This is a genomic window from Acinetobacter courvalinii (assembly GCF_014635545.1).
Taxonomy (GTDB): domain Bacteria; phylum Pseudomonadota; class Gammaproteobacteria; order Pseudomonadales; family Moraxellaceae; genus Acinetobacter; species Acinetobacter courvalinii.
On the sequence record NZ_BMDA01000002.1, the window covers coordinates 173,015 to 230,685 of the forward strand.

The 57,671-nt window shown below is 42.8% G+C and carries 53 protein-coding genes and 4 tRNA genes (2 of these 57 running past the window's edge); 34 read left to right on the plus strand and 23 right to left on the minus strand.

All coding sequences use genetic code 11. From position 1 onward, the window contains the following. The 3 genes from IEV39_RS10395 to IEV39_RS10405 all read left to right on the plus strand — a co-directional run. Window positions 1–927 carry the 3' portion of a zinc-binding dehydrogenase gene (locus IEV39_RS10395; RefSeq protein ID WP_005282493.1) on the plus strand. Its footprint begins 51 nt before the window's first position, so 927 of the gene's 978 nt are visible here — the last part of the coding sequence; its start codon lies beyond the left edge, outside the window; its stop codon occupies window positions 925–927. Window positions 928–997: 70 nt separating this feature from the next. Then, window positions 998–1,351, plus strand: coding sequence for a DUF1304 domain-containing protein (locus IEV39_RS10400; protein ID WP_005282496.1), 354 nt, complete (start codon window positions 998–1,000; stop codon window positions 1,349–1,351). A gap of 319 nt (window positions 1,352–1,670) precedes the next feature. After that, the gene (locus IEV39_RS10405; protein ID WP_005282498.1) at window positions 1,671–2,402 is read left to right on the plus strand and encodes a hypothetical protein; all 732 of its coding nucleotides are present in this window, start codon (window positions 1,671–1,673) and stop codon (window positions 2,400–2,402) included. A 37-nt stretch (window positions 2,403–2,439) separates the two neighbouring features. On the opposite strand, the gene tenA is transcribed toward IEV39_RS10405, so the two are convergent. Beyond that, window positions 2,440–3,120 carry a thiaminase II gene (tenA, locus tag IEV39_RS10410; protein WP_005282501.1) on the minus strand — a complete coding sequence of 227 codons (681 nt, stop codon included), beginning with the start codon at window positions 3,118–3,120 and terminating at the stop codon, window positions 2,440–2,442. Window positions 3,121–3,292: 172 nt separating this feature from the next. On the opposite strand from tenA, the gene IEV39_RS10415 reads away from it, so the two are divergent. The 4 genes from IEV39_RS10415 to IEV39_RS10430 all read left to right on the plus strand — a co-directional run bounded on the left by IEV39_RS10415 (window position 3,293) and on the right by IEV39_RS10430 (window position 8,379). Further along, window positions 3,293–4,375 carry a DUF475 domain-containing protein gene (locus IEV39_RS10415; RefSeq protein ID WP_005227830.1) on the plus strand — a complete coding sequence of 361 codons (1,083 nt, stop codon included), beginning with the start codon at window positions 3,293–3,295 and terminating at the stop codon, window positions 4,373–4,375. Window positions 4,376–4,532: 157 nt separating this feature from the next. Beyond that, on the plus strand, window positions 4,533–5,894 hold the full coding sequence (locus IEV39_RS10420) for an MFS transporter (RefSeq protein ID WP_005282505.1): 1,362 nt from the start codon (window positions 4,533–4,535) through the stop codon (window positions 5,892–5,894). A 51-nt stretch (window positions 5,895–5,945) separates the two neighbouring features. Continuing rightward, window positions 5,946–6,518 carry a single-stranded DNA-binding protein gene (gene ssb / locus IEV39_RS10425; RefSeq protein ID WP_005227828.1) on the plus strand — a complete coding sequence of 191 codons (573 nt, stop codon included), beginning with the start codon at window positions 5,946–5,948 and terminating at the stop codon, window positions 6,516–6,518. 427 nt (window positions 6,519–6,945) lie between these two features. Then, window positions 6,946–8,379, plus strand: a complete 1,434-nt coding sequence (locus tag IEV39_RS10430; protein WP_005282508.1) for an amino acid permease — start codon at window positions 6,946–6,948, stop codon at window positions 8,377–8,379. Between the two features lie 69 nt (window positions 8,380–8,448). Here the strand turns inward: IEV39_RS10430 and pdxR are convergent, their stop codons facing one another. Further along, window positions 8,449–9,948, minus strand: a complete 1,500-nt coding sequence (gene pdxR, locus IEV39_RS10435) for a MocR-like pyridoxine biosynthesis transcription factor PdxR (protein WP_005282511.1) — start codon at window positions 9,946–9,948, stop codon at window positions 8,449–8,451. A 153-nt stretch (window positions 9,949–10,101) separates the two neighbouring features. Here pdxR and gabT point away from each other — a divergent pair, with 153 nt between their 5' ends. Both gabT and IEV39_RS10445 read left to right on the plus strand, forming a co-directional pair. Next, entirely contained in the window at window positions 10,102–11,394 is a 1,293-nt protein-coding gene (gene gabT, locus IEV39_RS10440) for a 4-aminobutyrate--2-oxoglutarate transaminase (RefSeq protein WP_005282514.1), read from the plus strand. Beyond that, on the plus strand, window positions 11,391–12,839 hold the full coding sequence (locus IEV39_RS10445) for an NAD-dependent succinate-semialdehyde dehydrogenase (protein WP_005282516.1): 1,449 nt from the start codon (window positions 11,391–11,393) through the stop codon (window positions 12,837–12,839). The genes gabT and IEV39_RS10445 overlap by 4 nt, the downstream gene beginning before the upstream one ends. Before the next feature lie 107 nt (window positions 12,840–12,946). Here IEV39_RS10445 and IEV39_RS10450 read toward each other — a convergent pair whose 3' ends face one another. Beyond that, on the minus strand, window positions 12,947–13,624 hold the full coding sequence (locus tag IEV39_RS10450; protein ID WP_005282519.1) for a hydrolase: 678 nt from the start codon (window positions 13,622–13,624) through the stop codon (window positions 12,947–12,949). 136 nt (window positions 13,625–13,760) lie between these two features. On the opposite strand from IEV39_RS10450, the gene IEV39_RS10455 reads away from it, so the two are divergent. Beyond that, window positions 13,761–14,681, plus strand: a complete 921-nt coding sequence (locus tag IEV39_RS10455; RefSeq protein WP_005282522.1) for a LysR substrate-binding domain-containing protein — start codon at window positions 13,761–13,763, stop codon at window positions 14,679–14,681. A gap of 8 nt (window positions 14,682–14,689) precedes the next feature. Here IEV39_RS10455 and IEV39_RS10460 read toward each other — a convergent pair whose 3' ends face one another. Beyond that, window positions 14,690–15,616, minus strand: coding sequence for a LysR substrate-binding domain-containing protein (locus IEV39_RS10460; RefSeq protein WP_005227815.1), 927 nt, complete (start codon window positions 15,614–15,616; stop codon window positions 14,690–14,692). A gap of 69 nt (window positions 15,617–15,685) precedes the next feature. Continuing rightward, on the minus strand, window positions 15,686–16,312 hold the full coding sequence (ycaC, locus tag IEV39_RS10465) for an isochorismate family cysteine hydrolase YcaC (protein ID WP_005282525.1): 627 nt from the start codon (window positions 16,310–16,312) through the stop codon (window positions 15,686–15,688). Between the two features lie 286 nt (window positions 16,313–16,598). Between ycaC and IEV39_RS10470 the strand changes: the two genes are divergently transcribed. The 4 genes from IEV39_RS10470 (at window position 16,599) to IEV39_RS10485 (ending at window position 20,454) form a co-directional block, all read left to right on the plus strand. After that, complete coding sequence (locus IEV39_RS10470; RefSeq protein WP_005282529.1) at window positions 16,599–17,465, plus strand: pirin family protein; 867 nt, start codon at window positions 16,599–16,601, stop codon at window positions 17,463–17,465. 431 nt (window positions 17,466–17,896) lie between these two features. Continuing rightward, a complete protein-coding gene (locus IEV39_RS10475; protein WP_005282532.1) occupies window positions 17,897–19,195 on the plus strand; it encodes an FAD-dependent oxidoreductase in 1,299 nt (432 codons plus the stop codon). 1 nt (window position 19,196) lies between these two features. Beyond that, window positions 19,197–20,024, plus strand: coding sequence for an SAM-dependent methyltransferase (locus tag IEV39_RS10480; protein WP_005282535.1), 828 nt, complete (start codon window positions 19,197–19,199; stop codon window positions 20,022–20,024). A 7-nt stretch (window positions 20,025–20,031) separates the two neighbouring features. Then, a complete protein-coding gene (locus IEV39_RS10485) occupies window positions 20,032–20,454 on the plus strand; it encodes a GFA family protein (protein ID WP_005227807.1) in 423 nt (140 codons plus the stop codon). Window positions 20,455–20,463: 9 nt separating this feature from the next. Here the strand turns inward: IEV39_RS10485 and IEV39_RS10490 are convergent. Both IEV39_RS10490 and IEV39_RS10495 read right to left on the minus strand, forming a co-directional pair. Continuing rightward, window positions 20,464–20,539 (minus strand) — tRNA-Thr (locus IEV39_RS10490). Between the two features lie 100 nt (window positions 20,540–20,639). Beyond that, window positions 20,640–20,966, minus strand: coding sequence for a gamma-glutamylcyclotransferase family protein (locus tag IEV39_RS10495; protein WP_032883131.1), 327 nt, complete (start codon window positions 20,964–20,966; stop codon window positions 20,640–20,642). A 334-nt stretch (window positions 20,967–21,300) separates the two neighbouring features. Here IEV39_RS10495 and IEV39_RS10500 point away from each other — a divergent pair, with 334 nt between their 5' ends. The 5 genes from IEV39_RS10500 to IEV39_RS10520 are packed head-to-tail and all read left to right on the plus strand — an operon-like array spanning window position 21,301 to window position 29,473. Next, entirely contained in the window at window positions 21,301–22,206 is a 906-nt protein-coding gene (locus IEV39_RS10500) for a DUF4007 family protein (RefSeq protein ID WP_005282541.1), read from the plus strand. Then, window positions 22,199–25,681, plus strand: coding sequence for a P-loop NTPase fold protein (locus IEV39_RS10505; protein ID WP_005282544.1), 3,483 nt, complete (start codon window positions 22,199–22,201; stop codon window positions 25,679–25,681). Before IEV39_RS10500 ends, IEV39_RS10505 begins: the two co-directional genes overlap by 8 nt. Beyond that, entirely contained in the window at window positions 25,671–26,543 is an 873-nt protein-coding gene (locus IEV39_RS10510) for a phosphoadenosine phosphosulfate reductase family protein (RefSeq protein ID WP_005282546.1), read from the plus strand. The genes IEV39_RS10505 and IEV39_RS10510 overlap by 11 nt, the downstream gene beginning before the upstream one ends. A 48-nt stretch (window positions 26,544–26,591) precedes the next feature. Then, window positions 26,592–27,233, plus strand: coding sequence for a GIY-YIG nuclease family protein (locus tag IEV39_RS10515; RefSeq protein WP_005282550.1), 642 nt, complete (start codon window positions 26,592–26,594; stop codon window positions 27,231–27,233). Window positions 27,234–27,238: 5 nt separating this feature from the next. Then, complete coding sequence (locus IEV39_RS10520) at window positions 27,239–29,473, plus strand: DNA sulfur modification protein DndB (protein ID WP_005282553.1); 2,235 nt, start codon at window positions 27,239–27,241, stop codon at window positions 29,471–29,473. A 22-nt stretch (window positions 29,474–29,495) separates the two neighbouring features. On the opposite strand, the gene IEV39_RS10525 is transcribed toward IEV39_RS10520, so the two are convergent. The 3 genes from IEV39_RS10525 to IEV39_RS10535 form a co-directional block, all read right to left on the minus strand. After that, window positions 29,496–30,614, minus strand: coding sequence for a cysteine desulfurase family protein (locus IEV39_RS10525; RefSeq protein ID WP_005282556.1), 1,119 nt, complete (start codon window positions 30,612–30,614; stop codon window positions 29,496–29,498). A 59-nt stretch (window positions 30,615–30,673) separates the two neighbouring features. Next, window positions 30,674–33,058, minus strand: coding sequence for a DUF262 domain-containing protein (locus IEV39_RS10530; RefSeq protein WP_005282558.1), 2,385 nt, complete (start codon window positions 33,056–33,058; stop codon window positions 30,674–30,676). Window positions 33,059–33,542: 484 nt separating this feature from the next. Beyond that, on the minus strand, window positions 33,543–33,869 hold the full coding sequence (locus IEV39_RS10535; RefSeq protein ID WP_005282561.1) for a helix-turn-helix domain-containing protein: 327 nt from the start codon (window positions 33,867–33,869) through the stop codon (window positions 33,543–33,545). A gap of 130 nt (window positions 33,870–33,999) precedes the next feature. On the opposite strand from IEV39_RS10535, the gene IEV39_RS10540 reads away from it, so the two are divergent. Continuing rightward, window positions 34,000–34,722 carry a hypothetical protein gene (locus IEV39_RS10540; protein WP_005282564.1) on the plus strand — a complete coding sequence of 241 codons (723 nt, stop codon included), beginning with the start codon at window positions 34,000–34,002 and terminating at the stop codon, window positions 34,720–34,722. Between the two features lie 109 nt (window positions 34,723–34,831). Here the strand turns inward: IEV39_RS10540 and IEV39_RS10545 are convergent. Next, window positions 34,832–34,921: transfer RNA gene (locus tag IEV39_RS10545), tRNA-Ser, on the minus strand. 123 nt (window positions 34,922–35,044) lie between these two features. Between IEV39_RS10545 and IEV39_RS10550 the strand changes: the two genes are divergently transcribed. The 3 genes from IEV39_RS10550 (at window position 35,045) to IEV39_RS10560 (ending at window position 38,468) form a co-directional block, all read left to right on the plus strand. After that, on the plus strand, window positions 35,045–36,925 hold the full coding sequence (locus IEV39_RS10550; RefSeq protein WP_005227781.1) for a potassium transporter Kup: 1,881 nt from the start codon (window positions 35,045–35,047) through the stop codon (window positions 36,923–36,925). 159 nt (window positions 36,926–37,084) lie between these two features. Further along, window positions 37,085–38,158 carry a DNA/RNA non-specific endonuclease gene (locus IEV39_RS10555; RefSeq protein WP_032868507.1) on the plus strand — a complete coding sequence of 358 codons (1,074 nt, stop codon included), beginning with the start codon at window positions 37,085–37,087 and terminating at the stop codon, window positions 38,156–38,158. A gap of 67 nt (window positions 38,159–38,225) precedes the next feature. Continuing rightward, window positions 38,226–38,468 carry a hypothetical protein gene (locus IEV39_RS10560; RefSeq protein ID WP_005282568.1) on the plus strand — a complete coding sequence of 81 codons (243 nt, stop codon included), beginning with the start codon at window positions 38,226–38,228 and terminating at the stop codon, window positions 38,466–38,468. Window positions 38,469–38,517: 49 nt separating this feature from the next. Here the strand turns inward: IEV39_RS10560 and aqpZ are convergent, their stop codons facing one another. Together aqpZ and IEV39_RS10570 are read right to left on the minus strand one after the other, a co-directional pair. Beyond that, window positions 38,518–39,207 (minus strand): aquaporin Z, encoded by a 690-nt coding sequence (aqpZ, locus tag IEV39_RS10565; RefSeq protein ID WP_005227775.1) that lies wholly within the window; start codon window positions 39,205–39,207, stop codon window positions 38,518–38,520. Window positions 39,208–39,383: 176 nt separating this feature from the next. Further along, window positions 39,384–40,391: an AraC family transcriptional regulator gene (locus IEV39_RS10570; RefSeq protein WP_005282571.1), complete on the minus strand. Its 1,008-nt coding sequence runs from the start codon at window positions 40,389–40,391 to the stop codon at window positions 39,384–39,386. 116 nt (window positions 40,392–40,507) lie between these two features. Here IEV39_RS10570 and IEV39_RS10575 point away from each other — a divergent pair, with 116 nt between their 5' ends. Next, on the plus strand, window positions 40,508–41,152 hold the full coding sequence (locus IEV39_RS10575; protein WP_005282575.1) for a sterol desaturase family protein: 645 nt from the start codon (window positions 40,508–40,510) through the stop codon (window positions 41,150–41,152). A gap of 301 nt (window positions 41,153–41,453) precedes the next feature. On the opposite strand, the gene hisF is transcribed toward IEV39_RS10575, so the two are convergent. Next, entirely contained in the window at window positions 41,454–42,212 is a 759-nt protein-coding gene (gene hisF, locus IEV39_RS10580; protein ID WP_004657307.1) for an imidazole glycerol phosphate synthase subunit HisF, read from the minus strand. 101 nt (window positions 42,213–42,313) lie between these two features. Here hisF and IEV39_RS10585 point away from each other — a divergent pair, with 101 nt between their 5' ends. Genes IEV39_RS10585 through IEV39_RS10595 form a run of 3 tightly spaced genes read left to right on the plus strand, consistent with a single transcriptional unit; the run spans window position 42,314 to window position 44,322 of the window. Further along, window positions 42,314–43,264 (plus strand): homoserine kinase, encoded by a 951-nt coding sequence (locus tag IEV39_RS10585; RefSeq protein WP_005227768.1) that lies wholly within the window; start codon window positions 42,314–42,316, stop codon window positions 43,262–43,264. Window positions 43,265–43,273: 9 nt separating this feature from the next. After that, window positions 43,274–43,891, plus strand: a complete 618-nt coding sequence (locus IEV39_RS10590) for a DUF1294 domain-containing protein (RefSeq protein WP_005282578.1) — start codon at window positions 43,274–43,276, stop codon at window positions 43,889–43,891. 35 nt (window positions 43,892–43,926) lie between these two features. Next, window positions 43,927–44,322, plus strand: coding sequence for a DUF4870 family protein (locus tag IEV39_RS10595; protein WP_005227764.1), 396 nt, complete (start codon window positions 43,927–43,929; stop codon window positions 44,320–44,322). A gap of 32 nt (window positions 44,323–44,354) precedes the next feature. On the opposite strand, the gene IEV39_RS10600 is transcribed toward IEV39_RS10595, so the two are convergent. Next, a complete protein-coding gene (locus IEV39_RS10600) occupies window positions 44,355–45,755 on the minus strand; it encodes an LLM class flavin-dependent oxidoreductase (RefSeq protein ID WP_005282580.1) in 1,401 nt (466 codons plus the stop codon). Between the two features lie 355 nt (window positions 45,756–46,110). On the opposite strand from IEV39_RS10600, the gene IEV39_RS10605 reads away from it, so the two are divergent. Both IEV39_RS10605 and IEV39_RS10610 read left to right on the plus strand, forming a co-directional pair. After that, the gene (locus tag IEV39_RS10605) at window positions 46,111–47,361 is read left to right on the plus strand and encodes an SfnB family sulfur acquisition oxidoreductase (RefSeq protein ID WP_005282582.1); all 1,251 of its coding nucleotides are present in this window, start codon (window positions 46,111–46,113) and stop codon (window positions 47,359–47,361) included. Window positions 47,362–47,373: 12 nt separating this feature from the next. Continuing rightward, window positions 47,374–48,633, plus strand: coding sequence for an acyl-CoA dehydrogenase family protein (locus IEV39_RS10610; RefSeq protein ID WP_005282584.1), 1,260 nt, complete (start codon window positions 47,374–47,376; stop codon window positions 48,631–48,633). Window positions 48,634–48,692: 59 nt separating this feature from the next. On the opposite strand, the gene IEV39_RS10615 is transcribed toward IEV39_RS10610, so the two are convergent. Then, window positions 48,693–49,535 (minus strand): DMT family transporter, encoded by an 843-nt coding sequence (locus IEV39_RS10615; RefSeq protein WP_371873718.1) that lies wholly within the window; start codon window positions 49,533–49,535, stop codon window positions 48,693–48,695. A gap of 159 nt (window positions 49,536–49,694) precedes the next feature. On the opposite strand from IEV39_RS10615, the gene IEV39_RS10620 reads away from it, so the two are divergent. Further along, on the plus strand, window positions 49,695–50,246 hold the full coding sequence (locus IEV39_RS10620) for an XRE family transcriptional regulator (RefSeq protein ID WP_005282587.1): 552 nt from the start codon (window positions 49,695–49,697) through the stop codon (window positions 50,244–50,246). A gap of 46 nt (window positions 50,247–50,292) precedes the next feature. Here the strand turns inward: IEV39_RS10620 and hisA are convergent, their stop codons facing one another. The 6 genes from hisA to hisB form a co-directional block, all read right to left on the minus strand. After that, window positions 50,293–51,027, minus strand: coding sequence for a 1-(5-phosphoribosyl)-5-[(5-phosphoribosylamino)methylideneamino]imidazole-4-carboxamide isomerase (gene hisA / locus IEV39_RS10625; RefSeq protein WP_005282589.1), 735 nt, complete (start codon window positions 51,025–51,027; stop codon window positions 50,293–50,295). Between the two features lie 150 nt (window positions 51,028–51,177). Further along, window positions 51,178–51,849, minus strand: a complete 672-nt coding sequence (locus tag IEV39_RS10630; protein WP_005282591.1) for a 3'-5' exonuclease — start codon at window positions 51,847–51,849, stop codon at window positions 51,178–51,180. An 88-nt stretch (window positions 51,850–51,937) separates the two neighbouring features. Continuing rightward, a complete protein-coding gene (locus IEV39_RS10635; protein WP_005282594.1) occupies window positions 51,938–52,471 on the minus strand; it encodes a DUF805 domain-containing protein in 534 nt (177 codons plus the stop codon). Between the two features lie 140 nt (window positions 52,472–52,611). Next, entirely contained in the window at window positions 52,612–53,106 is a 495-nt protein-coding gene (locus IEV39_RS10640; RefSeq protein ID WP_005282596.1) for a DUF805 domain-containing protein, read from the minus strand. A 76-nt stretch (window positions 53,107–53,182) separates the two neighbouring features. Next, window positions 53,183–53,800 (minus strand): imidazole glycerol phosphate synthase subunit HisH, encoded by a 618-nt coding sequence (gene hisH, locus IEV39_RS10645; RefSeq protein ID WP_005227740.1) that lies wholly within the window; start codon window positions 53,798–53,800, stop codon window positions 53,183–53,185. Then, window positions 53,800–54,393 carry an imidazoleglycerol-phosphate dehydratase HisB gene (gene hisB, locus IEV39_RS10650; RefSeq protein ID WP_004776131.1) on the minus strand — a complete coding sequence of 198 codons (594 nt, stop codon included), beginning with the start codon at window positions 54,391–54,393 and terminating at the stop codon, window positions 53,800–53,802. Before hisB ends, hisH begins: the two co-directional genes overlap by 1 nt. 104 nt (window positions 54,394–54,497) lie before the next feature. On the opposite strand from hisB, the gene IEV39_RS10655 reads away from it, so the two are divergent. The 4 genes from IEV39_RS10655 (at window position 54,498) to IEV39_RS10670 (ending at window position 56,104) form a co-directional block, all read left to right on the plus strand. Then, complete coding sequence (locus IEV39_RS10655; RefSeq protein WP_004776129.1) at window positions 54,498–54,875, plus strand: GNAT family N-acetyltransferase; 378 nt, start codon at window positions 54,498–54,500, stop codon at window positions 54,873–54,875. A 107-nt stretch (window positions 54,876–54,982) separates the two neighbouring features. Further along, a tRNA-Phe gene (locus IEV39_RS10660) sits at window positions 54,983–55,058 on the plus strand. 141 nt (window positions 55,059–55,199) lie between these two features. Further along, window positions 55,200–55,275, plus strand: a tRNA-Phe gene (locus IEV39_RS10665). Window positions 55,276–55,372: 97 nt separating this feature from the next. Then, the gene (locus IEV39_RS10670) at window positions 55,373–56,104 is read left to right on the plus strand and encodes a class I SAM-dependent methyltransferase (RefSeq protein ID WP_005282604.1); all 732 of its coding nucleotides are present in this window, start codon (window positions 55,373–55,375) and stop codon (window positions 56,102–56,104) included. A 58-nt stretch (window positions 56,105–56,162) separates the two neighbouring features. On the opposite strand, the gene scpC is transcribed toward IEV39_RS10670, so the two are convergent. Beyond that, window positions 56,163–57,671, minus strand: the 3' portion of a protein-coding gene (scpC, locus tag IEV39_RS10675) for a succinyl-CoA:acetate CoA-transferase ScpC (protein WP_005282608.1). 6 nt of this gene lie beyond the right edge of the window; the window shows 1,509 of its 1,515 coding nt (coding positions 7–1,515); its start codon lies beyond the right edge, outside the window; it ends in the stop codon at window positions 56,163–56,165.

Sequence of the window (57,671 nt, forward strand, 5' to 3'; positions counted from 1 at the left end):
CTGGCAGAAATGCCACAGCCTGAGCCAAAAGCGGGTGAAGTTCGTATTAAAACCATCCTGTCTCCCATGCATAATCATGATGTCTGGACTGTACGTGGCAGCTATGGCTATAAGCCAACCCTTCCTGCCATAGGCGGTAGTGAAGCGGTCGGTATGGTTGATGCGGTAGGTGAAGGCGTTGATCAAAGTAAATTAGGACAACGCGTGGCAATTGCTGGTGTGCATGGTAGCTGGGCAGAATATTTTATTGCACCTGCACAGGCTATCATTCCCTTAAATGATGCCATTGATAATGAAACAGCGGCTCAATTGATTGGTATGCCGATCAGTGCCTTGATGCTGCTGGATTTTGTTAATGTACAGCCGGGTCAATGGCTGATCCAGAACACCGCCAACGGTGCGGTGGGAAAAACGGTTGCCATGATCGCTCAGGCGCGTGGTCTGCAAGTCATTAATCTGGTGCGCCGTAGCGATGCAATTGCCGAAATGCAGGCCCTCGGCATCCAGCATGTGGTGGCAACGGATCAGGAAGATTGGAAAGTGCAAGTCAAAGCCCTCCATGCCGATCAGCCTTTAATTGCAGGAGTGGATTCAATTGGTGGCAGTGCCAGTGGTGAAATGTTGAATCTGCTGAGTGAAAATAGCCTATTGGTTTCATTTGGTAGCATGACAGGCGAAACCATGCAGATTTCATCGGGTGATCTGATTTTTAAACAGGCGACGGTAAAAGGTTTCTGGGCCAGTGTGGTGAGTAAAGAAATGCCAGCAGAGCGTAAAAAGGCATTGTTTGTAGAACTTCTGACACTGGCAGCGCAAAAGAAACTGGTTCTACCTGTTGAAGGTGTATTTAGCTTTGATGAAATCAAAACGGCTGCACTCAAGGCAACCCAAGGTGCTCGTCAAGGTAAAGTCTTGTTGAAGCCCTAAGTTAAATCATCACTGCCAGCCGTGAGGCTGGTTTCATTCGCTATGTCGTCATTATAAAAAGGATAATCAGATGTTTGGACAACTGCTCATTGGACTTATCGCCTTATTACACGTCTATATTCTCGTGCTGGAAATGTTTTTGTGGGACAAACCCTATGGCTTAAAAGCCTTTGGCAATAGTCTGGAAAAAGCACAGCTCACCAAAGTGATGGCACAAAATCAGGGATTATATAATGGCTTTCTTGCAGCCGGTTTATTCTGGTCATTACTGGCGCCTGCAAGCTATGCACTCGCGATTGCCAATTTCTTTTTGGGCTGTGTGCTGATCGCTGGCATCTATGGGGGTTTGACCGCCAGCAAGAAGATTATTTACATTCAGGCCATCCCCGCATTCATTGCTTTAATTGTAGTGAATATTTTTTAGCCGAGAGATATCAGTAGGCAACTGGATGGATTTATGTTTTAATGCGCCCAGTTTGAGATGAGCCTCATACAGTATATCGGACGATACGATATACGACTAAGCCCCTTAATTGGGGCTTTTTTATGTCTGTTTTTCAGGGCAGGACCTGCTTGTATGCAATCCGCACATGTTGATCTTGAGCCAGATTGGGAACTAAGGATAACAGAATGCTACAAGCTGTCATTTTTGGTCATCCTGTCTGAAGAAAGTCAGGAATTATTTTCTGGTTTATCAAATAAATAAATTAAAATGAATAACATAGAACACATGAGCAATAATAATGTTAAGAAAACTGATGGTACTGGGGTGGGGCATGTGTCTGAGTTTAAGTCTCATGGCACAGGAAACAAAAATCATTGGGTTTGATCAGGTCTTTAATTTAAATCATGATGAAGTGTATGAGTTGCAGTTGAAAAACCTGAATTCAGGTTCACAGCTCTGGACCGCCTTTTATCTGGTCGGTGTACCCAAATCTGCCTCGAATAATAGCCAGGCCGATTTTGTGGTTAAGGGTGAAGGCATGATTAATAAGGCGCATCCTGCCAATCCGACAGAGCAGGTGAATCTGGTCGCCAATCATTTGCCGGACCGCCAGAACTATTCCTTTTATGAATTTGAAGATCTGGTGGATGAGATTGAGGAACAAACCGGGAAAAAGATACAAGACCCGGTCTTGGGCACAACTGATAATGTTCGTGTATATGGCCAGATTATGGACTGGATTCCAGAATACAACTCCAGCACACCTGCCAAAATCAGTTTTGGGATAACCAACCCGCAGGACTTCGAAATTAAAGCGGCCTATGTGGTGATTGGCGAGGCAGAAAAAACACCGCAATTACTGGCGCTGGACATCCAACCGCTGGATACCCAACAGCTTGATCCATCGTTGCAGGAGCAAAGTCATCGTCAGCAATTCAGTATTGCCCGATTTGAAGCCAAATTCCTGATTTTCCTGACCCTGCTGGGGGCCGCTATTTTTCTGAACTGGGGCAAATGGCGCAGAAACTAGATTTGCTCATAAAAGAAGGAGGCGCATGCCTCCTTGGTTATGGTTTTATCTGATCCAGACCTAACCATTGACGTTGTTGATAAGCACTATCCCAGAATAACCACTCCAGTTTTGCCCCCATGGTATAGGCGGCATGCATTTTGGCTAGGGTGTCCGCATCACAGCGAGCAGCGACTTTATCTATGGTCGCAATCACATTCCGTACGGCCGTATTAAATTCTTCACCCGCATAGGTGTCGATCCAGGCCTGATAAGGATTATTGTCAACAGACTGGTTGATAATGTCTTTGCCCACTTCGGCATAAATCCAGAAACATGGCAGCAAGGCAGCCAAAATGACAGGATAGCTTTCAGACCACGCCGTTGCTGTCAGGAAAGACGTGTAATGATGGCAGGCCAGAGTCAGTGGTGTATTTTCAAACTCGGCCTTGCTGACATCAAACTCCTGCATAAAATCATGATGCAAACTGCGTTCTACAATAATGGCGATTTTTGCGGCTTCAGAAAACTGAATCACATCATCGGCATCATAGGCTTTTGCCGCAGCCACAGCCAACGCCCGACCATAGGCCAGTAAGTAATGCGCATCTTGAATCACATAGTGACAAAATACCTTGCGATCTAATGTCCCTGCTGCAAGTTCCTGATTAAAAGGCAAGGCTAATATTTTTTGATATAAGTCTTGATTGCGTTGCCATACATCTTGAGAAAACGTCATGGATTGAACCTATTAAAAAACATGCTAAATAATGCTGTCAGCACTATAACAGAGTCTGCCGGAGATAAAATTTTCTTCAAAATAAGTGCAACAATCTTTTGTCTATTTCAACGCAAACTCGCCTACAATAGACACATTTTTATCACCCGACTATTTGAATAAAAGGCTGCTCATGAAGCATTTTCGTTTCTCAATTTTCTTTACGGTGGTGTGTCTTGCACTATCGGCCTACTGGGGCTATACGCACGGGCCTGAAGCAGGTGTAACCACCATGCTGAAAGCCTTGACCATTACTGCAATTCTGGCGGTGATGGAAGTCTCTTTATCGTTTGATAATGCGGTTGTAAATGCCTCGGTACTACGTGGTTGGGATCATTTCTGGAAAATGATTTTCTTAACCGTAGGGATTCTGATTGCCGTATTCGGTATGCGTTTGATTTTCCCTGTAGTGATCGTGGCCGTGACGGCAGATATGGGCATGATTGAAGTGGCAAAACTGGCCCTCAATGACCCAAAAACCTATTCCGAACGTTTAATGGCCCATCATGCGGAAATTTCAGCCTTTGGTGGTACTTTCCTATTGATGGTGTTCTTGAATTTCTTCTTTGACGACGGCAAAGAAACCCATTGGTTTAAATGGTTAGAAGCCAAACTGGCACATTTGGCCAGCGTACCTGCGATGTCGGTTTTCCTTGCCCTGATCGCAATGATCATCATGGCAGCAAACGTGGAAGAATCGGTGCGCCTGGCGGTCACCATGGCGGGAATCTGGGGGATTGTGGTGTACATCGGCGTTCAGGTGTTGAGTCATTTATTGGGTGGCGAACCTGAAATTGATGATGAGGGGAATGCTGTCACCCATGATTCAAATGGCGCTGCTGCGGGTGTGGTCAAAGCCGGTTTTGGTGGTTTCCTTTACCTTGAAGTGCTGGATGCCTCATTCAGTTTTGATGGTGTGATTGGTGCCTTTGCGATTACCAGCGATGTGGTGGTCATCATGCTCGGTCTGGCGATCGGTGCGATCTTTGTCCGTTCGATGACCATCTATCTGGTCGAGAAAGGTACATTGGATGCTTATATCTTTCTAGAACATGGCGCACATTATGCGATTGGTGCCTTGGCCTTTATCATGATTGCCAGCGGTACTGGCTTACATGTACCTGAAGTGGTGACTGGCCTGATCGGGGTGGCCTTTATTGTCTGGGCGGTGATTGCTTCGATTCAGTACAGCAAGCGGGAACAACAGGCTTCTTAAGCTTGTTTTCAGCTTGAACAGCTATGTTAAATAAAGGAGCGATATTCGCTCCTTTATTTTTCCCTGAAGAAAGATTGTGATTTTCATGATCTAACTTACAACCTTTGCAGGCGAATGGCTTATAATTCGCTGAGCCCGTTATAGTGTCTTATCAACAATGAATGCTTTAGAACGCCGTTCAACCTTTGCCTTAAGTAGCATTTTTGCCTTACGCATGTTGGGCCTGTTCATGATTATTCCTGTCTTTTCAGTGGCAGGACAATCCTATCAATACGCCACGCCAGCCCTGATTGGTCTTGCGGTCGGGGTCTATGGCTTAACTCAGGCAATTTTACAGATCCCATTTAGTTTGCTGGCAGACCGTTTCAGCCGTAAACCGCTGGTGGTGCTTGGACTGTTGCTGTTTGCAATCGGTGGGGCAATTGCGGGTTTGTCGGACACCATTTATGGCGTGATTATCGGTCGTGCCATTGCCGGTGCTGGTGCCGTTTCAGCGGTGGTGATGGCATTACTGGCGGATGTGACCCGAGAAGAACAACGCACCAAAGCCATGGCTGCGATGGGCATGAGTATTGGCCTGTCTTTTGTGGTGGCATTTAGTTTGGGGCCGTGGCTGACCAGTCTGGTCGGTATTTCGGGACTATTCTTTGTGACCACGATCATGGGGCTGGCGGCCATTTTAATGTTGCTGTTGGTGCCTAAAGTCACCCGTCATCATCGAAACTACCAGCAGGGCTATCTGAATCAGCTTAAACAAGTCATCCAGATGGGTGAATTGAACCGCTTGCACGTCTCGGTGTTTGCGTTGCATCTGTTGCTGACCGCCATGTTTATTTATGTGCCTTCACAGTTGATTGAATACGCACAAATTCCATTGGCGAAGCACGGATTCGTCTATTTGCCGCTCTTAGTGATCAGTCTGTTCTTTGCGTTTCCAAGCATTATCATTGCGGAAAAATATCGCAAGATGCGCGGCATTTTTCTGACTGCGATTGCGGGGATTATTGGCGGTCTGTTGATCCTGATTTTTGGCTATGAATCAAAATACGTGTTACTTGCCGGATTAGGCCTGTTCTTTATTGCATTTAACGTGATGGAAGCTTTATTGCCGTCATGGTTGTCCAAGGCTGCGCCGATCCAGTCGAAAGCGACTGCGATGGGGGTCAATGCCAGCAGCCAGTTCCTCGGCGCTTTCTTTGGCGGTACCTTGGGCGGGCAACTTTTGATGATGCAGAATACTGCGCTCGGGTGGAGTGTGCTGACCGGGATTGCTATAATATGGCTGCTGATTAGTTTTGGATTGGCACAGCCAAGATATCTGTCCTCAATTGTATTGCCTTTACCTCAGACGGTACAAACAGACGAATGGACTTCAAAACTTTTGGCAATTCGTGGTATTGAAGAAGTCGTGGTGATGCCTGAGCAACAAGTTGCTTATATTAAAGTCGATAAACAGTGCATTGATGATGCTGGACGACAAGATTTAACGCACTTGATTGGCAAAGAGGTAGCCATTTGATCATAACTCTTATAAAGTGAAACATATAAATATATAGGATGAAGACAGCTAATGCGTGGTGTGAATAAAGTTATTTTAGTAGGTACTTTAGGACGAGATCCAGAAACAAAAACCTTCCCGAATGGCGGGTCGCTTACTCAGTTCTCGATTGCAACGAGTGAGTCGTGGATGGACAAGAGTACAGGTGAACGTAAAGAGCAAACGGAATGGCATCGTATTGTATTGCATAACCGTTTAGGTGAAATTGCTCAGCAATATCTGCGTAAAGGCTCAAAAGTCTATATCGAAGGTTCATTACGTACCCGTCAATGGACCGACCAGAATGGTCAGGAACGTTATAGCACTGAAATCCGTGGCGACCAGATGCAAATGCTGGATACGCGTCAGCAAGGCGAGCAAAGCGGTGGCGATTTCAATCAACCACGCTTTAATAACAATAATAATCAAGGCGGTGGCTACCAGAACACGGGTTATAACAATAACAACCAGAATGGCGGCTTTAACGGCGGCAACCAAGGTAATTATGCGGGCAGCCCTCAAGCAGGTAATGGTTTTAATACGCCAAAAGCAGCACCGCAACCCGCTGCAGCACCTGCGGATCTAGACGACGACTTACCGTTCTAAGCCCAAAGCAGATGTTCAAAAGCGAGGATAACTTCGGTTATACCTCGCTTTTTTATTGTCTCATTCCCTGCATCACTTATCCGTAAAATCCTCTTGTTAGCTCATATCTTGAAAAGAATCCAATGCCTTATTGCTAAAAATCAAAACAAGAACGCCCTTAAAAATACACTTTAAAAAAAGTCCCGGTGGTGAGGAGAAATCCTGCAATTGGCCCTCGGTTTTATTCTCAAAATGGCTCTCGTTTCTTGGCTGCCGAAGCGACACATTAAATCTATTGGACGTATGCATACGGAAGCGTCGGTTTAGTCATAGAAAGATCCAGGCATGGATGATGAACAAAACGACTAAATTTTTTGAGGGTATTTTCTATTTCAGAATGCACTGTTCTGAGACCGGAAGATGCGCCTGAAGTGAAGGAAGAACAATAATGACAGCACACCCTGATCGTTCCGAAGCCAAACAAGCCCACGGCTTACAAAGTGGATTAAAGTCGCGCCATCTCACCATGATCTCGATTGCCGGAGTGATTGGCGGTGCATTATTTGTCGGTTCTGGTAACGTCATTTACGCCGCAGGTCCCGCGGTTATCCTGGCTTATGCCTTAGGCGGATTACTGGTGCTGTTCATCATGCGCATGCTCGGTGAAATGGCAGTGATGAATCCGGATAGCGGTTCATTTTCGACCTATGCCGATCGTGCCATTGGACGTTGGGCCGGGTTCTCAATTGGCTGGCTGTACTGGTGTTTCTGGACCCTGTTGATGGGCTGGGAGGCCTATGTCGCCGGTAAGATTCTGCATAGCTGGTTTCCGTTTATGCCGATCTGGGGCTATATGCTACTGGTGATTGTGTCCTTGGTCTGGGTCAATCTAAAAGACGTCAAAAGCTATGGTGAATTTGAGTTCTGGTTTGCCCTGATCAAAGTGGTGGCGATTATTATCTTTTTGGTGATTGGCAGTTTAGCCATTTTTCATCTGTGGCCGTGGGGCGATCTGGCTCAAGCAGGTTCAACCGGATTATTCCAACAAGAATTTATGCCGAATGGGATTGCACCAGTGATTACTGCGTTATTGGGAGTGATGTTTGCCTATGTCGGTGCTGAAATTGTCACGGTGGCGGCTGCGGAATCCAAAAGCCCGGAAAAAGAGATCCGTAAAGCATCTAATTCAGTGGTCTGGCGGATTTTATTGTTCTATGTCGGCTCCATGTTGATCACGGTCTGTTTGATTCCGCATGACAATCCTTTATTAAAAGATCCAACCTGGGGAACGTATAGCGTTACCCTGACTGCACTGGGCATTCCTGAAGCAAGGCATATTGTCAATTTCGTAGTACTCACCTCGGTATGTAGCTGCTTTAACTCGGCACTGTACACCTGTTCGCGCATGCTATTTTCGCTCTCCAAGCGCGGCGATGCACCCAAATGTCTGGCGCTGACCAACCGTCAGGGCAGTCCATGGATCGGAGTGGTGTTTTCCAGTCTGTTTGCTGTTGTCGCCGTGTATTTAACCGCAACTGAAAGCATGAATGTCTATGATGTGCTGATGATGGCCACAGGTACGGTGGCTTTATATGTGTATCTGGCGATTGCCTGTTCCCAGTTACGGATGCGTAAAAAGTACCAGCGTGAAGGCAAACAGATCGATTTTAAAATGTGGCTGTTCCCGTGGATTACCTATGCCGTGATTTTTATCATTATTGGATCACTACTGGTGATGCTGATCGAAGGGACTTATTTTAAAGAAGTGATCTACACTTCCTTGCTGGCCTTGTCGATTGTAATGATTGGTGTGCTGGTGCAGAAACTGAATAAGGCTAAAGTCGGCAACAATGCCCTGATCCAGAAAAAACAATCGATCTAAACATGCATGAATCATCGTTTAAATCTATAGAGAATCCCTTGAGCGAGATTCTCTATTTTTCATTTGTGCTTAAGGCAGGGTCGCAACCCCTGCTTCACGTAGACATTGCAATAACACACCAAAGGCCATGACCATATCTTTTTCATTGACACAGGCAAAGCCCATTAGCAGTCCACGCTGTGCATGGGCATGGGAGTGCATATAATATTGTGACAGTGCGCGTACCTTGACGCCACGTTCCAGTGCGGTGGCGGCAACCGCGACATCGTCGCATTGCGCCGGAAGCTTGAGTACCAGATGTAAGCCGGCTGCCTCATCATACTCATGCACAAATTCCGGTCCCAAATAACGGTTAATCAGGCTCACCAGATAGTCACGGCGTTTGCCATACAGCAAACGCATGCGGCGGATATGCGCTTCATAATGGCCTTCACGAATAAATTCAGCCAAGGCTTTCTGCTCGAGCAGATGTCCACCCCGATATAATTCCGCTGCCACAATCCGTAAAGGCGAGAATAGCGGCTTCGGCACCACCACATAACCAATCCGTAATGAGGGATAAATGGTTTTACTAAAGGTGCCCATATAAATCACTGGCGCATCATTTTCCAGACCTTGTAGGGAAGGATAAGGCTGGCCAGAGAAGCGGAATTCACTGTCATAGTCATCCTCCACAATCCAGCTGTGATGTTGACGGGCGATCTGGATCAGCTGTTTTCTTCGGTCCAGACTTAAATGCGAACCGAGTGGATATTGATGTGAAGGGGTTACAAAAATCAGTTTAGGCGGTTCGGCTGGCTGTTCTTCGGGAATAATCCCTTCGGCATCCACCGGCATGGCCTGAATATCCAGCCCGTTGATCCTTAAGGTATTGCGCATGCCCCAATAGGCCGGGTCTTCAATCCAGACACGATCGCCAATATCACTGAGCGCCCGTGAAACCAGATCAATGGCCTGATGGATGCCTTCGGTAATAATGATCTGGTCTGCATCGCACTGCACGGAACGGGCAACACGTAGATAGTCGGCCAAGGCGCTGCGCAGTTCAATACAGCCACCAGCGCTGCTATAAATCAGCCGGTTAATATCGGGTTCACGGCTGAGACGGGCCTGGATACGGCTGAAAATATGATGCGGAAACTCGGTGACATCAGGGGCACCCGGGACAAAGGCTCCCCACTGGTGTGGAGAAGCCGCAGCATAGCCCAATAAGCTTGAGCCACGTTGTGACAGCACCACCGAGGTTTCTTGCTGGGCAACAGGCGCTTGTTTTTTATTGATCTTGGTATTTAAAAAGGCTTCAGGAAGCTGTTCTGCCACCCAGGTGCCATGTCCGGTACGCGCCTCCAGATAGCCTTCTGCCTGAAGTTGTTCATAGGCTGAAAGCACCGTATTACGGGACACATGAATTTCACTGGCTAAGTCACGTGAAGCAGGCAAGCGGGTTTTCGGCTGGATGACGCCTTCGATAATGGCCCCGCGTAAACAGCGAAATAGGCGTTGATGTAGTTTTCCTTCCATGTCCTGTTGGAGACGTTGTAATAAATGGTCTCCAAGTAAACTACGCAATTGGCTCTCTCCTTCAATTTAAAAGTGGCTCTCGTCACTGGCCTTCATACGCGCGAAATTACAGCTATAGACAGTCCTGGTAAAACATCCTGAAAAAAGCGAGCTGGATGTCGGGCAACACTGTAACTGACGATGAAAATATGAGGGAATTAAATGAACAATCAACATTCTGCACTTAACGCACGTAAACAGCAAGCCACACCACGTGGTGTGGGCGTGATGTGTCAGTGGTATGCGGCAAAAGCCGAAAATGCCACCATTTGGGACAAGGACGGTAATGCCTTTATCGATTTTGCCGGCGGGATTGCAGTGTTGAATACCGGTCATCGTCATCCCAAGGTGATGGCCGCGGTGACTGAGCAACTGACAAAGTTTACCCACACGGCTTATCAGGTCACGCCTTACGAAAGCTATGTGGCTTTGGCTGAACGGATTAATGAACGTGCGCCGATTACAGGCGCCGCCAAGTCCGCTTTCTTTACCACCGGTGCCGAGGCGGTTGAGAATGCCGTGAAAATTGCACGATCATATACCGGCCGTCATGGCATTATCACCTTTGGTAATGGTTTCCATGGCCGTTCATTCATGACCATGGCCATGACCGGTAAAACAGCGCCGTACAAACGTGATTTTGGGGTGATGCCGGCAGGGGTGTTCCATGCGCGTTACCCTGTGCCAGCCAAAGGCATCAGCGTCGATGCAGCTATTGCCAGTGTTGAAGATATTTTCAGTGAAGACATTGCCCCGCATGACGTGGCGGCGATTGTACTGGAGCCGGTGCAAGGTGAAGGCGGTTTCAATGTGGTACCTGCCGAGTTTTTAAAGCGTTTACGTGCCTTATGTGACAAGCATGGTATTTTACTGGTGGCCGATGAAGTCCAAACCGGTTTTGCACGTACAGGTAAACTGTTTGCCATGAACCATTACGAGACCAAAGCCGATCTGATCACCATGGCAAAAAGCCTGGGTGGCGGTTTCCCGATTTCAGGTGTAGTGGGACGTGCCGACGTCATGGATGCACCAAACCCGGGTGGTCTGGGCGGAACCTATGCAGGTAACCCTATTGCGGTTGCGGCAGCCCATGCGGTGATTGATGCGATTGAGCAAGAAAAGCTGTGCGAGCGTGCCAATGAACTGGGGGCCGAGCTGGTCGCTGTACTTAAACAGATCCAGCAGGCATCGGGTGAGGTAGTGACCGATATTCGTGCACTCGGATCGATGGTGGCGGTTGAACTGGAAACGGCTGAGCAAGCAAAAGCTGTACAAAATTATGCAATGGAAAACGGTTTGTTACTCCTGACTTGCGGTAAATACGGTAACGTTATTCGTTTCTTATATCCATTAACTATTCCTGCTGCACAATTCCGTCAAGGTCTGGAGATCTTGAAACAAGGTTTTGTCGCATTGAATCCACAGCGTATAACAGTAATGGAGCAACCTGCATGATTCAAAACAATTTGCAGTATCTGTTAAAACATCCCGATATTGCATTTAATCAGCCTGCATCTAGTGATTATATTGAAGTCAACGATGCAGCAACTGGCGATACATTGGCTTGGGTCAAAAGCTATGACCGAGCGGCCGTTGATGCGGCGATCCAGCGTTCTGCCCAGGCGCAGGCAGCCTGGAAAAAGCAAACCGCACTGGCGCGTGCCGATGTATTGCTGAGCTGGTACAACCTGATGCTCGAGCACAAGGAAAATCTGGCGCAGATTCTAACCGCCGAACAGGGCAAACCGCTGGCGGAAGCCCGTGGTGAAATTGCCTATGCCGCTTCTTTTATTCGCTGGTTTGCAGAGCAGGCACGCCGTATTGATGGTGAAGTGTTAACCTCAACCCAGCCGAACCAGCGCTTGCTGGTGATTAAGCAGGCCATTGGGGTAACGGCGGCCATCACGCCGTGGAATTTCCCTGCGGCAATGATCACCCGTAAGGCAGCACCTGCAATTGCAGCGGGTTGTAGCATGCTGGTCAAACCCGCAGAGCAGACCCCATTAACCGCGTATGCCCTCGAAGTCTTGGCCTTACAGGCCGGCTTGCCAGCTGATATTTTAATCAATATCAGTGGTGATGCGATTGAAGTCGGCAAGACCTTATGCGAAAGCGATATTGTGCGTAAGCTCAGTTTTACCGGTTCAACCCAGGTCGGTCGCATCTTGATGCAGCAATGTGCACCAACCATTAAAAAGCTTTCGCTGGAATTGGGAGGGAATGCACCGGTACTGGTATTTGATGATGCCAACCTGGAGCAGGCCGTGCAGGGCATTATGGCCAGCAAATACCGCAACAGCGGTCAGACCTGCGTATGTGCCAATCGTATCTATGTGCAAGATGGCATTTACGATGCTTTGGCAGATCGTCTGGTGGAAGCGGTGTCTAAGTTGAAAGTGGGCGATGGCCGTCAGGAAGGTTCAACCCAGGGACCGTTGATTGATGAAGATGCGATTGCCAAAGTTCAGTCGCATATTACCGATGCAACTGGCAAAGGTGCGACGCTACGCATTGGTGGGCAACGTTCGGCTTTGGGTGGAACATTCTTTGAACCGACCGTGTTGACGGGCGTTACCCAAGACATGAAGGTCTCGAAAGAAGAAACCTTTGGGCCACTGGCTGCTTTATTCCGTTTTAAAACTGAAGACGAAGCGGTGGCAATGGCGAACGATACCGAGTTCGGTCTGGCGGCGTATTTATTTACCCAGAGTACAGCCCGTCAATGGCGAGTCGGTGAAGCACTGGAATACGGCATGGTCGGCATCAACACCGGTGCGATTTCTAATGAAGTTGCACCTTTTGGTGGTGTGAAACAGTCAGGCTTAGGCCGCGAAGGTTCAAAATTCGGTATCGAGGAATATACCGAAATGAAGTATCTGTGTGTGGATTTATCTGAATAGGACATAAAACGTTTTATCTCTTAGTTTAGCAATGTTCTACACAGCACAAGTTTGATAAAAAGCCAGTCATGCCCATTCATGACTGGCTTTTTTCATTCTGATTGGGCTTAGCGGGCCGAGTCCAGTATTTCATTATTCTGAACCACAGCCTGAGCTTTGCTGTAGCTTTCGATCAGTAACTGGTAGGCCGGGAAAATCTGGGTATAGACCTGTGCCCATTCCAGTGCGTCATCACGGTTCCAGGTACGTTGGATTTCAGAGGCCACCGCTGCGGTATCCATTGGCACCACACCTGCCTGCACCACACGGGCCAAGGTAATTTCTTCTGCCATTTTGCTATAGGTGCCTGAAGCATCAATCACGGCAAATACTTTATAACCTTCGGCAACTGCACTAATCGCAGGGAAAGCCATACACACACTGGTAATGGTTCCCGCAATAATTAAGGTATTGCGACCGGTTGCTTTGACTGCATTGACAAAGTCCGGGTTGTGCCAGGCGTTGATTTCACCTTTACGGGCGATATATTGCGCATGCGGTGCATTGGCATGAATCTCGGGAATCAGCGGCCCATTCGGACCTTGCGGCACCGACGCTGTCGTGATCACCGGAATCTTGGCCAGACTGGCGATCTTGGCCAAAGCTGCGGCACGTTGGCGTAATTCGGGCATGGGCATATCACCGACGGTCTGGAATAAGCCGCTTTGGTGGTCGATCAAGAGCATTACGGCATCATTGACATCAATCACGGGTGCCTGACCATTGAAATTTGCTGGTGTTGTCATTGTTGTATCCTCATTTTGTCTTAGGGGGTATAATTAATAATATAGACAGGACGATGACTGAAAAATATCTATAATAGGATATATTGTCATGTCAAAAGAACAATGCTGCTGAATACTGACAGGTTGAGCAAATAAGATGAAAGATTTAAATGACTTATATTTCTTTGTCAAAGTCATCGATTGCGGTGGCTTTTCTGCCGCCAGTCAGGAACTGATGGTCACCAAGTCCTTATTGAGTCGCCGCATTGCCGAACTGGAAGAACGTCTCGGGGTCAAGCTGATCAACCGGACCACCCGCCAGGTCTCGATTACCGAAGTGGGTAAAATCTATTATCAGCATTGCAAGGCCATGTTGATTGAAGCCGAGGCAGCCGAGGAGGCCATCGAGTTTTTAACCGCTGCACCACGCGGCCTGATCAAACTGTCTTGCCCGACCAATTTATTGCATATCAATATCAGCCAGATGCTGAATGAGTTTTTGCAGCTATATCCCAAGATCAGCCTGCATGTGGAAGCCACCAACCGCCGGGTTGACTTAATCAATGAACGTTTTGATCTGGCGCTACGGATTCGGACTTTGCCTTTGCCAGACAGCGATTTAATTGTGCGGGAACTGGCGCTGGCACGGCAGTTTATTGTCGCGAGTCCAGACCTGTTACATCAGTTTTATTCGATCAGTGAACCGCAGCAATTGACCCAGTTTCCGGTGCTGATGATGGAGTCTTTTGCACCTGAATATCATTGGCAATTATTTTCAAACGACCAGCAAGAACAAAAAGTGCAGTGCCATCCACGACTGACCACTACCGATTTAACAGCATTAAGAGAAGCTACTTTACAAGGACTGGGTATCGCTAAATTACCGGAACTGATGGTGGCTGAAGATATCAAACAGGGGCGCCTGATTCATGTCTTGCCTGAATGGCAACCCAAGCCAGAGCTGATCCATCTGGTATATACCTCTAGACGCGGCTTGCTGCCCTCGATGAAATTATTGATCGATTTTCTGGTCAAAAAGTTTGATGAACTGAAACAGCACAACTCGGTGTTGTATTAATCAGAGTCCTATAACGAATAGCCGCTGTCAGTTTTTGCCAATTCACGCAGGCCCTGCATCAGGGTCTCGATCAGTTTTTCCACCACCAGACGCTGGCCTTTACGTGAGGCATACACCAGTTGCACCGTACCGCGATTGGATTTCCATTCGGGCAGTAAATGAATGAGTTTGCCTTTTTCAATATCGGCTTGCACGGTCAGGTAGGGTAAATCTGCGATGCCCAGCCCATCACGCACCGCATAATACACGCCTGCTAGATCATTACTTTTGACCCGTGGCTGATAGGGCACATCCACCGTTTCATCCCGCTCTACATGACATAAGTGCCAGTAATACTGATGTTTTTGTATACCTAGGGCCACACTCGGATAGTGCTGCAAGTCTGAATAATGCTGGATGGTCTGGCCTTGCAGTAATTCGGGGGCCGCCACCAGACAATGTTCGGTGCGGATCACGTCACGGACAATCAGGCTGGAATCCTGATTCGGTTCAAAACTGGTACGGATCGCGATATCAATATCATCATGCAGCACATCGACACGACGGCTGGTCAGTTCCAGAGAGATGTCAACTTTGGGATAGTTTTTTAAGAACTGATTCAGTAATTTACGAATCTGGAAATGCATCATCAACGGTGGGCAACTGATCTTGACCGTACCTTGCGGTTCATTTTTCTGTTTCAGCAAGACATTTTCGGCACATTCCACTTGGGCAATGACCTTACAGCATTCTTCATAGAATTCCTGGCCTAAATCGGTGACTTTAAAATGCCGGGTGGTGCGCTGGATCAGGCTGACATTAAACTTCTGTTCCAGTTCAATGATGCGACGGCTCAGCTTGGATTTGCTGATATTTTCAGCTTCGCTGGCCGCACTAAATCCGCCGTGTTTCACCACCAGATAGAAATAATGAAAGTCATCAAATGAGTTGATCAAGGCAAAGCAGATCCGGTAAATACGACAAGATCAGGATAGCATTAACTGTCCTGATCTTAATAGGGCGGCTTATTTTTCTGAGGTGTTGGTGAAATAGCTGGTCATCAAATTGCGGTAATCCGGAATGTGATTCGAGAATAAAGCCCCCAGACCTTCGATGTCATTGCGCCAGTCACGGTGCAGTTCACAGGCCATGCCAAACCAGGTCATCAGCTGTGCGCCGGCTTGTGACATTCGATCCCACGCGGCATCGCGAGTGAAGGCATTAAAGGTACCTGAGGCATCGGTAATCACAAACACTTCAAAGTCTTCTGCCAAGGCAGACAGCGCAGGGAAAGCGACACAGACTTCCGTCACCACACCGGCAATAATCAATTGTTTTTTACCGGTGGCTTTGACTGCCTTGACGAAATCTTCATTGTCCCAGGCATTGATCTGGCCTGGACGGGCAATATAAGGCGCATCCGGGAACAGTTCTTTCAGTTCAGGCACCAGTGGACCATTCGGGCCATTTTCAAAGCTGGTGGTTAAAATCGTCGGTAAGTTGAAATATTTTGCCGCATCTGCCAAGGCCAGCACATTGTTTTTAAATTTGTCTGGATCAATATCACGAACCAGTGAAAGTAGGCCAGCCTGGTGATCGACCAAAAGAACCGCTGCGTTGTCTTTGTCTAGGCGAATATAGTCTTTAGCCATTGTTGTATCCTCATGTTGTTGTAAAGAAGAAGACGGATAAGAAGATGAATATCCGTACTGCTTGAAATTATGCTAGTTAAATTTTTAAGTCAGATGAAGCACAAAAAATGAGACAAACAATATCAAAAATAGGATGATTGATTATATTTAGCTTTCAATAAGCTTTTTAATTTTAAATTGTCCTATAGATAGAATAATGTGTTGCCATTCTGAGGCTATAAGCCCCCCTGTTGTAGGCGTAAAATAGCATCCAACAGCAGAACTTCTACTCTATAGGAGAAACCAGATGAAGAAAATTCTTGGTGTGTATCAGAACAAACACATGCACTGGGTCGGTGATGGTTTCCCGGTGTATAACCTGTTTTCTTATGACCGTTTAGGCCAAAGCCTAAGTCCGTTCCTGTTACTGGACTACGCCGCACCTTATCGTTTTGATCCAACTACAGCGCAGCATGGAGTCGGTTCACACCCACATCGTGGCTTTGAAACGGTCACCATTGCTTACCAAGGTGAAGTGACCCATAAAGACTCCAGTGGTGGTGGCGGAACTATTAAAGCGGGTGATGTGCAATGGATGACGGCCGGTGGCGGGATTCTGCATCAGGAATTTCATTCGCCTGAATTTGCCCATGAGGGCGGCTTGTTTGAAATGGTGCAACTGTGGGTCAATTTGCCCGCACATTCCAAAATGACGCCAGCAAAATATCAGGCCATTGAAGCCGACCAGATTCAGCACATTGCACTGGATGATGCAGGCAGTGAAATGCGCATTATTGCAGGTCAATATCAGGACGTTGATGGCGCCGCGACCACCTTTAGTCCGGTCAATGTATGGGATGGCACGATTGTACAGGGTCAGCAACACAGCTTTTATGTGACCGAAGGCCATACCACCTTATTGGTATTGCTATCTGGGAAAGTGAGCTTGAATGACGACCAAAGCATTGAAGCGCCAAGTCTGGTGGTACTGAGCCGTGAAGATATCGAGTTTAGCCTCAAGGCCGAACAGGACAGTAAATTCCTGATCCTGACCGGTCAGCCACTCAATGAGCCGATTGAAGGTTATGGGCCTTTTGTCATGAACAGCAAAGCGGAAATCGTTGAAGCTGTACGTGATTTCAATAGCGGTAAATTTGGCCATATGGAGGCTTGATTGCACAGTTAAATCTAGCCTATGTAAGAAAGCCCGTCACACCTTGAAGTGTGACGGGCTTTCGCTATAAGGGTCCTCTATTGATTTTTTTAATTTATTGTCACTTATAATTATTCAGCTTATTATGTGACTTTGTTCTCGTTCTTATATCAAAAGAATAGCGCTAAATTTGTGCTTTGCAAAGCCCCTAAAGCCCTGAAAATGAAAAAATAAAGAAAGTTCTGTATAGTTTTGTGGCCTAAAAGGTAATTTTTTGAATGGTTTCATTGGCTTAAGTGCAGAATCAGAATTGTGATAAAATGTAACAATAAATGAACAATGAAATTCAACAAAACACGGCCTGAAATGCTGAATCTGGTATTTTTTAATACCGTATTTGGCCCGAGTATCAGTCATAATCAAGAAAAATCATCAACTGATGGGACATAATTTTGGATATTGCAATTATTGGCAGTGGAATGGCAGGACTTGCCTCAGCCAGAATCCTACATGATGCAGGACATAAAGTAACGATATTCGAAGCGCTCGCAGGTCGAGGCATGGATAGTCATAGTATTGACTTTGATGGTGGCATTATTGATGCACCTTTGCGTGTCATGAATCCAAAGCTGTGGCAGAACACCCTGAGTCTGGCCAGCTATTTAGGTATTGAAACCTTTCCTGTCCGTACTTTTATGGCGTGCAGCTGGCTGTTTGAAGATAAAACAGAGACCTGGCTGACCACCTCACGCAGCCGCATTGGCAACTTCCCGATCATTAATAACCGTAAAGGCATCCAGCAATATGGCTGGCGTCTGGTCAAGGGCATGTTGCAGCTGAAAACGGCAGTACACCAATTCTTTAAGTCCGACAAGCAGGACATTACCTTAGCCGAATTTATGAATCAATATCATATTGAGGAAGTGTTCTGGCATGGTACGGTGATGCCGGTGCTGTATACCATTTGTACCTGTCATCCCAAGACCATTGGTGAATGGCCAGCCAAACCTTTATTGGAATTTATTCGCCAGTTGACCGAAGGTGAAGCCTTATTGCGTATGAAAGGCGGTACGCCCGCTTTGGTCAGCCGCCTGATTGATGGCATTGAGATTCATAGTGGCTCACCGGTGAAGACAGTGGAAGAGCAGGGCGATAAAGTGCTGGTGGAGAATGACCAGGGCGAGCGTCAGCTGTTTGACCGTGTGGTGATTGCCACGCCAACCCCCGCGATTGAAGGTTTCCTGAAACAGCCGCAGTTTGCTGAAGATATTGCCTTGCTGAAAAAATTCCGTTTTGAAGAAGGTGATCTGGTTATTCATACCGACCCGATTGTGATGCCGCAACGCCGTAAAGACTGGGCGGTACTCAGCTATATGATGGACCGTAAATTTACCCGTCAGCAATTTACCGTGTGGATTAACTCGATTGAACCGACGCTGGTCGGTAAAAATGCCGTGTTCCAGACCTGGTGTCCGGTGATTGACATTGATCCGAAGAAAATCATTTCCAAGGTCAAACTGACCCGTGCGGTGGTGGACTCGGAAACGGTCGCGTTGAATAAACAGATCCAGCAGCGTCATTTAGACCAGAACCGTAAAGTGTTTTATTGTGGTTCGTGGTCATGTGATGGTTTGCCAATTTTAGAATCGGCTGTCACTTCAGCCATGCATATTTCTGAAATTTTAGGTGCGCCGTTACCCTTTGTTGGACTAAAACCAAAAGTGAAGGTTGCGCCCGAACTCGGTTATTAATATGCGCTCCTTCAAGCAGGCACTGATTGAAAAAGTCATCGGGCATAAATATGCCATTGATGCCCGGCATCTCGGAGATGACGCAGCGCTTGCCTGGAGCAATTTGGGCTTTTGGCAGGGCCAGCAGCAGGACTATGCGCTGGCTTGCCAAAGTCTGGCCGATCAGATCGCTGTCTCCCTGCAACTCAAATCAACAGATCGTGTTCTGGATCTGGGCTGTGGACAAGGGGCCAGCCTATTGCACTGGTTACAGCAGTACCAGATTCAACAACTCAGCGCAGTTGAACTGCAACCTGCCTGTGTACAACGAATTCAAAAATACTTACCGCAAGTTCAAATTTATTGTGAAAATTTTTTGAATTTAAAAGCACTGCCACTTTTGAATTCATTTGATGCTGTGCTGTGTATCGATGCAGCTTATCATAGTGATTTGAATTCATTTCTTAATGCCGTGTCCCCTGTTTTAAATTCAAAAGGCCGAATCGCTTTTCATACCCTGATGTGGTCAGAGAACTGGGCAAACTGTGGATATCTTCAACAGCAGCACTATCATTACCTGTTAAAAAGCGCCGATGTGCATTGGCAGCAGCTGCTGGATCAGCAGCAGCTTGAGCAGACCTTGACGCAGCAGGGTTTTTGCGAGATTCAGATTCAGGATTTTTCCGAACCGGTGTTAAAAGGTTTTGCTCAATATATTGAGTCGCGAAAAGCCGAAAAGCATGGTTTTGATTTTGCCCAGTTCAAAGTCGAGATGACTGCCAAGTTGTGCCGAAAACTCTATCAGGATGGATTAGTACGTTATATTCAGGTCAGTGCAGTAAAACAGTGAGAACAAGATGCCAAATCAATATAAAGGTTCATGCCTGTGTGGGGCGGTGAGCTATCAGGCGGAAGTCGCGCCACGTTATCGTTTTAATTGTCATTGTCGTGATTGCCAGAAGGCCACGGGCAGTGCCTATGCGCCGATTGCATTCTTTCATCAATCCGAACTGAAGATCGAAGGCGAACTGAAATATTTTGAATCTCTGGGATTGTCTGGCAAGCCGATTCGCCGAGCTTTTTGCCCAACCTGTGGTTCGCAAATGTTTGGTTTGCCTGAGCTGGTACCGGAGATGATTTCAATTCGTGCAGGAACGCTGGATGATCCAAATCTGTATCAACCGCAAGCAGAATGTTTTGTGAGTCATGCCAATGAATGGGATCTGTTAAATCCGGATATTTCACATTTTGAGAAAATGATGGGGAAGAAAAGAGAATAAAGCGAGAAATGGTGCCGGCACACGGATTCGAACTGTGGACCTACTGATTACAAGTCAGTTGCTCTACCAACTGAGCTATGCCGGCAACGTGGCGAGAATTCTACAGAATCTGTTTAAAAAAACAAGCGAAAAAATAAGCAAACGGATGAATTTAATGAGCGTATGGAATTTTCGCCAGTTGCATTTTAATGATTCAGCGCATAAACAAAGGAATCAATGATTTCGCCTGTGTTTAAATGGGCTTTGACAGGCACACGTTGATAGCCTGCACCTTCGAATTCGTCCAATTGTTGCCAGTGTTGTTCCAGGTTGTCTGAGAAAAATACAAAGCCAGAGACTTGATTTTCGCTTTGATCTAAAACAATACCCGGAAAGCCGAGTTCTGCCCCCCAGCCTTGTTGTTTGAGGTTACCAAATACATGTGCTTCTGCCCATGTACCACCAATATTTTCCATAATATGGGCATTAGGGCGGTTTGGTCCTAGAGTCCCGTAAACAAATAAACTGAGCATAGTGAAAGGTAGGGAAGTAAAAGAAGTAGAGTAGCAGAGATGATACAGAAGAGTAGGATTAATATAATCTGAAAGATTAGTGGATTGTACTATTAAAGTTAGAAACATCTGAATGTATTAGGGAAATAAATTCTTCAGATGAATAAAATTATTTGATTAAGTTATGATAGAGTTGGTGCCAACATACCAAGAATTTTTATAATTTATATTATTTTCAATTGGTTATTTAAAAAAACAAGTGACAATACTTGTCGTCGTAAAGTCCAAAAGTCTTGAATCTTAAAGTAAGAACGGATAGAGTTACTGGAGAAAACTCTCCAGTGAACACCTCTAAATGAATTTGACTAATTTTACTTTACATTTTTCAGGGCATGAAACTTTTGCTTTGCGTTATGGTTGGCTAAATAAAGCTCATACCTTATTGAATTTAAATGAAAAAGATGTTGAAAAGCAGGTTGTTGAGTTGGGTGTAGGGAAAAACATGGTCAATAGTATTAAATATTGGGCCGAGATTTCTGGTTTAGTCCCTTTACAAAATAAAGAGAATAATAAAATAGATTATGAAACAAGGTTGGGTGAAATTTTTGAAAATTATGACCCATTTCTAGAATTAAATGAATCCACTTGGCTATTACACTATTTTATTCAAAAACGGTTTAATGACCTAACCTTTTCTCGTTGGTATTTTAATTTTTCAAACAAACAAGTATTTGATAAATATGAATTAGTTAGTGATTTGATTAATTGGTTAGAGTCGGCAGGGCTTAAAGTTCCCTCACTAGCAACTTTGCAAAAAGATTTTGATTGTTTTGTATTGTGCTATGCAAAAAGACTGAGTAGAAAGCAGTTGAATGAGGATACATTTGTTTCTCCTTTGAATGAATTAAATTTCATTTATCAGATTGAATCACATAAATTTAAAGCAGACTTACTTGAGCAGAAAAACTTGCCCATAGAGGTTTTTTTATATTGTTTAGTTGATTTCTGGCAAGAGAATTTTAGTCAGTCACCTACAATCAGTGTTGATAGTGTAGTCACTAACCCCGGAAGCCCAGGAAAACTTTTTCGTTTGAATAACACAGCAGTTGATTATTTTCTAAATCAGTGTGCGTTAATAGATGATCGTTTTAATTGGACAGATACCTTAGGAATGAGAAGTCTAGCTTGTGATCAAGTTAATGAAGTTGATTTAAATGAGCTCTTAGCTAATATTTATCGTGGGAAAATTCAAAATGACTAAAGTAGAAAATTTGAATCATTATTATCAAATTCACGTTAATCATCTTTTATCTACACGACTTGACACAGATATATCAAAAGAGTTTTTTGACAAGGTTGTTTTTCATGGAACAGCTTATAATTCTTTACAAACCATTATTGATTCATTTGCTTCTTCTGGACAGTCAACTTTTACATTAACAGGTAGTTATGGAACAGGAAAATCTACTTTAGCTGCTGTTTTAACAGGTTTGCTGCATCAGGATGATAATATACGAAGTGCAGCACGAAATCTGGTAAATGATAAAAGACTACTTAAAAAGTTGGACAATTCTTTTAAGCTCTATGACAAAAAGCCTTGGCTGATAGTTAAAGCTGTAGGAGGAGTGACCTCTCCGACAGAGTTATTTTATAAATCTATTTTAAAAGCCTTAGAAGAAGCAAATCTGATTGAATTTCTTCAGGATGACTTGTTTTTCTTATCTGAAGAAATTAAAACTGAACAACAGTTAATCGTATGGATAGATCAAGTATTCCGTTCTCTTGATGGTAAAATATCTGGCAGCATTTTTATTCTAGATGAAATGGGCAAGTTATTAGATCATATCGCTCGAAACAGCGGTGATTTACATCTTTTTCAGGAGTTATCTGAAAAAATTAACAGGCTTTCTACAAAAGAGTGTCCTTTTTTATTTTTAGGAGTTCTTCATCAGGCCTTTTCTGATTATGCGAAAGGTTTAAGCCATCAAATTGCATTGGAGTGGGCAAAAATCCAAGGACGATATGTTGATATTGCATATAGAATTTCATTAGATGAATCTGTGGCTTTAGTTTCTAAAACAATTAAAAAAACGAAGAATAAAATTCCTAATCCTGTTGTTATTCTAAATGAACGTCTAATTGATGATGTTATGTTGTCAATTAGCTCAAGATTAACGGAAAGCAGCCCTAAAATTAAACAATATTTTATCAATGCCTTACCTTTACATCCATTGACTACAATTTTGCTTGGAGCAATTGCTAAAAGTAGTTTTAGCCAAAATGAACGTAGTATTTTTAGTTTTCTTTTATCTGTTGAACCCTTAAGTTTTAGAAAGTTTTTAGATGCGGATGTTGAGTATTATAAAACTTACACAATTGTTGATCTATGGGATTATTTAAGTCATAACTTACAGCATCAAATTTTAGGTTCTAAAGAGGGGCATTCTTGGAGTGTTGTTGAAGAATCGCTTACTCTACTGAGTAAGCAGATGAACAAGTTTGAAATCAATAAAAATATTGATTTAGATCAATTGTATTTCAATATTGTTAAAGCCGTCGCAATGATGAATTTGTTTGGTAAGCCATTAGGAGTTTATCCAACAAAAAAATTGATAGCGAATGCTTTGCCTACTTCGGCAGCCTCATTAGACTTTCTTGATGAGTGTCTAAATAATTTGCAATCTTGGGGTGTTATAACTTATTGGAACCGTACAGATTCTTATGAGGTTGTTGAAACATCTGAACTAAATATTCAACAACTTCTAGAAGAGAAATTGCAAACTCTTAGTAGTCAGCAGAATTATTTCGAACATATTGATTATAAAGGAAATTCGATCTTAGCGAAAAGACACTATCAGCAGAAAGGTGTTATACGTTGGATGGATCAACATTTAGTCTCTGATATCTCAGGACTAAACAGCTTAATTGATAGTGATACTTTACAGAATAGGAAAGCATTTGCACATTTTGTGTTAATTACGGGGCAAGCTTTAAACTCTAAGCAACTTGCAGAAATATCTTCCCAGCACCCTAATTTAGTGATTTCTCAACTTAAAAAATTAAGTGAAATTTTGAATTGGTCTAAAGAGATTTTCGCTTTAAAGGAAATTTATAGGGATCAGCCCAAATTAATGATAGATCCAGTTGCTAAGAAGGAGTACGAGCAACGACTAAATTATGCGTATCAGCAGGTAGATTCTTTATTTCAGCAATCATTTGAGCATGTTGATTGGTATTTTTCTGGAGAAAAAATTCTATCTAAATCATTGTCTATGGTTGCTTCTGAAATTGCCGATAAAGTATTCTTTGCATGCCCTACAGTTTCAAATGAATTAGTCGTAAGACATGATGTTTCTAGTTCAGCAGCGGCTGGTCGAAGAAAATTATTAGAAAAGATGCTTGAAAGTAATGAGTGTGAAAATCTGAATATAGAGAAGTTCCCACCTGAGAAAGCAATTTATCTTTCTTGCTTAAAGCAGTTAGGCCTGCATCAGTATCAAGCAGAGCAAAACAAATGGGCTTTTGTTATCCCTAAGTTTGATATTGAAAATGATCAAGATACTAGTGGTAATTTGAAACTTGTTGCTGAAATGATGGAGGTTGGACATGCCTTATTCAAATCAAATAAAGGTCTAGTCAAGATTTCTGATTTATATGATATTTGGTCGGCATCACCATTTGGTATACCTCAGGGATTGTTACCAATTTTTGGTTTAGCTTTATTGTTAGCTAAAGAAAAAGCCTTAGCATTTTACGATCAGGATGTTACACAAGATTTTCGCTTTATCAGTTCAATGGATGCAGAGTTTGTAAATAAATTAGTTAAGCGTCCAAATGAGGTTGCAGCAAAATTTGTTAAAGAGCCTGAAGAAAAGCACCGATTTATACAGCTATTAGCAGAAAGCATCAGCTCTAATTTTTCAAAAGATATTGATGAAACACCTTTGTTGGTAGCCCGCTTTATTGTCTCATATGTTGTTAAACAATCAAATTGGGTTAAATTCTCTAAGGATATAGAATTTTTTGAAGTGAAGGTCCAACAACTTCGAGCTTATATAGTTAAAGCTGATGATCCCTATAAACTCTTATTTGAAGATATGTATGATTTGTTGGATGTAAGTAAACGAAATGATGTGCAAATTCTTTCCGATCTTTCAGATTTTTTCATCAGTATTCAGAATTCTAAGCTCAATTTATTCAAGAAGTTTGAACAAAGCCTTTTTAAAGAATTAGGTGAAATTACAAATGATATTCTTGAGCAAGCAAAATCTATAAGTACATCTGCCGCAGATTGGAAAATGAAAAAATTTGCGGAACATTTATCGAATAGCTCAAATGACTCTTCGCAATGGATTAGTAATATGATTACTTTACTTGGTCAGATTCCAGAGAGAGATTGGAGTGATGATAGCTTGAAAAAAGCTTTTGAAGCTTTACCAAGTTATGTGCAACGTTTCAAGCAGTTAAGTTTTTTTACTAAAAAAACTAAGATCGCTTCTGATGAGGATCATAAGTCTTTAGCGATTATCGTAAATACTATTAATGGTCTAGAAGAATATAATAGAAATGTGATTATTGAACCCGAACTTCAGACTAAATTGAGTAATGTTGAGATTGAGCTAAGTAAACAGGTTGATTCAATTGAATTAAGTGATGATGCGAAAGCTATTGTTTTATACCAACTCTTGAAGAACTATTTGTATCCAATAGGTGAGGAGGGAAAACATGAAGATTGAAAAGCCAGTTAAGCATGTTTTGGGATTATCTGGAGGAAAAGATAGTGCCGCACTTGCTGTCTATATGCGAGACAATTATCCAGAATTGGATATTGAGTATTTTTTTACTGATACTGGCAAAGAACTTCCAGAGGTTATGGAATATTTAAATAAGTTAGAGGCTTACTTGGGTAAACCAATTTTACGTTTGGGATCTGATAAAGACTTCGATTATTGGTTGAAAGAATATAATCATTTCTTACCATCTGGGCATCAACGTTGGTGTACAGTACAAATGAAATTGGTTCCATTTGAAAACTGGGTGAAACCTTTTTTAGATGAAGGTTATGAAATCATAAGTTATGTTGGTATTCGTGCGGATGAGCCATGGCGTGAAGGTTATGTACCAACACAAAAATTTTTAACGACAAAAATGCCGTTTGCTGATGATGGTTTAGTTAAAGAAGATATTATAAATATTTTAGAAGGAACGGGTTTAGGGCTGCCAAAGTATTATGAGTGGCGCTCTAGAAGTGGATGTACGTTTTGCTTTTATCAAAGAAAAATTGAATGGGTTCGGTTAAAAGAACGTCATCCAGATAAATTTGAAGAAGCTAAGGCTTATGAAAAACAGTTATCTGACAAAAAATCTACAAATGGTGAAACATACTATTGGATGGGAAAAAATACACCCCTAAGTACACTTGAAGATCCTGAACGTATTGCCCAAATTAAAGCCGATCATGAGCAAAAATTGGTTAAATTTAAGCAAAAGCGTCGTCGTAATGCTCTGCATGATGATCAACTAATTGAAATGATTGATCTAGATGCAGTCTATGATGATATGGAAGGTGCTGGGGCATGTGTTACATGTTATAAGTAAGGTTCTGGGTTATGAAAGTTATCTTATTAATTTAGATGAGATTGAAAATTGTTAAATTGTTATAAATGGAATGAAATTGATAGTATTCCTCAGCGTTCAGGTATATATTCTTGGTATTTGAATTTACAAATATCCCAAGCTGATATAGTTGATGTAATTCAGAAAGTTCGGATAATGAAAGAAGAGTCATTTGAAGAAGCAAAGAATATAATTGAAAGATTTATAAATAAATTTATTTTGAATCCTTATAAAGAAGATCCATATGAGGTTTTAATTAAAGGGAAATTGAAGCCAAAATATAATGGTTTAGTGCATAATGATCAAAATGAAATTTCTGAAATTCTTGTTCTTAAAATTTTAGATAATCCAGATATTTTATATAGTTTGGTTAATATTATAAGTGGCGTTAGTCCTTATTTTAATTCGCCTTTATATATTGGGATGGCAAAAGATTTAAGAAAAAGATTAAAACAGCATAAGACAAATATTATTAAATTAAAAGAAAATGGTACAGAGATCAGTTTTGATTTGAAAAATGATGCAGGTTTTGCTAGACAGGTAGTAAGTAGAAATATGAATTATGCTAATTTATTTGTACATATTGCATATTGTGATACTGATAACTTAGATCCAAGTATACTTGAAAATATTTTGAATAGAATTAATTATCCTATTTTTGGAAGGAATTAGTAACAATGCGTTTCCCTAAGAAAGAATCTGCTTTAGATATCACTTTAGAAGGAGCTGTTGGTTCTTTTAAAGTCGATAAAATTGGCTCTGAATTAAATAATGATGTAATCGAAGTTAAATATATATTAACTCATGTTTCACTAAGTGAGAATAATAGTAAGTCAAAACTACTAAGCCTATTAGCACCAGTAAGGGAAGTTTTTGATTTGAGCCAATTAGGTGTAGACGAATTAATGCAAAGGGATATTGAAGACTCTAGAGTTTCATTGGAGTTAATACCATATCTACTTGATAATTCAAACTCAGGGTTAGTGAAACTATTTCCTCCTATAGTTGCAATTGTTTTACCATTAAAACCAAATAGTAAAGAGCCAGATAATTATTATAAAGAGGTCTTTTATACATCTAAGAATAATGATCAAAATCCAGAGTATCAAGAGAATAAAATTACTGCAGGAAGAACAGGTGAAGAACAATTTGAATTTTTACAATACTCTCGAGATCAAATTTTAGAAGATAATGGAACGCTTAAACTATCAAGAGATAATAGTGCTTTAGCAATTGTTGATGGCCAGCATAGAGCAATGGCCCTTTTAGCTTTATATAGGAATCTTAACCAAGGATGGTCAGATTCGAATAAAAGTCCATATGAAGAATATTATAAGGTTTGGCCTCAGAAACAAATCCGAAAATATGATTTAAGTCACTTACAATTACCAGTAATGATATGCACATTCCCTAAGTTAGACAAAGAGTTCAATAATAGTACAGATGTAATCAGGGCTGCAAGGAAGGTTTTTCTTACACTAAATAAGTCAGCAAAAACTGTTTCTGATTCTCGAAATAAATTACTGAATGACCAAGATATCACCTCTGAGTGTTTGCGTGAAACTTTAAATTATATCAAAGATTTAGATTTAAAGGACAATACTCCATTCCGTATATGGAATGTGGAATTGGATCAAGAAAAGGATAAAACTAAGATTGTTAGTGATGTTGCTTTTACAGGGGTATCACATTTATATACTCTAATAGACCAAATTGTGCTTGGAAGTTATGCATTTGGTATTGAGCCAAAAAATAAGTCAGGTGCGCCTAAGAAGCGTTTAGATGAATCTTATATACGTTTAAATTTGGAAAATTTACTAAAAGAGGAACAAAAAAATAATAATACTAAGTTTAATTACTCAGATGAAATTAAGGTAAAGTTTAGAAGCTCATGGAAAGATAACTATATTCCATTAATAATATATATATTTTCTAACTTAGAGGTTTATAAAGCTTTTTCAAGAGCAACTCTTCAACTTAAAAATACTATTGTGGAAGAACATGAAAGCAGAATGGAAAAAGTGCTATTTGATGGTCAGGCTGCTCGAAGAATTTTTGATGATTTCATAAGTGGAATTGAAAGAAGAGTAAACGATGAGGACGTAGAATGGAACACACCAGAAATTAAAGATGTGTTGAATAGGTCTAAAGGTGTTATTAATAAAAGAAATGATTATATAGCACAAATGGGACGAGTGAGGGCTAATTTTCTCTTCGAAAAAATAAAGAAACCTAGATCAAATTTCCTTAATGATGTGGAGATTGATAAAAATATTATACTAGGTCTAGACAAGATTTATAATACTGTTTTCTCAACCGTAGCATTTCAAACTGCCTTGATTGTAACATTTACTGAGTCGCTGTTAAGAGCTTTTAATAAGATTAATCCTGAAAAGGTAATGGAATTCTTAGCTGAATATGTTGAATCATTGAATAATTTCTTTGCACCTAAGAATGATAATGAGCTTATAAACTTCTTTTCTGTATTTGAAGGTGAGTTAAAGAATAATGATGGGATTATACGTTTTGATGATGAAGGTAAATCATTTAGAGATGTAATTCTTTCAGGTGAGATGCAACCTTCTGAATGGCCAAAATTCAGGTATTTACTTTTAGAACTTTGGCATCCAAGTAATGAGGTTATAAAGCAAATAATTCAAGATGATAGAGAAAAATGCCGTAGACAAGTTTCGGAGAAATTAGTTCAAAAGTTAATTCGAAATTACTGTAAAGACAATGGAATAGCTGAGATTGATTTGGATGAACATGTAAAAGAACAGATTTTAGAGAGAGCTAAAAATAAATATGAAAACTTCCTTAAGGCTTTAGGCGTTAAAGATTCGACTATCTCGAATGAAATTTTGAAATCTCCGCCTGAGGAGATTGATGATTTCGAACTTGAACAAGACTAAATATTTTTATTAAAGCAATATCTTAAGAATGATATTGCTTTAATTCAATAAATTTTTTTAGTAAGCTCAATAGATTTTTAAAATCGTGATCAACTCCAAAACTAAGTCTTAAGCTTTGATTTGCCTCACTAAAGTTTAATCCTATCTCTGCTAGTACATAAGAAATCTCAATATTCATTGATGAGCAAGCTGAACCTTGAGAACATAAAAAATCTGAGGTTCCTACAAAATGTGCAGCGTCAAACTTAGGAAGCCTAATATTTACAATATGAGGAATGCATTTTATATCGGGGGAGTTGATAGCTCCTCCAATCTCAATAATTTTAGTTCGGAACAAACAATTCAAATTATTTACTTCTGTATAAGTATTTTCAATTGTTGGATCTTCTACGGCTGCGCCAAAACCTAAAATTAATGGAGTAGGAAGTGTACCACCTCTTAAGCCATATTCTTGTCCAGCTCCATGAATCACTGGTTGAATTCTCGTTTCTCTTAAGTCTCTAATATATAGCGCTCCAATACCTTTAGGACCATAAATTTTATGCGCTGATATTGAAAGCATATCTATATTCAGTTCATCTACATCAATAGCAATTTTTTTGTAAGATTGAGCTGCATCTACATGAAATTTAATATTTCTCTCAAAACATGCTTTACCAATTACTTCAATTGGTTGAATAGAACCGAGTTCATTATTGACGTGCATAATACTTACAAGAACAGTGTCATCTCGCATGGCTTGAATGACATCCTGAGAATCAATTATCCCATTTTTCTGTGGGGAGATATAAGTAATTTCATAGCCATGTTCTTTTTCGAGGAAATGACAAATTGCTAGAATACATTTATGCTCAATTGACGATGTGATGATATGTTTTCCCTTCTGTTGGTTTGCTAAAACATATCCTTTAATTGCTAGGTTGTTGGCTTCAGATGCACCACTAGTAAAAACTATTTCACTTTTATATGCTCCGATTGAATCAGCTAGTATTTTTCTAACATTTTCGATCTTCTCTGCTGAAGTACGACCTAGCTTATGGGCAGAAGATGGATTCGAATACTCTTCCTCAAAAGCTCTAAATAGTTCAGTTCTAACAGATGGCAGAAGAGGTGATGATGCAGCAAAATCTAGATAAATCATATTTAGCGCATAAAAAAAAGAGAGGCTATAAGCATCTCTTTTTTTTTACCTTTAATCAATCATTCTAACCAATTAATCAACTCATCCCAAGCTAATTCGTAAAGTCGTTTAGAGCGTGTAATGATGAAATCAGTTGACCACGGTTTTGTCATACTACCCAAAGCAATAAGATTAGGCATATATTTCTGAACTTGTAAAAGTTCTTGTGTTAATGCACCGAAACGAATGTTTTTTGTTTCAGCTGCTTCACGTAGAATTTCTGCCGCACTATTTTGATCTTGAGCACCAACTACTTTGTAAAAGATTCTTTTCTCTGCCCAAACTCGATTACCTAAAGAAGAGTTAAGTTCATGAGAGACAAGTATTAGATTACCCAGTGTATCAATTAAATCACCATGCTCATAAATTGCTTGTTCCCAAGAGCCGTTATTTGATTGCGGGGCAATATGCTCTAAAGATAGGTTTCTATCATCAACATATGATTCTAGATTTAAGCATGGATTAGATAAATCTTTGCCCTTGATTAATAAACCTTCATACACAGTATCAGCTACAGCATCATGATGTGCCGCAAGTAAAATAAATTTTGCTAATTTCGAGCTTTTATAAATTGGTTGATATGTTGCTAAATTGATAAAATTTTCTTTGTTTTGAACTTTTCCTTTGCGTTCCGCGTCAAGTAATCTTGATTTTAATTCCGCCTTGAATAGATCTATATTTATAACTTTATCTTGCATGTAAAGTTTTGCTAGGCGTGGAAGACCAGATGGCATTTCTGATTTGCTAAGTATTTCTCGGTATTCATTATCAATTCCTCCAGTTCCTCTTCTAGTCGCTCTCCAAAGAGTGCTGAAAGCAAGCATAGCTTTTATAGCCTCTTCAAAGTCCTTAAATCGTTGAGCTTTTTCATTTTGATCTTGAGCATCGACAACTTGACTAAAGAATAAAGTTAAAATCGGAATAACAATCGTATGGTTAATATCTTTGAAAAATTTTAGTCCGAGTTTTGAGGTTGTAGATAATTGATGATGATTAAAAAACTTCTGAATATCTGTATAGCTATCAGATTCCCAGAAATACTTCTTAAAATTAGCACAATAACTAAGCATTTTAATGAACGCTAGAGGGTCCGTAGCTTCTTCAAAAGATGTTTTTAGTTCACTACGTTGTTCTGCTAAACGACCAGAAATTTTTAGACCTGAATATGAGCTAAAAAAGTGTATTAATAGTTCTTTAGTCGCTTTCTGTAACTCAGGACCCACTGAGAAGATACATAAATATTCAGAAACTTGATCTAATAATGCTTTTTCAATTGAATCTTCATAATCAGCAAGTCCTACAGCATTTACTACTCTAGGTTTAAATGTTTCAAAAGCTGTTAAAGGCTCACCTGTTGTATTTAAAGATTCAAAAATAGTAAATGCATAATCTTCATTTTTACCTTTTACCACCGTTAAAACGACTCTATGCAGTACGTAGCGAGCATAAAAGACAAGAAGACTCAATTTGTCAAAAATTTCTTTTTCAGGCTCTTGTAAATTTTGAATATTTTGAACTGGTGCTACATGATTAAGTAAACCTTCTTGGAAAGAATCAGAAGCATAGATATCATCAATATTAGGTACTTCTTCTATTTCATCGGCTACATTACTACGATTATTTATAATACTTTTAAGAATTTTCATTAGTTGATTAAAACGATCAACAAGAGCTTCTTCACCTTCTATGTTTGAATTTCTTTTACTCGGTTTATATTCGATTACGTCATAATCGACTTTATCAATTTCAGTGATGTAGTTAAAAGTTAAATTAGCAATTGGAGAATCATATTTCTTATTCGCAGGACTCTTAGACCATTGATCATCAATTGATCTAATCATTCTAGGGTAAAGAGGCGATTTTCCAAATGAGTATTTTTCATAAAATGTATCAGCTAACGCTGATAAAGCTTCTTTCGTCTGGCCATCAAGCCATTCTAAAGCTGTGATATGGCTTTCGAGTTCTAGAGAAATTTCTGCCCCTTCATTGGCTAATTTTTCATATTCATTAAATAAAGACTTTGTTTTTTTTGTGAATTGCTTATGCATTAAGCTTAGCGTGTTATGCAGAGCAATACAAACAAGTAATAACGTGGTCATACGTTGTTGACCATCAATAACAGTTAATACTTTACTTGGTACATCTGCTCGTACAATTGGTTGGACTGTAGAGTTATTTACATCATGAATTGTGATCACAGTTCCAAGAAATGTAAAACTATCATCAGATTTAAGTAATGTTTTAAATCCGTGACTAATATCCTCTATTAAACGGCTAACTTTATCCTTATCCCAACTATAAGGGCGTTGGTAGGATGGGATGTATAGACCTAAGCCTCTATCCGCTAGTAACTCCATTGGTGATTTAGAAATCGCTTCGAATATTGTTTTAGGATCGACAGCCACTTTTATACCCCTGAATAAATTTTAGTAATAAAACTATTAAATAATCTACTATATTGTCATTATCTCTAATTGTTGTCATTAAGAATAATTAGAAATTAGTCTTAATTATCAGAAAAAAACATCATTCTTGTTCAATTGAATTTTATTAAAATCTAAAAATATTTTTGTTAAGTTGAAAGTAATTTGAAACTTCACAACATTCAATTAAGGACACATTCAGAATATAATATCTTTCTCGTTAGATTAGTCGAAAAGAACTTTCTATTCTCTTGCTAAGAAGGAGGCTTTTCCCTCAACCCATCCATAAAATACCGAAATCCTCCATCATTTTATTTCGGTATGCTAAATGCTGAGCATGATTATAAAAATCATGATTATTATTGGTAAATGTATGAAATATATTTGTTTTTATGAGGTTGTACAAGCCGAAATAATTTTCGATAACGAGATTAAATTCATTCTAGAAGGAATTTTTTCAGTAAATCTAAAGTTTGTCTTTTTCTAAATCCTGAATAAAACTCAAAAGTCGATTTTGCTTTTCGGCATCAAGTGAGTAACTTCTTCGAAGAATTTCAGCAAGTACTTCATCTTCAACGTAAAAATAAGCAGTCGGAAGTTCTAATACTTCTGCAATTTTAGATGCAACTAAAAAATCAGGCACATGCTTGCCGCGTTCATATTGATTCATCCGTGCGCTGGCAGACGATTCATCAATTCCCGCTAAAATCCCTAATTTTTCCTGAGAAAGGCCCTTGGCTTTACGTGCTAGCCGCAATCTCATCGCAAAAACATTAGAAAAATGTGGCTGCATTTTTTATCAATAAAGACCAAAACTAAGATTTTCTTAGTTTTTAATTGATTTATTACTAAGGATTGCTTAGTATTTTATTTACCTAAGGAATACTTAGTTTTTCGAATTTAATTTTTTAATTGGATAACAAATGAATAATTTAAATATATTAATTACAGCAGGCTTACTGCTTGGCTCGTTAACTGGCTGCCAACAGATGCAAACAATGGCAGATCAAACGGTGAATTCTATTTCTAAAGGTGTTCAAGCTTATGATGGTTGGATAAGTAAAGGCACTGCCCGAGTCTGGGATGAGATGCAAAACAAAAGTATTCGGGATAAATATTTAATACTGACACAAGAAGGAAATAATAATCTTATCAAGTTGAACCAAGCGTTACTTAATGATAAATATAAATTAGAGAAACGTAGTTTCGATACTATTTATTTAGAAAAATATATAACCCATCAAGCCAATTTTAGTGATGCCAATCGTAAGATAGATACGGGTATTTATATTTCAGAAAAAGATCTGGCTGCAAAAATGTTTATCGAACAGGCTTTGGCAAAAGGCAATGAAGTACGTCAGTATAAGAAAAATATAAATGCTTTACTTAATCGAAGTCTTAAACAGCCGATTACAGAATTTAATGGTGCTTCAAACCGTTATGATGTTGATCCTGCGTTAGTTGAATTTGATAAAGCGGGAAGTCCGGTCGCAATCATGACACGTTCATGGCAAACGATTTCTGCCATTGGGGTAGATAGTCGTATTTATACCAATCTCTATTTTGGTCCAGAGACCATGCGTTGGTTTGAAAATAGTATTTCCAATCGTAGCTTGGAAGATGCTTTAATCCGTACCTATCGCTAATTTCGGACTTTAAGCGATTTAATTTTATTCTAAGTCGATACCAACAAAAAAAGCCTAAATCCTTCGATTTAAGCTTTCTTATTTCATGCAAACACATGATCATAAATTCTGGCGGTGAGAGAGGGATTCGAACCCTCGATACGCGCAAACGTATACACACTTTCCAGGCGTGCTCCTTCAGCCACTCGGACACCTCACCAAGGTGTGCGATAGTAACCAAAAAAATGCGGGCTGCCAAGTTGTGAAGAACAGATTTGCAGAAAAACTTTTTGGCTAATGATAAGATTGCGCCATATAACGTTTTAGTTTGAAGCGACATAATATGCAAAGTACTGCAAAAAAAGCCGCATTGCCCGCGATGACGCTGGCAGCATTAGGGGTGGTATTTGGAGACATTGGGACCAGTCCGCTCTATGCGATACGGCAATGCTTTGTCACAGGACATGTAGATATCAGCGAAGGATCGATTCTCGGCATCCTGTCCCTGATCTTCTGGTGCATGAACCTGACCATCAGTTTTAAATATGTGTCGATGATCATGCGTGCAGACAACAATGGTGAAGGCGGGATCATGTCTTTGCTGGCGTTGAACCTGCGTTCTAACGTATTCAGCAACAAGAATAAAATCTTTCTGATCGCATTGGGCTTTATCGGGGCATCGCTATTCTTTGGTGACGGCATTATTACGCCAGCCATTTCGGTACTGTCTGCGATTGAGGGCCTGAGTCTGATCACACCCACACTGGATCGTTGGTTAGTCCCGATTGCGCTGGGTATTTTAACCGCGTTGTTTATGGTGCAACGACATGGTACTGCCACCATGGGCAAATTCTTTGGGCCGATCACCTTATTATGGTTCGCATCCATTGGCCTGATTGGACTATGGAGCATCATTCAGACCCCGTATGTGTTGATGATGGTCAATCCTTACTGGGCGCTGCATTTTGTCTATGACCAGCCAACGGTCGCCTTCATTACCATGGGTGCAGTGATCCTGACCATGACCGGTGGGGAAGCGTTGTATGCCGATATGGGCCATTTTGGACGTATGCCGATCAAGCTGGCCTGGTTTATCGTGGTCTTGCCGTGCTTGCTGCTCAATTATGCAGGTCAGGGCGCCTTACTGTTGCGTGATGCCAAGGCGATTGAAAACCCGTTCTATCTGCTGGTGCCTGACTGGGCCTTATTCCCGATGATTGGGCTGGCAACTGCCGCAGCGGTGATTGCCTCTCAAGCCGTGATTACCGGTGTGTTCTCGATGGCCAATCAGGCCATGCAGTTACGCTATTTGCCACGTCTTACCGTGCACCATACCTCTGATGTAGAGCAGGGCCAGATCTATTTGCCTTTCATTAACTGGGTGTTGTTTATCTCGGTGGTGATCCTCATTTTGCTGTTTGAAAGCAGTGCCGAACTGGCAAGTGCCTATGGCGTTGCGGTGACCATGACCATGCTCTGCGGTACTATCCTGATCTCGACGCTGGCCTATGGGGTGTGGCGTTGGCCAGCATGGAAAGTGGCTTTGTTTGCGGTGCCATTCCTGATCATAGATCTGATTTTTGTCGGTTCAACCTCATTAAAAATCCTCTCTGGCGGATGGGTGCCGATCCTGATTGGTGTGGTGGTGTATACCATTCTGATGACCTGGAAACGTGGTCGTGAAATCGTGTATAACCGCATGGAAACCAATGCCTTGCCGATCGAGTTATTTATTAAAAGTATTGGCATGAGCAAGGAAACCCAATATGTGCCAGGTGAAGCGATTTTCCTGACTGGTACCCCGAATATTGTGCCGCATGCGATGTTGCATAACATCAAGCACAACAAAGTGCTGCATGAGCGCAATGTGATGGTGACGGTCTATACGCAGGATATTCCCTATGTGGCTGAAGCCGACCGCTTAAAAGTGGAAAAGCTGGATGAGCACTTTTATCGCATCTATGTCTATTATGGCTTCAAGGACCAGCCGAATATTCCGGTCGCGCTGGAACAGGCCTATAAGCAACTGGATTTTGAATTCGATATGATGCAAATGAGTTTCTTCATTTCGCGAGATCGTATTGTGCATACCGTTGGTGATGGCATGTCACCATGGCGTGAAAAGCTGTTTATCTCGATGCAGCGCAATACCAGTCCGGTCAGTGACTTTTACCAGATCCCGACCAACCGTGTGGTGGAACTGGGCAGCCAGATCGAAATTTAAGTTTAAGTTGATAAAACAGGCACGCTCAAGTGCCTTTTTTATTGTCTGTTGAGCAAGTGTACAGATTTGCGACATAAAATGTCGCTCTAGGCTGAAACCCAATATACAGCAAGGCTTTGAGTTGTTAAGCTGCGCGTTCATATTGATTTTGATGTAGTTATGGCGAAGAGACCAACCAGAAAGGGTAAAACTCCATTTGCTTTTTTGAGCCAGAATGTTGGAAAGCTTGTGCTGGCTGCAGTCGCGACGGGAAGTTTTGCGATTGCGTTTGGCAATGAAAAAATTTCGAAACTGATCCCGTTCCAGTCCAGTAATGGCGCCTGTTTAAAACCGTTCTATCGTGATGTGCCGCCGTTATTGAGCAAGGATAGTCTGAAAAAAGACAGTTATGCCTTGTGTTTTAACGACTTCAATGTGATGTATTCAGGCATCTCCAAAACGCCGTTGTGGTCAGCGGAATATCTCACCCCTGAACGTTTAAGTGTCAAAATCAAACGTGAAGATAATTTCCATGAAGAAACCCGGGTGCAGTTGGCGCATCGCGCGTTGTTATCGGATTATCGTGGTTCCGGCTATGACCGTGGTCATATGGCACCTAACGGGGACATGAACAATACCGCGGCCCAGTATGACAGTTTCTCCCTGGCCAATATGGTGCCGCAAGCACCAAAAAATAATCAGGAAGTCTGGCGTAAACTGGAAGAAGCGGTGCGCTCTATGGTCACCAAACAGCATAAAGATGCTTATGTGCTGACTGGACCAATCTTTGAAGGCAAACGCCTGAAAACCATTGGTAAAGGGGTGATTGTCCCGACCGCGGTGTATAAAGCGGTGTATTTGCCCAAGCAGGGCATTATTGGTGCCTACTATGCGCCAAACAATAATTCACTGCAGGTCAAAGTGGTGAGTGTCTGCTATCTGGAAGAAAAGCTGGGGATTAATTTATTCCCGCAATTGACCGAACAGCAGAAACGCAATGTCTATCAGTTGCCATTGTCTGCGCAGCAGGTGAAGCCGAACAAGGACATTAGCTATTCACATTGGGATGGGCAAAGTCAGTGTGCGGAAGAAGCCAAGACTGATGCCATTCAGGCCCAGCAGCGTCAATTTACCTCACAATCGACTGAGTCGGCAGGCAGCAAGTTGCCGCAGATTGATGAACAGACCAAGCAGGCCATGATTAACCAGCTGATCAATGCCTTGGTACAGTATTTCTTACAAATGTTGCGCTAAGAAACGCTTGCAAAGTGATCGTGCTTGGCTCATGTTGGGTGAGAGACAACAATAACGAGAGAGAAAGATGTTTAAACCTTTTGAACATGGTGATGAGTCGTCAGCAATTTATGACCTGACCCTGGAAAATCAGGTGGATTGTGTGAGTTTGTATGGCAATTTACAAATCACCAAAGATCAGGCTGGTTTAAAAACCGCAAAGGCATTACAAGGCTTTATCAATGAGGTGGTGGCAGCCTTAGAGAAACAGGAGCTGCCTGAACAGATCGAGCGCCAGCCTGAACAGGATATTGAGAATCCATTTTTATAAATAAAAAAAACAGCCGCTAAGGGCTGTTTTTTTATGCGGTATGATGCGCTTAGTTTTTCTCGCTGCCCACCACTTTGTAGATCACTGCACCGATAATGGCACCAATGATTGGTGCAACCCAGAATAACCACAACTGGCTAAGTGCAGCAGTTTCCGCAAACAACGCCACCGCAGTACTACGTGCCGGGTTCACCGAGGTATTGGTGACAGGAATACTGATCAAGTGGATCAGGGTGAGGGCCAAACCAATTGCAATCGGTGCGAAGCCAGCGGGTGCGCGACGGTCTGTTGCACCCATGATCACGATCAGGAAGAAGGCTGTGAGGACTACTTCAATCAGGAATGCTGAAGCCACAGAGAAGTGGTTTGGAGAAAGTTCGCCATAACCGTTGGTCGCGAAGCCCCCTGTACCAGCAAAGCCGGCCTGACCTTGTACGATGATGTACAGTACGAATGCTGCCAGCGCACCACCAATCACCTGAGAAATAATATAGGGCACCAGATCTTTGGCATTAAAACGCCCGCCGACCCATAAACCGACGCTGACCGCTGGGTTAAAGTGACCACCTGAAATATGACCAAAGGCATACGCGCCTGTTAATACAGTTAAACCAAAAGCAAGTGCTACACCAAGAAAGCCGATGCCAAGCTCTGGAAATGCTGCTGCAAGTACAGCACTACCACAACCACCAAAAACAAGCCAAAAAGTACCAAGAAATTCTGCTAAATATTTGTTCATTGTTATCACCAAACATGTTTTAAAAAATAAAAAAAACAAGCATCCAAAACGTTATTATGGATATGTGTCAACCGTGTGAAAAAGTGTGAACTATTTCACATAGGTGTATAGGCTCTTGTATAAAACGTGTGAAAAAATGGATCAGTTGTGAAACCGTTAGTTCATGGGTAATTTTATTAAGAATTGTAAATTGTGTTGTTGTTTCGCCACTGTTGCGGGGTTTGTCCGGTCCAGATTTTAAAAGCACGCTGAAAAGCGCTTTGTTCCGAATAACATAGCAGTAGCGCAATTTCCTGCAAACTGAGATGCGGATCCTTAAGATATTCAGTGGCTAGCATAAAGCGCACCTGTTGCACCCGTTGCTGAAAAGTCGTGTGTTGTTGTTGTAAATGACGTTGTAATTGGCGCACGGAAAGGCCCAGCTTTTCGGCAATAAAATCCAGCTGATATTGGTTTTTTTGCAGGCCGGTTAAAATGGCATGTTGTAGCCGTTGATCCAGTTGGGTCGAATTGGGCAATTTATCCAGCAAGGCTTGGGCTTGCTGCAACAACAGTTGCTGTAAGGTGTGATCACCGCTACGTAAGGGTTTAAATGCTTCGCTGACTGGAAGCAGTAACTGTGTTTTAGGCTGATCAAAGCGCACTTTGCAGTGGAAATACTGCTCATAAATACTGATATTTTTCGGTGCAGCATTGACGAAATGCACTTCATGCAGCTGAATTGTGTCACCGGACATAAACAGTTTCAGGAATTGCACCATCAGGGCAATGGCAATTTCATCGGTCAACTGGGTCGGATGCGGTTCAGGTGCTTCCCAGCGGATGGAGGCATACCGATCATTGAATTCGACCACCAAAGGACTGCCATCATAAATCAGGCGGTGAAAGTCATGATAACGCGCTAAAGCTTCGCCCAGATTTTCACAGGATAAGGCCAGATAGGCAATAATCCCCAGATGTTTGGGCTGTACATAGGCGGCGATTTCCAAGCCTAGGCCACTCTTCGGATGTAGTCGATTTAGATCTTCTAACAGATCCCGCCAAATCACATAATCAAAGCGTTCCTGATTCTGAACCTGTTGTAATTGTTCAGGAATGGCAATCTGTTCTGCTTCACAATAGGCTTTTAACAAATGCCCCAAACCACCAAAAACAGAGCCGGTATAGTGCTTGAGCTGTGACATCCTGTCCACCTGTTCGCTTGTCGTGTTTTGTCAATATAACTATAGCCTATCGTCAATACTTCGCCTATCAAAATTTATATGCTGAATAAAAATAAGCAAATATAGGGGAGAAGACCATGATTAAGGGTTTTATCGCAGGCTTGGCAGTGGCTAACGCATTTGAATGGTTTGCCCATAAATACATTTTGCATGGCGTACATCGTCCCGGTCAGCCACGCTATAGTCCGGTACCGAAAAGCATGGAGTCGCACTGGGCCCACCATCGTGAAGTGCGTAAGCAGCAGTTCTCTGACGACTGTTATGTAGAAGGTGTTGAGCATTGGCGCACACGTAATGAAATCATGTCATTGGCGGTGGTGGCCGGTGTTGCCAGTGTGGCGTTCTACCCACTTTCAAAGGGTATGTCTCTGGCCGCGCTGTATAGTGCAGGCAATTATTATTATGTACATCGCCGTGCGCATCTGGAACCGGATTGGGCCAAACGAACCATTCCTTGGCATTATGATCATCACATGAATTCCAATCAGGATGCCAACTGGTGTGTGACCCGACCATGGTTTGATTATGTGATGGGTACCCGTGTGGTCTCATCTGCAGACTTAAAAGAGGCTAATCCATTGGGTCTCCGCTTGCCAGCAGTATTGTCTAAAACACTGACTCAAGCAGTAGAGGATGTTTTCCCGGTAAAATGGGTGGAACACAAACCTAAACTGGTCACAGCAGTGCCGTCGCAAGATCAAACCGATGATGCGGTGGCTTAAAGCGACCGATAAAACAGCATGCGGGTTTGATCAGCGATTCATGATGGGAAAATCAAAAAATTTGTCGTAAATTGTCAATAAAAATGGTTTTTAATGTCAATATTTCTACAGATTTTAGCGCTACTTTAGCTCAGACAAAATATTTGACTATATTTTGCTCAAAATGGATATGTATGTTTTACCCTCTAGCGTTGTATAACGCCGTTTCTTACCTTGCCCAGCAAGGTATTTTTTTGCCTGTAAAAAGCTTTCCATAAAAAAACCTCTCATCAGAGAGGTTCATATTTCTATCCCTGATGCATCAGAGACGCATTTCAATACCTTGTGCCGCAAGATATTGTTTGGCTTCTGGAATGGTGTGTTGACCAAAGTGGAAAATAGAAGCCGCCAGTACCGCATCTGCACCACCTTTTAAAATACCGTCAGCCAAATGCTGTAAATTACCTACACCGCCGGAAGCGATGGTAGGAATGTTGACACGGTCATTAATCTGGCGCATCAAGGCAATGTCATAGCCTGCTTTGGTACCATCGGCATCCATACTGGTAATCAGTAATTCGCCTGCACCGAAGTCGGCCATTTTTACGGCCCATTCAATCGCATCGATGCCGGTCGGTTTACGACCACCGTGGGTGAAAATTTCCCACTTGTTCTCGCCGGTTTTTTTCGCATCAATCGCGACCACGATACATTGAGCACCAAAGCGTTGCGAGGCTTCCTGTACAAACTCAGGGGTAAATACCGCTGCCGAGTTGATACTGACTTTATCGGCACCGGCATTCAGCAATAAACGGATATCTTCAACTTTACGGACACCACCACCGACAGTTAACGGTACAAACACGCTTTCTGCCATGCGTTCTACGGTACGGTAGGTGGTGTCGCGTCCATGATGGGTAGCAGTAATATCTAAAAAGGTGATTTCATCGGCGCCTTGTTCGTTATAACGACGCGCCACTTCGACAGGGTCACCTGCGTCACGAATATCAAGGAATTGAACGCCTTTGACGACTCGACCATTATCAACATCTAAGCAAGGGATAATACGTTTTGCGAGCATAAAATTTTCCAAAAAATCGCCAATAAAGAAAGGGGTGCTACACCTTCATGGAGGGAACAGGTATTCTATCAAACTTCACAGCTATTTTTTGCAGGTTTTCCATGTCGGTTTATACCCCGTTGAGTTTAGAAGAAGTTCAAGCCTTTGCCGAACCCTATGGTTTAGCAGTGATTGACCTGATTCCAATCCAAGGCGGTATTCAAAACACCAATTATTTTTTGGTGGATCAATCAAAGAAACAATATGTTTTAACAGTGTTTGAAGAGTTAGATGCTGAAGGGGCCGGTGAGCTGGTGCCTGTACTGGATTGTTTGGGTCAGGCCGGCGTGCCTGTGGCAGTGCCGTTAAAGCACAGCGGACAGGCGATTCATAGCATTGCCGATAAGCCTGCACAAATTGCACCGCGCTTGATGGGCGAGCATCCTGAAGATGCCAGCATTGCGCAAATTCAGGCGATTGCACAGGCGCAGGCAAAATTGCATTTGGCCTTGCGAGACTTTCCGCTGGAGCGTGATTTTAATCGTAATCATCAATACTGGTCAGATGTGGCCGCACAGCTTAAGCCACAAATGAATGCGGACGATCAGGCTTTATTGGCACAGGTTTTTCAGCAGTTTGCACAGATCACGCAACAGCATCCAGATCGCCCTACCGGTTTTATTCATTCAGATTTATTCAGAGACAATACCTTATTTGAAGGCGACCAGTTGCAAGGCATCCTTGATTTTTATGAATTAAATCAGGATGAATGGTTGTTTGATATTGCGATTAGTATCAATGACTTCTGTACCGCCTATCCACAAGCCCATCTCGATCAAGCCAAGGCCGATGCCTTCCTGGCTGCCTATCAAGGCATTCGTACGCTGACTGAGGATGAGTTGGCCTGTTTAAATATCTTTCTGGCGATGGCGGCTTGTCGTTTCTGGAGCATGCGTTTGCAGGTGGCACAAAAAAATGCCGAGCATGGGCGTACTGGCGATGATATTTTGCAAAAAGATCCGCTACAAATGCGCATGATGATGCAAGACCGTTTACAACGAATCACAGCCTAGGAAAATATCATGCGCGATCAAGGTCGGTTAGTGGAGTGGTTTGATGATAAAGGCTATGGCTTTATCCAGCCCAATGACCCGCAAAAACAACGTGTTTTTATTCACATTAAAGACTTTGCTCGCACGGGGCCAAGGCCGATTATCGGTTGTGCGCTGGAGTATGTGGTGATTCTGGATGAGCGCGGTCGTTATCGCGCTCAGCAAGCCGTGTATTTAAAAGCCTCGCAAGTATTTGAGCATAAAGCCAAAGCTGAAAAGCCAACCGCTACTAAACCGTGGTCGGCTATGCAGATTGCGATTGTGATTTATATTGTCTTTATGCTGGTCGCCAGTTTTAGCAAATTATTGCCGCCATATACCCTGTTATTTGTCAGTTTGATGAATGTGGTGAGTTATTGGCTGTATGCGCAGGACAAAGAGGCGGCGCAACTCGGGAATCGCCGTATTCCCGAGCAGACCCTGCATATTGTGGATGCTTTGGGAGGATGGTGCGCCGGTTGGCTTGCTCAGCAAAAACTGAGACATAAAACACAAAAGCAACCGTTTCGGAAGATTTATTTCTGTACCATAGTCTTTAATATATTATTGATATGTTGGTTAATTTCTCCACTTAATGTGTTTTATTGATATTAAGCGGAGTCTGACACTGGAGATAAATAGAAATGAATTATTCCGTTGATCAAGATCCGAATCGTACTTTAACTCTGGTCCTGTACATCCTTTATATCCTTGCAATTTTTACCGTAGGTTTATTGGCCATTGTGGCTTTGATCATCAACTATGTTAAACGTAGTGATGTCCAAGGCTCGATTTTTGAAAGTCACTTTACCTGGCAAATCCGCACCTTCTGGTGGTATCTGGCCTGGAATATTATTGCCTTTATCCCGTTCTCGTTCCTGTTCCTGACAGGTGATAATGGCACTGCCTTTGCCGGTGTCGCTATTTCTGCAACCACCTTTGCTTTTGCCGTGATTTTCGGGGCATGGATCTGGATCGTCTATCGTGCCATCCGTGGTTTGATCGCCTTGAATGACAACAAGCCGATGTACCAAGGCTAATCGATCAGAACTCGTTTGGTTGAGTGCAACGACTAAGCGAGTTCTATCGTGATGTTGGTTTTCGCTGTGGAGTGATAGCGATAGCTTGCGCCACGATGCTGCTCAGGCAGCAATGGGCCTTGCCCAAACAGCTTTTCGCGTAACGTTCCTTCGGGATATTTAGTTGGATAAACTCCGCGTTGCTGAAGCTCAGGTATCAGATATTCCACCACATCCTCAAAAGTTTGATGCGCCAGAATATAGGCCAGGTTAAAGCCATCAATATCGGTTTCTTCCATCCATGCCTGAAGTTGATCTGCAACTGTGGCCGCTGAGCCCACCAGAACTGGGCCATTACCACCGATACTGATAAATTTGGCAATCTCTTCAATGGTCCAGACACGATTTGGATCGGCTTTTACGTAAGAATCCAGCATTGACTGAATCGCATCGGTATGAATATATTCAACTTTGTCTTCTGCATGGAATTGCGAGAAGTCGACACCTGACCAGCCGGATGCCAAAGTGAGTCCGCCGTGATAGCTGGCATAGCTTTGATACTCTTGGAATTTTGCTTGCGCTTTTGCATCAGTTTCATCCACCACAATCGAGAGCATGGTATAGATCAAAATCGAATGAGGGTCTTTGCCTTGTTCAATCAGGTTGGAGCGGATACCTTGCACCAGTTTTTTCACGGCTGCTTGGGTCGGTGCAGAAATAAACACACATTCAGCATTCTGGCTGGCAAATAACTGGCCGCGACTAGACGCGCCTGCTTGATACAGTACAGGCGTGCGTTGTGGTGAAGGCTCGCAGATATGAATGCCAGGAACGTTAAAATATTGGCCTTGATGATTGATGGGGTGGACTTTACGATGGTCGGCAAAAATACCCCGTTCCTTGTCACGTAACACCGCATCTTGTTCCCAAGAGCCTTCCCAGAGCTTGTAGAGCACTTCTAAATATTCGTCAGCAATATCATAGCGTTGATCATGACTGACTTGAGTTTTAAGGCCTAAGTTTTTTGAGCCACTCTCTAAATATGAGGTCACAATATTCCAGCCAATACGCCCTTTGGTCAAATGATCCAGGGTACTCATGCGCCGTGCAAAAGGATAGGGATGTTCAAAAGAAATCGAAGTGGTCAGGCCAAAGCCCAAGTGTTTGGTGACGGCCGCCATCGCAGGCACGATTTGCAAAGGATCATTCACCGGAACCTGTACGGCCCCTGTGAGTGCATGTTCTGCCGATTGATGATAAACATCATAAATACCTAAAACATCGGCAATAAAAACACCATCAAACTTGCCGCGTTCCAAAATCTTGGCCAAATCGGTCCAATAGTCGAGGTCTTTATATTCGGTCGAGCGATCCTGAGGGTGACGCCACAATCCAGGTGATTGATGCGCAATACAGTTCATTTCAAAGGCATTAAATCTGATTTGCTTAGTCATTGGTCTTTACGAAATTAAAGATTTTTATTGATGTTAATTAAAAAATATTGAATTGATTAATCATAAAAAAATCAATGTTTATCATGAATGTATTTAACGTGATTTTGGTTTGTGGTTTTAATGGTTATTTTTTATTAAATTCAAAGCGTTATTTTATTTTTGCTTGGTTAAGGGGTATTAACGTGATAGTCGGTCTTGTTGAGATGTTTGTTTTTGATTTTTAGTTGTTTTTTAAATAAATAAGTGATGGTTTGAGTTTATTTTAAATAAAAAGATTAGTTTCTATATTTAACTTATAAATATGCAATAAAAATAGTGCTAGTTTATTTTTATAACTGGAAAATGAGTATTTATAATGACCTCAAAAATAGAAATAAAACTGGAAGATGCACAGAGTATTCCGCAAGATTTTTACTTGAATAATACGCCAGCACATGTGATTGCTTCAGATCAGGAAGCCCTTGCGGTGGCCCATCGCGTAGCGGCTACTTTTGCCAAAGAGGCGGCAAAGCGTGACCATGAACGCAAGCTGCCACTGCAGGAAATCCAGCAATACTCCGCCTCGGGTCTGTGGGGGATCAATATTCCAAAACAGTTCGGTGGTGCAGGGGTGAGTTATAAAACTTTGGCTGAAGTCGTGACCATTATTTCCAGTGCAGATTCATCTTTAGGGCAGATTGCACAAAATCATTGGGCCTTTTTAGAGCATATCCGTTTGGATGCGTCATTAGAGCAGCAGCAGTTCTTCTTCGAACAAGTGCTGCAAGGCAAGCGTTTAGGCAATGCATTCTCGGAAAAAAACTCGAAAACTGTCGCGGATTTGACCACTAAAATTGAATTTAAAGAGGATTATGCGCTGATTAGTGGTCAGAAATTTTTTGCCACAGGCGCTTTATTGGCACACTGGATTCCTGTGGTTGCTGTGAGTGACGAGGGCAAAGTATTTGCAGCACTGGTACCGCAACATAGCCCAGGTTTGACCATTGTGAATGACTGGAGCAGTTTTGGTCAGCGCACTACGGCCAGTGGTAGCGTGCAGCTCGATCATGTACGGGTCGATTTAAAATATGTGGTGCCGATCCATCAGGCTTTTGAACGTCCAACAGCAGCAGGTGCAATTTCACAAATTATTCAGTCCGCTGTCGATGCGGGAATTGCGCGTGGGGCGATTGAGGAAACCATACGCTATGTGCGTGAGCATGCCCGTCCCTGGATTGATTCAGGTTTGGAACATGCCAGTGAAGATCCTTATACCATTAGCAATATCGGCGAGCTAAAAATTAAATTGCGTGCCGCAGAGGCGGTTTTAGCCTTGGCCGGTGAGGCGATTGACCGTGCTTTGGCTAATCCAACCGAAGACAGCGTAACAGAAGCAACCTTACTCACGGCTGAATCGAAAGTGTTAACCACTGAAATCGCACTCTTGGCGGCCAATAAATTATTTGAGTTGTCGGGTACCCGTTCCACCTTATCCGAGCTGAATCTGGATCGGCACTGGCGCAATGCACGCACGCATACCCTGCATGATCCGGTACGCTGGAAATACAATCTGGTGGGTAATTACTATTTGAATGGTGTGGCACTGCCACGTCATGCGTGGAGCTAAGAGGACGGTATTATGACCAGTCAAAGTAATCAAAATCTTGCCTTGGGTGCACATTACGAGCAGGTGGCGGGCAAGTTCCGTCCGATCTTCAAGCGCATTGCAGAAGGGGCTTTAGCACGGGAAAAAGACCGAACCTTGCCCTATGAACCGATTCAATGGTTAAAACAGGCGGGCTTTGGCGCGGTACGCGTGCCTGTGGCTTTTGGTGGCGATGGCGTTTCGCAAAAGCAACTGTTTCAGCTGTTGATTGAACTGGCTCAGGCCGATTCCAATGTAGTTCAGGCCTTACGCGGGCATTTTGCCTTTGTCGAAGACCGCTTAAATGCACAAAAAACGGCAGCACAGACCCTGTGGTTTGAACGCTTTGTTCGTGGTGAGATTGTGGGGAATGCATGGACCGAAATTGGTCAAGTTGAAATTGGAGATGTCGCAACCCGTGTTACGGCAGCGCAGGACGGAAAACTTCGTATCAATGGTCAGAAGTATTATTCTACAGGCACGATTTTCGCAGACTGGATTGACCTGTTCGCGCTGGATGAAACCACCGATCAGCATGTGATTGCTGCGGTGTCAACGCAGGCACAAGGCATTGATATTGTGGATGACTGGGATGGCTTTGGGCAAAAAACCACGGGCAGCGGGACCTTGACCTTAAACAATGTGGAGATTGAACGAGATCATATTTTGGTGTTTGAAAACCGCTTTAAATATCAAACCGCATTTTATCAAGTAGTTCATCTGGCGACTTTGGCAGGTATTGCACAAAGTGCAGTGCAGACCTTTAAGCGGGAAGTGCGTCAGCGGACGCGGATTTATAGTCATGGTAATGCCAGTCTAGTACGTGAAGACGCACAAATTTTGCAAATAATTGGCAAAGCGTCTGCACAGGCCTATGCGGCTCAAAGTATTGCACTCAGTACTGCTGAAGCGCTAGATGCAGCTTATCTACAGCATTTTCAAAATGATGAACAGGCTGAGCTGGATGCCAATCAGCGTGCTGAATTAGTATCGGCGCAGGGGCAGGTGGTGATTGCCGAACTGGTACTGAATTTGAGTAGCGAGCTGTTTAATGCCTTGGGTGCATCGGCCAGTTCCACCGACAAGCAGCTGGACCGTTTTTGGCGCAATGCCCGTGTGGTTGCATCACACAACCCATTGGTCTATAAACAGAAAGTGATTGGTGATTGGGAAGTTAATCAAGCACCATTGCCGTATGTGTGGCAGATTGGCAATAGTCCCTTAGCCATGAATCAGCAGGAAATTCCAGCCTAATTGTTGAAAGGTGCACAATAGATTGTATTCAACCAAAACTGTTGTGCACTTTGCTTTCTCTATTTATTCTCTGGCAGTGGTTTCTTCGTAAAGAATTTAAACTTTAATTCGCTGACTAAAACTCCAAGCACCACCAGTAGTCCTCCAAATAATGCCAGTAACGGTAAACGTTCACCGGCAATACGTCCGATGACACCGGCCCAAACCGGTTCACCCGCATAAATAATCGCAGCACGCGTTGGATCGACCATACGTTGCGCCCAGTTCATCACAAATTGAATCAACGCACTGGCTAAGCCGAGTGCCACGGCAATGATCAGCAATCCCCAGGAAAACGGTGGAATACTGTGTTCACCGACCAAGGGCATACTGGCGAATGATAATAATGAAGCAACTGCCAGTTGAATCACCGTGACCCGTCTTAGATTAACTTTCCCGGCAAAATAACCAATCAGGATAATTTCAAGCGCAATTACAAAGGCACAGATCAGGGTAAGCGTTTGTCCATAACTGAAATTAATACTGGAAAAGCCATTCCCCGTTAACAACACCAAGCCGGTAAAGGCCAGTGCCGTACCGACCCAAGTCATTACAGAAGGTTTTTTTTGGAAGATCAGCCACATTAAAATCGGGACCAAGGGTACATACAGGGCAGTGAGAAAGGCGGACTCACTGCTTAAAATGCTTTGTAGGCCGATGGTCTGTGTGCCATAACCAATCGCAATGACGATCCCGATGGCGGTGCCCGCCAAGCTCTCTTTTAAGGTTAGGCCGCGCATGGATTTAATCGAGATCAAAAAGATGACCAAAGCAGCAACTGCAAAGCGGTAGCCGACAAAAAACATCGGGGTGCTAAAATTCAGCGCATATTGCACCGCTAAAAAAGTACCGCCCCAGATCATGGTAATAAAAATCAGGGCAAACTGGGCGGCTTTAGGAGACTGGGATAAGGTGGCCAAAACAACAATCCTATGCAACGTGCAATATACTGCACATATTGCATTGCTTGAGAACATTGTGCAATATATTGCGCAAGATTTAGTTTTTAAATGTTGTTGCCCATGCGCCAATCCGATGCTGTCCTGAGCCATGTAGGAAAAAATATCCGTCATTTTCGGGATCTGAGTCATTTAAGCCAGCAACAACTGGCAGACCGGGCAGGGGTCAGTCGCCGTACCATTGCCGCTTTAGAAACGGGTCAGGTCAATATTAGTCTGGCAAAACTGGATGCGATAGCAGCGGTACTGGGGGTCGATTTCAAACGTATTGTTAGCCCGCCTGAACTGGGTGAATCCGCAATTGTGAATACCTTGGCCTGGCAAGGCCATCAGCCCGCTAGTCAAGCGACACTGTTAGCATCGGTTCCAGTCTCGACTCAGGTTGAATTATGGAGCTGGTCACTGGCTGTCGGAGAGGTCTATCATGCCGAAGCAGATCAACAAGGCTGGCAGGAATTGATTTATGTACTCGAAGGCGAGTTAAGTCTGGAATTGGAACAGGAAACACGCGTTGTGCAGGCTGGGGATTCTATTCTATTTGAAAGTTCGGTTCGTTATGGTTATGCCAATCGAGGGACACAGCCATTAAAATTCATGCGTCATGTGCTGTATTAAATCAAAAGAAGTTATCTGGACAGATAACTTCTTTTTTTATACAGGATTAAAGACGGTTGTCTTCATCCAGCAATAATTGTGCTTCACGCAGGTTTAAGGTGCCTTCGTAAATGGCGCGGCCTGTGATCGCACCTAAAATACCTTTCTGGCCTTTTAAGTTACGGACATCATCCAGATTGGTCACACCGCCAGATGCGATTACCGGTAAGCCTGAATAATCTGCCAGATTAACAGTCTGCTCAACGTTGACGCCTTGCATCATGCCATCACGGGCAATGTCGGTATACACAATGCTGGATACGCCTGCATCTGCAAAACGTTTGGCTAGATCAGTCGCCTTAACCTCAGTAATATTGGCCCAGCCATCGGTTGCTACCATGCCATTCATTGCATCGATACCGACAATAATACGGCCGGCAAAGCGCTTACAGGCTTCTTCTACAAACTCAGGCTCTTTCACGGCTTTGGTGCCGATAATGACAAAAGACACACCCGCTTCTAAATAATGCTCGATGGTTTCAAGTGAACGGATACCCCCACCAATCTGGATAGGCAGTTCTGGCTGGGCCCGTACAATCGCTTCGACCACAGGTTTATGAATTGGCGTGCCGGCAAAAGCACCATTTAAATCGACTAAATGTAAACGACGTGCGCCTTCATCCACCCAATGTTGTGCAGTCGCCACAGGGTCATCAGAGAAAACAGTATCGTCTTCCATACGTCCTTGTTTTAAACGGACACATTTACCATCTTTCAGGTCAATTGCTGGGATGATTAGCATACACCGCTCCTTGCGTCATCATAGAGTTTAAATTATTAGGGCTTGTTGAACGTCCCTCTACGATTGCGACAGAACAGGCGATTTAGCCTATAACGCAATGCATTTCTGAATGTTCAGCGTGCCCTATATTAGCAAAGTATTGATCAATCTCTAAGCCTTGTCTGTTGATCCTTCAAGTATTTTCATGATTTGTTGTTGTAATTGTGGTGTGAATCGGTGTTGCTGGTAAAGCTGCTCAAATACCAGCAATGCTGCATAAGCATCCGCTGCGGCATAACTGACCTGTTGTGGACTAAGATGTTTAACTGCCCAATTTGAGGTGCTGATCTTTTTACTCTTGGCCAGATAACGCTGGAAAAGCAGGGCAATCGCGGTTTGTACACCGACCTGGCTGCGATAGCCAAAACTGCCAAAGCTTTTGGATAGTTCAATCAGTGATGCAGGCTGGATACCTCGGCTACGGAAAATATGTGCATCATTCTTGAGACCAAAGCCGACTTTCAGTTGCTGTTCATTTTCTAAAATCGGTCTTAAAAAATCCAGAATTTCAGCACTGACCTGAAAAACATAGGCGGTATCGTGTGTTGCAAGCTGAATGACATGGGGGCCGGTCGACTTTTCCCCCACTTTAAAGGTCGGTTTCGATTCACTGTCAAAACCAAACACTGCAATGGAACTGAGTTGATCGTGTAGCGTCAGGCATTGTTCAAGCGTTTGAATGACAATAATCCTTTCTGAAACAAGGTTTTCAAAGGCAGCTAAGGCACGTATTTGTTCCTTGCTCAAAGGTACTGCTGCGTGTTGAGGTGTGTCCATCTGCATTTAAAACTCAAGTCATTTATCTGAGCTTAAAGGGTTTTATTGAAATAAAAAAGCCAAGTCGAAACTTGGCTTAGCAAACATGAGGTATTTATTTAGCTTGATTTATCTGTTGCTCAATCTGAGCTTGCTGGCTTCTTTGCACATATTCTTTATAGGCTGGGATAGCGGTCGCAGCCAAAGCCAATATAATGATCGGGATAAAAATAATATAGATCCATGCCAATACTTTTTCCCAACCTCGGGTCATTCGTGGTGAGCCATAATTATTAATACCCACATCGCCTTTTGCACAGCTTAAATAAATAAAGAATAAAAAGTTTACCAATGGGATAAGCATTAGCAGTGATAACCAGCCAGTCTGGTTCCTGTCATGTAAACGACGGATGGTAAAAATAAAACTTACATATAAGGCTACAATATAAATAATGATAAATAGCCCAACTAAAATATAGGTCAGAAAACCTATAGATGTATCGGTCATGGTCGGTACTAAGAAAGCACTGACAACGCCAATAAAGAAGAAAGCAATTCCAATCAGCATATTCCAGCCTAAATAGGATAAACGTCCAAAACGTCCATTTGCACTTAAACTTGAATCATTTGTTTGTAGTGATGTATTCATGAAGCCCTCAAAAATAATAGTTTTTAGCAGTTATTAAATTTTTTTTACTCGCCTAAATTATAAAGAGTAAATTAAAAAATGATATAAATTTTGATCTAGTTTGTTTTGTTGAAGAGGTTGATAAAGATAATAGACATAGATTAAGGGAAAATAGCATGGTTTTTCATGAGAACAAGAAACATTAAGACAGAGAGAATGAACATTAAGCTCAATCCGATATAGGCCATGACTTTTTCCCAAGTTGCAGTCGGGTGCAAAGGTGCATATTGATTGGAGTCCTGATTACCTTTAGCAAGTAACAGATACAAAAGCATCAATAGATTCAGATAAGGCACAGCAAAGAGCAGCACAAACCATCCTGAACGATTACAGTCATGCAGACGTCGAATAGCAAAGATAATACTGCTATAAACAAAAAACAGTGCAAGGATTAGCCATAAAAATAACGCTAAAAAGTCAGGCTGTTTATGTGGCTGATCTAAGCCAATTCCAAACATTTCAAAGCTGAGGTAAATGTTTAGCGGAATCATAATCAGGAAAATGACAGTTTGCCATGCCAGATAAGATAATCGGCCAAAACGTCCCTGAGGGTTAAATGGGTTTGATAAATGCTTAGAAACGGGCTGTAGCATCATTATTCGTCGTTTGAATTATTTTTTATGGGCAATAAAAATCGCCACATGATATGGCGATTTTTTAATGTCAGATCAGTTAAATTTTCCATTCCACAAAGTTTTTCAGCAACTGCAAACCGGCCGTATGACTTTTCTCTGGGTGGAACTGTGTTGCGAACAAATTGTCTTTATGAATGGCTGTACAGAAGTTCACGCCATAATCACAGGTCGCAGCAATAATTGCTGGATCGCTTGGCTCGACATAATAGCTATGTACGAAGTAGAAGCGGGCATCTTGTTCAATGTTATTCCACATTGGATGCTCTGGATCAAGCTGATGTACCTGATTCCAGCCCATATGTGGCACTTTGAGATTCGGGATTGCCGGAAAGTGTTTTCCCGCGCCTTCAAAAATACCCAGTGCTTCAACACCGCCATTTTCTTCCGAGCTTTGTAACAGGGCTTGCATCCCCACACAAATTGCCAGAACTGGTTTATTAAAGACCGCCTGACGCACCACTTCATCAATCCCTGCTTCACGCATGCCTTGCATGCAGTCACGCATGGCACCCACGCCGGGGAACACAATCTTGTCTGCTTTGGCAATCAGTTTAGGATCATTGGTCACATCCACGGTTGCACCGACATGTTCTAATGCTTTTGCCGCAGAGTGCAGATTGCCCATGCCATAATCAAGTAACGCAATACGGGTCATTACAGGCTACCTTTGGTTGACGCAATGGTATTTTCAGCTCGTGGATCAACTTCACAGGCCATACGTAAGGCACGTGCCAACGCTTTAAATACACTTTCAATCTGATGATGGCTATTTTTGCCTTTCAGGTTATCAATATGCAGCGTCATCAGTGCATGATTGACAAAGCCCTGGAAAAATTCCGAGAATAAATCGACATCAAAGCTTCCGATACGGGCACGGGTAAATGGAATATCCATAAATAAACCTGGGCGACCAGACAAATCCACCACTACACGAGACAATGCTTCGTCTAAAGGTGCATAAAAATGACCATAACGACGTAAGCCTTTCTTATCACCTAAGGCTTGCGCAAAGGCTTGTCCTAATGTGATGCCGCAGTCTTCGACGGTATGATGGTCATCGATTTCCAGATCGCCATCGCAATGAATATCGATATCAAATAGACCATGACGCTTGATTTGATCAATCATATGGTCTAAAAATGGAACTCCAGTGTTGAGTGTGCCTTGACCAGTACCATCGAGATTGAGACGAACTCGAATTTTTGTTTCGTTGGTATTTCTTACCACTTCACTGATACGTTGCGTCATGGACACGTTCCTCAAAAAACGTCAAAAATGATTGAATTAAAAACCAATAGTTTCGCTGTGACGAAAAAGTGACAGCATCATAGTTTGCTCAGGAGGGTTAATCAATGCCTATTACCGTACATGCTTACAGTTCTCTGGAAGATTCAGGAATTCGTACTCAGCTCGAGCGACTTTACGATACCAGCCCAGAGTTTGGCGACGGGCAAGATGCAATGGAACAACTTGAACAAAATCTACAGCAATATACCACAGTTTACACTGCTGAATTTAACACCAAAATTATAGGTGCAATTTGGGCGACAGGACAAGGTGAAAGCCGTGTTCTGGAATATATTGTGGTGCATCCCGCCAATCGTGGCCGCGGTGTGGCAGAACGTCTGGTTGAAGAGGTCTGCCGCATGGAAGAAGCGCAGGGCGTGCAACAGTTTGAACCGGGTTGTGGGGCAATCCATCGTTGCCTGTCGCATCTCGGTAAAATCTAAACAGCTGGCCTTAAAACCATGCTTTGCAGCAAAAATAAGCGCTTAAACGAAAAATCCACAAATTTGCTTGACGGGCTTAGACAAACATTGTTTAATACGCCCACTTTGGCGTGATAGCTCAGTAGGTAGAGCAACGGATTGAAAATCCGTGTGTCCCCAGTTCGATCCTGGGTCTCGCCACCATAAATTTGTATTTTCAATCCCTGATCCCATCAGGGATTTTTTTTTGCCTTAAAATTGATTGCGTGAAAAATGGGCAATCAAATCAAAAGCTCATGATAATTATTGACTATTGCGCCGAGATACGGCTTAATACACCCCATTGGCGTGATAGCTCAGTAGGTAGAGCAACGGATTGAAAATCCGTGTGTCCCCAGTTCGATCCTGGGTCTCGCCACCATATTCAAAAAGCCTCAAACGAAAGTTTGGGGCTTTTTTTATTGTGCCAATAGTTTGTTATATTGAAGCCAAGTAGAAAAATTGAAGAATAACATCGCATGAAAGATCTGTTTTCGGCGCAAAGTGAACTTTATCAACAGGCGCGGCCGACTTACCCACAATTACTCATAGATAGCTTAATTCAGCAGCTTAACGGTTTTGACCGTGCGTGGGACTGTGGCGCAGGTTCAGGGCAATTAACCCGCCTGATTGCGCCGTATTTTCAACAGGTGATAGCAACTGACCTGAGTCAGAACCAGCTTGATCAGGCGCCAGCCTTGCGTAATGTCAGCTATTTACAGCAAGCCGCGGAACAATGTACTTTCCCCGATCAGTATTTTGACCTGATTACCGTTGCGCAGGCGATTCACTGGTTTGACTTTGAAAAATTCTACGCACAAGTGAAACGAACCCTCAAAGCAGATGGTCTTTTCGCAGTGATTGGTTATGGCCTGTTAACGCTTGAGGATGCGTTGTTAAATGATCGGCTGCAACAGCTCTACCATCAGACCTTAAACGGCTTCTGGGATGCAGAGCGGCGCTATATTGATGAGCTTTATCAAACGATCCCATTTCCTTTTCAAGACATTCCGATGCCGCAGTTTCAGATTGAATTATGCTGGACAGGACAGCAGTTGTGGGATTATCTCAATACCTGGTCTGCAGTCAAACATTATCAAGATCAAATGCAGGTCAGTGCTTTAGCCGATTTACAGGATATCCGGCTGATCCGGCAGCCGATGCAGGTGACCTTTCCAGTCTTGCTGAGAGTAGGGCGGCAAACGACTTGAAAGACTGAAAATAAAAAAAAGCATGCCGAAGCATGCTTTTTAGAAACAAATGCGTAGCTTAAGCAGATTTAGCAATCTCTACAGGCGCTAACATATGACCTGTTTCTTCAAAGTTGGCATGCCAAGACAATGCTTCACGCAGAATATGTGGGGTATGACCACCACGTTCGCAAGCACGGTCGAAGTAATCGTTTAACGCGCCTTGGTAAAGCGGGTGTACACAGTTGTCGATAATGACACGGGCACGTTCACGTGGTGCTAAACCGCGTAAATCAGCAAGACCCACTTCAGTCACCAGAATATCAACATCGTGTTCGTTGTGATCGACATGGCTGACCATCGGTACGATCGATGAAATGTCACCACCTTTGGCAATTGATTTGGTTACGAAGATGGCAAGGTGCGCATTACGGGCAAAGTCACCTGAACCACCGATACCGTTCATCATCTTGGTACCGCAAACGTGGGTTGAGTTTACGTTGCCGTAAATATCGAACTCAAGCGCCGTGTTAATCCCGATAATGCCTAAGCGACGTACGATTTCAGGATGGTTGGAAATTTCCTGTGGACGTAACACCAGTTTTTCTTTGTATTTCTCAAGATTGCCAAAAACACGTTCGCCACATTGCGCTGACAAGGTAATGGAGCTGCCTGAAGCAAACTTCATTTTGCCTGCATCAATCAATTCAAAGGTACAGTCTTGCAGTACTTCTGAATACATCACCAGATCTTCAAAGTTTGAATCTTTAAGACCCGTTAAAACGGCATTGGCAATTGAACCAATCCCTGCCTGTAATGGGCCTAAGTTCTTGGCTAAACGGCCTGCAGCCACTTCCTGTTCAAAGAATTTGATCAGGTGGTTGGCAATGCCTTGGGTTTCTGCATCTGGCGCTGTTACGGTTGATGGTGAATCTGCGGTGTCATTGAACACGATCCCCACGATTTTCGCTGGATCGATTGGAATTGCGGTTGAACCAATACGGTCATCCACTTTTGTTAATGGCAGTGGGGTACGGGTTGGGCGATAAGTTGGAATATAAATATCGTGCAGACCTTCAAAGTTTTCACTGAGTGAGGTGTTGATTTCAACAATCACTTTTTCTGCAAAAATGGCAAAGCTCGCCGAGTTCCCGACCGAAGTGGTTGGAACGATATGACCATCTTCGGTAATCGCAACCGCTTCAATTACCGCAACATCAGGACGTTTTAGTTGCTGGTTACGCATCTGTTCAACGGTTTCAGACAAATGCTGGTCAATAAACATCACTTCGCCGTTGTTAATCGCACGGCGCAAGGTATTGTCAACCTGGAAGGGCATACGACGAGCCAGTACACCGGCTTCTGTCAATTGCTTGTCTAAGTCATTGCCGAGGCTGGCACCAGTAATTAACGTGATTTTTAACGGATTTTTCTTGGCTTGTTCAACCAGTGCCTGAGGAACAGCTTTTGCCTCACCTGCACGGGTAAAACCGCTCATTCCGACCGTCATATCATTTTTAATAAAGCTGGCAGCCTGTTCTGCACTCATCACTTTGTCGTGTAGAGCTGCAAGGCGAATACGACTTAA

Bases quoted from the DNA above. Each gene is read 5' to 3' on its own strand.
- IEV39_RS10430 (WP_005282508.1), top strand. From the start codon at position 6,946: ATGACAGCACACCCTGATCGTTCCGAAGCCAAACAAGCCCACGGCTTA.
- aqpZ (WP_005227775.1), bottom strand. From the start codon at position 39,207: ATGAACAAATATTTAGCAGAATTTCTTGGTACTTTTTGGCTTGTTTTT.
- IEV39_RS10655 (WP_004776129.1), top strand. From the start codon at position 54,498: ATGCCTATTACCGTACATGCTTACAGTTCTCTGGAAGATTCAGGAATT.
- IEV39_RS10485 (WP_005227807.1), top strand. From the start codon at position 20,032: ATGCCAAATCAATATAAAGGTTCATGCCTGTGTGGGGCGGTGAGCTAT.
- IEV39_RS10400 (WP_005282496.1), top strand. From the start codon at position 998: ATGTTTGGACAACTGCTCATTGGACTTATCGCCTTATTACACGTCTAT.
- IEV39_RS10540 (WP_005282564.1), top strand. From the start codon at position 34,000: ATGAATAATTTAAATATATTAATTACAGCAGGCTTACTGCTTGGCTCG.
- IEV39_RS10495 (WP_032883131.1), bottom strand. From the start codon at position 20,966: ATGCTCAGTTTATTTGTTTACGGGACTCTAGGACCAAACCGCCCTAAT.
- IEV39_RS10450 (WP_005282519.1), bottom strand. From the start codon at position 13,624: ATGACAACACCAGCAAATTTCAATGGTCAGGCACCCGTGATTGATGTC.
- tenA (WP_005282501.1), bottom strand. From the start codon at position 3,120: ATGACGTTTTCTCAAGATGTATGGCAACGCAATCAAGACTTATATCAA.
- IEV39_RS10615 (WP_371873718.1), bottom strand. From the start codon at position 49,535: ATGATCTGGGGCGGTACTTTTTTAGCGGTGCAATATGCGCTGAATTTT.
- IEV39_RS10620 (WP_005282587.1), top strand. From the start codon at position 49,695: ATGCGCCAATCCGATGCTGTCCTGAGCCATGTAGGAAAAAATATCCGT.
- IEV39_RS10560 (WP_005282568.1), top strand. From the start codon at position 38,226: ATGTTTAAACCTTTTGAACATGGTGATGAGTCGTCAGCAATTTATGAC.
- IEV39_RS10520 (WP_005282553.1), top strand. From the start codon at position 27,239: ATGCGTTTCCCTAAGAAAGAATCTGCTTTAGATATCACTTTAGAAGGA.
- IEV39_RS10595 (WP_005227764.1), top strand. From the start codon at position 43,927: ATGAATTATTCCGTTGATCAAGATCCGAATCGTACTTTAACTCTGGTC.
- IEV39_RS10550 (WP_005227781.1), top strand. From the start codon at position 35,045: ATGCAAAGTACTGCAAAAAAAGCCGCATTGCCCGCGATGACGCTGGCA.
- IEV39_RS10505 (WP_005282544.1), top strand. From the start codon at position 22,199: ATGACTAAAGTAGAAAATTTGAATCATTATTATCAAATTCACGTTAAT.
- IEV39_RS10535 (WP_005282561.1), bottom strand. From the start codon at position 33,869: ATGCAGCCACATTTTTCTAATGTTTTTGCGATGAGATTGCGGCTAGCA.
- IEV39_RS10415 (WP_005227830.1), top strand. From the start codon at position 3,293: ATGAAGCATTTTCGTTTCTCAATTTTCTTTACGGTGGTGTGTCTTGCA.
- IEV39_RS10445 (WP_005282516.1), top strand. From the start codon at position 11,391: ATGATTCAAAACAATTTGCAGTATCTGTTAAAACATCCCGATATTGCA.
- hisF (WP_004657307.1), bottom strand. From the start codon at position 42,212: ATGCTCGCAAAACGTATTATCCCTTGCTTAGATGTTGATAATGGTCGA.
- IEV39_RS10525 (WP_005282556.1), bottom strand. From the start codon at position 30,614: ATGATTTATCTAGATTTTGCTGCATCATCACCTCTTCTGCCATCTGTT.
- IEV39_RS10600 (WP_005282580.1), bottom strand. From the start codon at position 45,755: ATGACTAAGCAAATCAGATTTAATGCCTTTGAAATGAACTGTATTGCG.
- IEV39_RS10420 (WP_005282505.1), top strand. From the start codon at position 4,533: ATGAATGCTTTAGAACGCCGTTCAACCTTTGCCTTAAGTAGCATTTTT.
- IEV39_RS10470 (WP_005282529.1), top strand. From the start codon at position 16,599: ATGAAGAAAATTCTTGGTGTGTATCAGAACAAACACATGCACTGGGTC.
- IEV39_RS10480 (WP_005282535.1), top strand. From the start codon at position 19,197: ATGCGCTCCTTCAAGCAGGCACTGATTGAAAAAGTCATCGGGCATAAA.
- IEV39_RS10590 (WP_005282578.1), top strand. From the start codon at position 43,274: ATGCGCGATCAAGGTCGGTTAGTGGAGTGGTTTGATGATAAAGGCTAT.
- IEV39_RS10555 (WP_032868507.1), top strand. From the start codon at position 37,085: ATGGCGAAGAGACCAACCAGAAAGGGTAAAACTCCATTTGCTTTTTTG.
- hisH (WP_005227740.1), bottom strand. From the start codon at position 53,800: ATGACCCGTATTGCGTTACTTGATTATGGCATGGGCAATCTGCACTCT.
- hisB (WP_004776131.1), bottom strand. From the start codon at position 54,393: ATGACGCAACGTATCAGTGAAGTGGTAAGAAATACCAACGAAACAAAA.
- IEV39_RS10455 (WP_005282522.1), top strand. From the start codon at position 13,761: ATGAAAGATTTAAATGACTTATATTTCTTTGTCAAAGTCATCGATTGC.
- IEV39_RS10640 (WP_005282596.1), bottom strand. From the start codon at position 53,106: ATGATGCTACAGCCCGTTTCTAAGCATTTATCAAACCCATTTAACCCT.
- IEV39_RS10630 (WP_005282591.1), bottom strand. From the start codon at position 51,849: ATGCAGATGGACACACCTCAACACGCAGCAGTACCTTTGAGCAAGGAA.
- IEV39_RS10405 (WP_005282498.1), top strand. From the start codon at position 1,671: ATGTTAAGAAAACTGATGGTACTGGGGTGGGGCATGTGTCTGAGTTTA.
- IEV39_RS10610 (WP_005282584.1), top strand. From the start codon at position 47,374: ATGACCAGTCAAAGTAATCAAAATCTTGCCTTGGGTGCACATTACGAG.
- IEV39_RS10500 (WP_005282541.1), top strand. From the start codon at position 21,301: ATGAATTTGACTAATTTTACTTTACATTTTTCAGGGCATGAAACTTTT.
- ycaC (WP_005282525.1), bottom strand. From the start codon at position 16,312: ATGGCTAAAGACTATATTCGCCTAGACAAAGACAACGCAGCGGTTCTT.
- IEV39_RS10635 (WP_005282594.1), bottom strand. From the start codon at position 52,471: ATGAATACATCACTACAAACAAATGATTCAAGTTTAAGTGCAAATGGA.
- IEV39_RS10585 (WP_005227768.1), top strand. From the start codon at position 42,314: ATGTCGGTTTATACCCCGTTGAGTTTAGAAGAAGTTCAAGCCTTTGCC.
- ssb (WP_005227828.1), top strand. From the start codon at position 5,946: ATGCGTGGTGTGAATAAAGTTATTTTAGTAGGTACTTTAGGACGAGAT.
- hisA (WP_005282589.1), bottom strand. From the start codon at position 51,027: ATGCTAATCATCCCAGCAATTGACCTGAAAGATGGTAAATGTGTCCGT.
- IEV39_RS10605 (WP_005282582.1), top strand. From the start codon at position 46,111: ATGACCTCAAAAATAGAAATAAAACTGGAAGATGCACAGAGTATTCCG.
- IEV39_RS10510 (WP_005282546.1), top strand. From the start codon at position 25,671: ATGAAGATTGAAAAGCCAGTTAAGCATGTTTTGGGATTATCTGGAGGA.
- IEV39_RS10670 (WP_005282604.1), top strand. From the start codon at position 55,373: ATGAAAGATCTGTTTTCGGCGCAAAGTGAACTTTATCAACAGGCGCGG.
- gabT (WP_005282514.1), top strand. From the start codon at position 10,102: ATGAACAATCAACATTCTGCACTTAACGCACGTAAACAGCAAGCCACA.
- IEV39_RS10575 (WP_005282575.1), top strand. From the start codon at position 40,508: ATGATTAAGGGTTTTATCGCAGGCTTGGCAGTGGCTAACGCATTTGAA.
- IEV39_RS10570 (WP_005282571.1), bottom strand. From the start codon at position 40,391: ATGTCACAGCTCAAGCACTATACCGGCTCTGTTTTTGGTGGTTTGGGG.